Origin of the sequence: Virgibacillus alimentarius (assembly GCF_017874635.1) — a bacterium.
Lineage (GTDB): Bacteria > Bacillota > Bacilli > Bacillales > Amphibacillaceae > Virgibacillus_B > Virgibacillus_B alimentarius.
The window spans coordinates 1-47944 of the sequence record NZ_JAGIKX010000024.1 but is presented as its reverse complement, the minus strand read 5'-3'; the positions used below and the strand labels follow the sequence as shown (position 1 = coordinate 47944).

Annotated in this window: 49 protein-coding genes and 1 riboswitch; of the genes, 29 read left to right on the top strand and 20 right to left on the bottom strand. The window is 37.3% G+C overall.

Annotated elements, in window-relative coordinates; translation table 11 throughout:
- Positions 1 to 103 precede the first annotated feature (103 nt).
- The 3 genes from J2Z81_RS11665 (at position 104) to J2Z81_RS11655 (ending at position 2203) form a co-directional block, all read left to right on the top strand.
- Positions 104 to 622, top strand: a complete 519-nt coding sequence (locus J2Z81_RS11665; protein ID WP_029266207.1) for a hypothetical protein — start codon at positions 104 to 106, stop codon at positions 620 to 622.
- 133 nt (positions 623 to 755) lie between these two features.
- Entirely contained in the window at positions 756 to 1952 is a 1197-nt protein-coding gene (locus J2Z81_RS11660) for a class I SAM-dependent rRNA methyltransferase (protein WP_029266205.1), read from the top strand.
- Positions 1953 to 1975: 23 nt separating this feature from the next.
- Positions 1976 to 2203, top strand: coding sequence for a hypothetical protein (locus tag J2Z81_RS11655; protein WP_029266203.1), 228 nt, complete (start codon positions 1976 to 1978; stop codon positions 2201 to 2203).
- Between the two features lie 112 nt (positions 2204 to 2315).
- Here the strand turns inward: J2Z81_RS11655 and J2Z81_RS11650 are convergent, their stop codons facing one another.
- Positions 2316 to 3452: a conserved virulence factor C family protein gene (locus tag J2Z81_RS11650; RefSeq protein ID WP_029266201.1), complete on the bottom strand. Its 1137-nt coding sequence runs from the start codon at positions 3450 to 3452 to the stop codon at positions 2316 to 2318.
- 154 nt (positions 3453 to 3606) lie between these two features.
- Between J2Z81_RS11650 and J2Z81_RS11645 the strand changes: the two genes are divergently transcribed.
- Positions 3607 to 4197: a histidine phosphatase family protein gene (locus tag J2Z81_RS11645; protein ID WP_226371401.1), complete on the top strand. Its 591-nt coding sequence runs from the start codon at positions 3607 to 3609 to the stop codon at positions 4195 to 4197.
- A 7-nt stretch (positions 4198 to 4204) separates the two neighbouring features.
- Here J2Z81_RS11645 and J2Z81_RS11640 read toward each other — a convergent pair whose 3' ends face one another.
- Complete coding sequence (locus tag J2Z81_RS11640) at positions 4205 to 4723, bottom strand: YcxB family protein (protein ID WP_029266197.1); 519 nt, start codon at positions 4721 to 4723, stop codon at positions 4205 to 4207.
- A gap of 140 nt (positions 4724 to 4863) precedes the next feature.
- Positions 4864 to 4965, top strand: a riboswitch (TPP riboswitch).
- Positions 4966 to 5099: 134 nt separating this feature from the next.
- Between J2Z81_RS11640 and thiD the strand changes: the two genes are divergently transcribed.
- Genes thiD through thiW form a run of 4 tightly spaced genes read left to right on the top strand, consistent with a single transcriptional unit; the run spans position 5100 to position 7950 of the window.
- Positions 5100 to 5930: a bifunctional hydroxymethylpyrimidine kinase/phosphomethylpyrimidine kinase gene (gene thiD / locus J2Z81_RS11635; protein WP_029266195.1), complete on the top strand. Its 831-nt coding sequence runs from the start codon at positions 5100 to 5102 to the stop codon at positions 5928 to 5930.
- Positions 5930 to 6724, top strand: a complete 795-nt coding sequence (thiM, locus tag J2Z81_RS11630; protein WP_226371399.1) for a hydroxyethylthiazole kinase — start codon at positions 5930 to 5932, stop codon at positions 6722 to 6724. The genes thiD and thiM overlap by 1 nt, the downstream gene beginning before the upstream one ends.
- A 6-nt stretch (positions 6725 to 6730) precedes the next feature.
- Complete coding sequence (thiE, locus tag J2Z81_RS11625) at positions 6731 to 7369, top strand: thiamine phosphate synthase (RefSeq protein ID WP_226371398.1); 639 nt, start codon at positions 6731 to 6733, stop codon at positions 7367 to 7369.
- 56 nt (positions 7370 to 7425) lie between these two features.
- Positions 7426 to 7950 carry an energy coupling factor transporter S component ThiW gene (gene thiW / locus J2Z81_RS11620; RefSeq protein WP_029266189.1) on the top strand — a complete coding sequence of 175 codons (525 nt, stop codon included), beginning with the start codon at positions 7426 to 7428 and terminating at the stop codon, positions 7948 to 7950.
- Between the two features lie 221 nt (positions 7951 to 8171).
- Here the strand turns inward: thiW and J2Z81_RS11615 are convergent, their stop codons facing one another.
- The 7 genes from J2Z81_RS11615 to J2Z81_RS11585 form a co-directional block, all read right to left on the bottom strand.
- Positions 8172 to 9701, bottom strand: a complete 1530-nt coding sequence (locus J2Z81_RS11615; protein WP_226371397.1) for an acyl-CoA carboxylase subunit beta — start codon at positions 9699 to 9701, stop codon at positions 8172 to 8174.
- Positions 9702 to 9719: 18 nt separating this feature from the next.
- A complete protein-coding gene (locus tag J2Z81_RS11610; RefSeq protein ID WP_029266185.1) occupies positions 9720 to 10502 on the bottom strand; it encodes an enoyl-CoA hydratase in 783 nt (260 codons plus the stop codon).
- A 62-nt stretch (positions 10503 to 10564) separates the two neighbouring features.
- Positions 10565 to 10777: an acetyl-CoA carboxylase biotin carboxyl carrier protein subunit gene (locus J2Z81_RS11605; RefSeq protein ID WP_029266183.1), complete on the bottom strand. Its 213-nt coding sequence runs from the start codon at positions 10775 to 10777 to the stop codon at positions 10565 to 10567.
- A gap of 34 nt (positions 10778 to 10811) precedes the next feature.
- Positions 10812 to 12161 (bottom strand): acetyl-CoA carboxylase biotin carboxylase subunit, encoded by a 1350-nt coding sequence (locus J2Z81_RS11600; RefSeq protein WP_226371396.1) that lies wholly within the window; start codon positions 12159 to 12161, stop codon positions 10812 to 10814.
- A gap of 29 nt (positions 12162 to 12190) precedes the next feature.
- Entirely contained in the window at positions 12191 to 13825 is a 1635-nt protein-coding gene (locus J2Z81_RS11595) for an AMP-binding protein (protein ID WP_226371400.1), read from the bottom strand.
- Positions 13826 to 13843: 18 nt separating this feature from the next.
- On the bottom strand, positions 13844 to 14986 hold the full coding sequence (locus J2Z81_RS11590; protein ID WP_226371395.1) for an acyl-CoA dehydrogenase family protein: 1143 nt from the start codon (positions 14984 to 14986) through the stop codon (positions 13844 to 13846).
- Between the two features lie 347 nt (positions 14987 to 15333).
- Complete coding sequence (locus tag J2Z81_RS11585) at positions 15334 to 16833, bottom strand: aldehyde dehydrogenase family protein (RefSeq protein ID WP_029266176.1); 1500 nt, start codon at positions 16831 to 16833, stop codon at positions 15334 to 15336.
- A gap of 200 nt (positions 16834 to 17033) precedes the next feature.
- Here J2Z81_RS11585 and J2Z81_RS11580 point away from each other — a divergent pair, with 200 nt between their 5' ends.
- A complete protein-coding gene (locus J2Z81_RS11580) occupies positions 17034 to 18887 on the top strand; it encodes a sigma-54-dependent Fis family transcriptional regulator (RefSeq protein ID WP_226371394.1) in 1854 nt (617 codons plus the stop codon).
- Positions 18888 to 19013: 126 nt separating this feature from the next.
- Here the strand turns inward: J2Z81_RS11580 and J2Z81_RS11575 are convergent, their stop codons facing one another.
- A complete protein-coding gene (locus J2Z81_RS11575) occupies positions 19014 to 20465 on the bottom strand; it encodes a class-III pyridoxal-phosphate-dependent aminotransferase (RefSeq protein ID WP_051681351.1) in 1452 nt (483 codons plus the stop codon).
- A gap of 387 nt (positions 20466 to 20852) precedes the next feature.
- Between J2Z81_RS11575 and paaA the strand changes: the two genes are divergently transcribed.
- The 11 genes from paaA to paaX all read left to right on the top strand — a co-directional run bounded on the left by paaA (position 20853) and on the right by paaX (position 29918).
- Positions 20853 to 21830, top strand: a complete 978-nt coding sequence (gene paaA, locus J2Z81_RS11570; protein ID WP_029266171.1) for a 1,2-phenylacetyl-CoA epoxidase subunit PaaA — start codon at positions 20853 to 20855, stop codon at positions 21828 to 21830.
- Positions 21831 to 21845: 15 nt separating this feature from the next.
- A complete protein-coding gene (paaB, locus tag J2Z81_RS11565) occupies positions 21846 to 22208 on the top strand; it encodes a 1,2-phenylacetyl-CoA epoxidase subunit PaaB (RefSeq protein ID WP_029266169.1) in 363 nt (120 codons plus the stop codon).
- Positions 22162 to 23031, top strand: a complete 870-nt coding sequence (gene paaC / locus J2Z81_RS11560; protein WP_051681350.1) for a 1,2-phenylacetyl-CoA epoxidase subunit PaaC — start codon at positions 22162 to 22164, stop codon at positions 23029 to 23031. Before paaB ends, paaC begins: the two co-directional genes overlap by 47 nt.
- 36 nt (positions 23032 to 23067) lie before the next feature.
- Positions 23068 to 23559 (top strand): 1,2-phenylacetyl-CoA epoxidase subunit PaaD, encoded by a 492-nt coding sequence (paaD, locus tag J2Z81_RS11555; protein ID WP_029266165.1) that lies wholly within the window; start codon positions 23068 to 23070, stop codon positions 23557 to 23559.
- A gap of 22 nt (positions 23560 to 23581) precedes the next feature.
- Positions 23582 to 23890: an EthD family reductase gene (locus tag J2Z81_RS11550; protein ID WP_029266163.1), complete on the top strand. Its 309-nt coding sequence runs from the start codon at positions 23582 to 23584 to the stop codon at positions 23888 to 23890.
- Positions 23883 to 24653 carry an enoyl-CoA hydratase/isomerase family protein gene (locus J2Z81_RS11545; protein WP_029266160.1) on the top strand — a complete coding sequence of 257 codons (771 nt, stop codon included), beginning with the start codon at positions 23883 to 23885 and terminating at the stop codon, positions 24651 to 24653. The genes J2Z81_RS11550 and J2Z81_RS11545 overlap by 8 nt, the downstream gene beginning before the upstream one ends.
- A gap of 10 nt (positions 24654 to 24663) precedes the next feature.
- A complete protein-coding gene (locus tag J2Z81_RS11540) occupies positions 24664 to 25437 on the top strand; it encodes an enoyl-CoA hydratase-related protein (protein ID WP_029266158.1) in 774 nt (257 codons plus the stop codon).
- A 427-nt stretch (positions 25438 to 25864) separates the two neighbouring features.
- Positions 25865 to 26722, top strand: coding sequence for a 3-hydroxyacyl-CoA dehydrogenase (locus J2Z81_RS11535; protein ID WP_029266156.1), 858 nt, complete (start codon positions 25865 to 25867; stop codon positions 26720 to 26722).
- Positions 26723 to 26765: 43 nt separating this feature from the next.
- Positions 26766 to 27971: a thiolase family protein gene (locus tag J2Z81_RS11530; RefSeq protein ID WP_226371393.1), complete on the top strand. Its 1206-nt coding sequence runs from the start codon at positions 26766 to 26768 to the stop codon at positions 27969 to 27971.
- Between the two features lie 97 nt (positions 27972 to 28068).
- Positions 28069 to 28845 carry an enoyl-CoA hydratase-related protein gene (locus J2Z81_RS11525; protein WP_226371392.1) on the top strand — a complete coding sequence of 259 codons (777 nt, stop codon included), beginning with the start codon at positions 28069 to 28071 and terminating at the stop codon, positions 28843 to 28845.
- A 173-nt stretch (positions 28846 to 29018) separates the two neighbouring features.
- The gene (paaX, locus tag J2Z81_RS11520) at positions 29019 to 29918 is read left to right on the top strand and encodes a phenylacetic acid degradation operon negative regulatory protein PaaX (RefSeq protein ID WP_029266150.1); all 900 of its coding nucleotides are present in this window, start codon (positions 29019 to 29021) and stop codon (positions 29916 to 29918) included.
- A gap of 63 nt (positions 29919 to 29981) precedes the next feature.
- On the opposite strand, the gene J2Z81_RS11515 is transcribed toward paaX, so the two are convergent.
- Together J2Z81_RS11515 and J2Z81_RS11510 are read right to left on the bottom strand one after the other, a co-directional pair.
- Positions 29982 to 31268 (bottom strand): phenylacetate--CoA ligase family protein, encoded by a 1287-nt coding sequence (locus J2Z81_RS11515; RefSeq protein WP_390337241.1) that lies wholly within the window; start codon positions 31266 to 31268, stop codon positions 29982 to 29984.
- Between the two features lie 312 nt (positions 31269 to 31580).
- Positions 31581 to 32102 (bottom strand): gamma carbonic anhydrase family protein, encoded by a 522-nt coding sequence (locus J2Z81_RS11510; RefSeq protein WP_226371390.1) that lies wholly within the window; start codon positions 32100 to 32102, stop codon positions 31581 to 31583.
- A 76-nt stretch (positions 32103 to 32178) separates the two neighbouring features.
- Here J2Z81_RS11510 and J2Z81_RS11505 point away from each other — a divergent pair, with 76 nt between their 5' ends.
- The 7 genes from J2Z81_RS11505 to J2Z81_RS11475 all read left to right on the top strand — a co-directional run bounded on the left by J2Z81_RS11505 (position 32179) and on the right by J2Z81_RS11475 (position 39305).
- Positions 32179 to 33141, top strand: coding sequence for an NAD(P)H-dependent flavin oxidoreductase (locus J2Z81_RS11505; RefSeq protein WP_226371389.1), 963 nt, complete (start codon positions 32179 to 32181; stop codon positions 33139 to 33141).
- Positions 33142 to 33347: 206 nt separating this feature from the next.
- Positions 33348 to 34385 carry an NAD(P)/FAD-dependent oxidoreductase gene (locus J2Z81_RS11500; RefSeq protein ID WP_226371388.1) on the top strand — a complete coding sequence of 346 codons (1038 nt, stop codon included), beginning with the start codon at positions 33348 to 33350 and terminating at the stop codon, positions 34383 to 34385.
- 84 nt (positions 34386 to 34469) lie between these two features.
- On the top strand, positions 34470 to 34712 hold the full coding sequence (locus J2Z81_RS11495) for a ferredoxin (protein ID WP_029266141.1): 243 nt from the start codon (positions 34470 to 34472) through the stop codon (positions 34710 to 34712).
- A gap of 370 nt (positions 34713 to 35082) precedes the next feature.
- Positions 35083 to 36225, top strand: coding sequence for a Leu/Phe/Val dehydrogenase (locus J2Z81_RS11490; RefSeq protein ID WP_226371387.1), 1143 nt, complete (start codon positions 35083 to 35085; stop codon positions 36223 to 36225).
- Between the two features lie 136 nt (positions 36226 to 36361).
- A complete protein-coding gene (locus tag J2Z81_RS11485) occupies positions 36362 to 37387 on the top strand; it encodes an ABC transporter substrate-binding protein (protein ID WP_029266137.1) in 1026 nt (341 codons plus the stop codon).
- Between the two features lie 132 nt (positions 37388 to 37519).
- Entirely contained in the window at positions 37520 to 38509 is a 990-nt protein-coding gene (locus J2Z81_RS11480; RefSeq protein WP_029266135.1) for an ABC transporter permease, read from the top strand.
- A 1-nt stretch (position 38510) separates the two neighbouring features.
- Positions 38511 to 39305 carry an ABC transporter ATP-binding protein gene (locus J2Z81_RS11475; RefSeq protein ID WP_029266133.1) on the top strand — a complete coding sequence of 265 codons (795 nt, stop codon included), beginning with the start codon at positions 38511 to 38513 and terminating at the stop codon, positions 39303 to 39305.
- Between the two features lie 156 nt (positions 39306 to 39461).
- Here J2Z81_RS11475 and J2Z81_RS11470 read toward each other — a convergent pair whose 3' ends face one another.
- From J2Z81_RS11470 to J2Z81_RS11460, 3 genes are all read right to left on the bottom strand, one after another.
- Positions 39462 to 40022, bottom strand: a complete 561-nt coding sequence (locus J2Z81_RS11470; protein WP_226371386.1) for a phosphatase PAP2 family protein — start codon at positions 40020 to 40022, stop codon at positions 39462 to 39464.
- A gap of 202 nt (positions 40023 to 40224) precedes the next feature.
- The gene (locus J2Z81_RS11465; RefSeq protein ID WP_029266129.1) at positions 40225 to 40677 is read right to left on the bottom strand and encodes a YaiI/YqxD family protein; all 453 of its coding nucleotides are present in this window, start codon (positions 40675 to 40677) and stop codon (positions 40225 to 40227) included.
- Positions 40678 to 40759: 82 nt separating this feature from the next.
- Positions 40760 to 42076, bottom strand: a complete 1317-nt coding sequence (locus J2Z81_RS11460) for a globin-coupled sensor protein (protein ID WP_226371385.1) — start codon at positions 42074 to 42076, stop codon at positions 40760 to 40762.
- Between the two features lie 222 nt (positions 42077 to 42298).
- Here J2Z81_RS11460 and J2Z81_RS11455 point away from each other — a divergent pair, with 222 nt between their 5' ends.
- Positions 42299 to 42769, top strand: a complete 471-nt coding sequence (locus tag J2Z81_RS11455) for an acyl-CoA thioesterase (RefSeq protein WP_029266125.1) — start codon at positions 42299 to 42301, stop codon at positions 42767 to 42769.
- A gap of 40 nt (positions 42770 to 42809) precedes the next feature.
- On the opposite strand, the gene thrB is transcribed toward J2Z81_RS11455, so the two are convergent.
- Genes thrB through J2Z81_RS11440 form a run of 3 tightly spaced genes read right to left on the bottom strand, consistent with a single transcriptional unit; the run spans position 42810 to position 46087 of the window.
- Entirely contained in the window at positions 42810 to 43715 is a 906-nt protein-coding gene (thrB, locus tag J2Z81_RS11450) for a homoserine kinase (protein ID WP_226371384.1), read from the bottom strand.
- Entirely contained in the window at positions 43712 to 44773 is a 1062-nt protein-coding gene (gene thrC, locus J2Z81_RS11445) for a threonine synthase (RefSeq protein WP_029266121.1), read from the bottom strand. Before thrC ends, thrB begins: the two co-directional genes overlap by 4 nt.
- On the bottom strand, positions 44774 to 46087 hold the full coding sequence (locus J2Z81_RS11440) for a homoserine dehydrogenase (protein WP_226371383.1): 1314 nt from the start codon (positions 46085 to 46087) through the stop codon (positions 44774 to 44776).
- Positions 46088 to 46495: 408 nt separating this feature from the next.
- Between J2Z81_RS11440 and J2Z81_RS11435 the strand changes: the two genes are divergently transcribed.
- A complete protein-coding gene (locus tag J2Z81_RS11435) occupies positions 46496 to 46741 on the top strand; it encodes a hypothetical protein (RefSeq protein WP_029266119.1) in 246 nt (81 codons plus the stop codon).
- 60 nt (positions 46742 to 46801) lie between these two features.
- Here the strand turns inward: J2Z81_RS11435 and J2Z81_RS11430 are convergent, their stop codons facing one another.
- Complete coding sequence (locus J2Z81_RS11430; RefSeq protein ID WP_029266117.1) at positions 46802 to 47152, bottom strand: ASCH domain-containing protein; 351 nt, start codon at positions 47150 to 47152, stop codon at positions 46802 to 46804.
- A gap of 144 nt (positions 47153 to 47296) precedes the next feature.
- Positions 47297 to 47944: oligopeptide:H+ symporter (locus tag J2Z81_RS11425; RefSeq protein ID WP_226981339.1), on the bottom strand; the 648-nt coding region annotated here is incomplete at its 5' end.

Below are 47944 nucleotides of genomic sequence, written 5' to 3'. Positions count from 1 at the left end.
GTGAAGGGTAACGGAGTTACGCTCAAAGTGTTATTAGGTAGATTGAAAATAATTAATAAGAAAATATTTAAGACTAAACATATTATACGAGGGGGTATACATAATGGTGAAAATGAGGAATTTATTTTTATTTATGTCATTATTTTTTATGTTAGCTCTAGTTGCATGCAGTTCACCTGAAGCGGATGAAGTACTGGATTATCATAATAGCTTAGTTGATGATGTACAGCCTAAACTTGAGGAGATACAAACTTTAGGTCAAGAAGTATTAAGTATGAATTCGCAAGAGGATGCTTTGGAAAAACAAAAGAATGAAGTGATTCCACTATTGGATGAGGTGAAAGATTATATTGAATCCAAAGAGCCTGAGCATGACATTACAAAAGAGTATCATCAACTCAAAGTTGACTGGATTAATGCTTTAAGGGAATCTGTCCAGTTAGAACAAGAAGCATTCGAAGGATTGTTCGACGGTTCTTTAACAGAAGAGGAAGCCAATGAAGTACTGGCAAAATCTGAAGAAAAAACACAGGAATCACTAGAAATAGATGAAAAGGCACAAAAAAAATGGGAAGATATAAAAGAAGAATATAAATTTGAGGATATAGAAGAGGAAGAATAATTAATTTCCTTTACTATAACTTTATAAAACTACAGGGTCTTCTGTAGTTTTTTAGTGAGTTTTATTATGTAAGCCCCTTTCCCTTTTCATTGGAACATGTAATAATGAAGAAAACAGATGATGGGATGAAATCATGATAAACGTGGTTAAAATTAAGGTTCAATCAAAATACGTAACGAAGTATAAGAATGGATATCCATTGGTACATAGAGATATGATTGTTGATGATCATTTGCTAAAAAAAGAAGGCAGTATTTTCTATTTAGTAGACCAGCACCAGCAATTTATTGCAAAGGCTTATTATGGAAAGCAAAATAAAGGAATCGGCTGGATTTTATCAAGGAAAAAAGAAGAAAAAATTGATTTTAACTTTTTCAAGGAAAAAATCAATGCAGCAATTCAGAAGAGGAAACATCTATTTAATGATCAGAACACAAATGCTTTTCGAGTTTTCAATGGCGAAGGAGACGGTATTGGCGGATTGACCATTGACTATTTCGATGGCTTTTACTTAATTAATTGGTACAGTCAAGGAATTTTTTCATTTAAAGATGACGTTATACGGACATTGGATGAGCTAGCGAATTACACTGGCATCTATCAGAAAAAAAGGTTTAATACGGAAGGCCAGTATATCGATGATGATGATTTTGTGAAGGGAAAGCGCGGGGAGTTTCCTATCATTGTAAAAGAGAATGGAATGAATTATGCCGTTTATTTAAACGATGGTGCCATGGTAGGTATTTTCTTAGATCAACGTGAAGTCAGAAAAGCGATTAGGGATCAATATTCGAAAGATAAACATGTGTTAAATACTTTTTCTTATACAGGCGCTTTTTCCGTAGCAGCCGCTATAGGTGGAGCAGCAAAAACGACAAGTGTGGATTTAGCAAAACGAAGTAAAAGTAAAACAATTGAACATTTTAGTGTCAATGGAATTGACTATGAACAACAAGATATTATTGTGATGGATGTTTTTGATTACTTTAAATACGCTAATCGTAAAAAATTAAAATTTGATTTAGTTATACTGGACCCTCCGAGTTTTGCACGTTCAAAGAAACACACATTTCGAGCAGCGAAGGATTATACGAAATTGGTAAAGGATACAATTACAATTACGGAGAAAAACGGTATAATTGCCGCTTCAACAAATAATGCGACGTTCGGGATGAAAAAATTTAAAGGATTTATTGACAGGGCTTTTAAAGAAACTGGGGACAAATATGAAATTCTTAGAGAATATACATTACCTAGTGATTTCAAGGTATTGGATGGTTTTTTACAAGGAAATTACCTGAAAGTTGTCATTGTAAAGAAACAAACCTGAAAATAGGTAAAGGAGGTGTTTACATGGGAGTTTGTAATATTGACCATTCCCTTGAGGATGTACAAAAAAAGCTCAAGGGCCAAGAATCATTTTTACCAGATGATTTGGCTCGTAAGGTTCATCAATTTTTAGAAAATGAACAATCCCAGGAAAACTTAAATGAATTATTTCACCTTTTAAAGAAATACGATCTGGCTTCAAAACTTGAAAGGGAAGAAAGAGATAAGAAACTAGCAGTCTTAATTAGTTAGAAATGGATAAAATTCCCTGCTCCTTTATATAAAGCAGGGAATTTTTTAATTTGGAATAACAAGTGAGTTCCTGTTACTATTTTCAAGCACCTGTGGTGGTAGTGTTGGCTTTTTATTTTTTTGTTGCTTGCGTCATTTGATGCCAGATGGAACCTTTGGCTTCTTCCCCGCCTTCAATACGGGCTAGAGCCATTTTCACTTGCATGCGTACCTCAAATTCCGGGTCATCCATTGCCTGACGTAATGCTGGTATAGCAGTTTCATCACCGATTTCATACAGAAACATAGCAGCCCTCCAGCGAACAATCCGACTGGAATCTGACAATGCCTTGATCATTTCCGGGATAGCTTCTTTAAAGCCTAAATCAGAAAGGCAATCGCCCGCAGTACGCCGCACGTTAATCGCATTGTCTTTTAATGCTTTATACAAATAAGGCAGTACTTCAGGTTCTTCAATCATACCAAGGAATGCAGTGGCAAGCCGGCGTATGGATGCCTTTTCGTCATCTAAAGCCTTATTAAGAACATCTAAGTCATCGATCATTGGATCCATTCGGTCAAGTGCTGCGTAACGTTCTTTCCAGTTAGGACTGTCAAGCATTTCGGGTGTAACTTTTACACGTGAATTGGAGGTGGGCGGTGTTTCCCCATCTTTGGTAAAGGCAAGTTGAACAAGTTCGTCCAGTCTTTCTGTGTTATAGCTTGCTGTTAGTTCCTCAACAACCTCTTCTCCAATTTCTTTTATTTCCCCATAACGTGGGTTCTGTTCGACCCATTTTCTTTCCATGAGCATATTGTCTGTAGCTTCAGATGCCTTCATAGAAGCATTTGTGAATGATTCAGGCAATCCAAATCGTTGTTCTGTTTCTCCCTCTTGCAACTTTACTTGCATCGGGATATTTCGAAACATTTGGATAAATACCTTTATTTCACCAAAAGAGTCAGCTGTCGAAGTGCCGCCTGCATGAAATGTATCCGTCATATCTTCTGAAGATCCTAAGACATCTCGCACTTGCGGGAGAATGTCTTCCCATCTAACACGCGGGTTACGCTGCAGCGTAATAAAGTCCATTACTTGGTAAAGACCTTTCACACCTTCAATTGCAAACAGGTCTTTGATATATGGAGGAGCATCGTTTAGCTCATCACCAAGTTGGAAGTTTTGACTTTTCCCATCAGCTAATGTTTCATCGACATTTATTTTCATAGAGTGTGGGCTTGGTGTTGGTTCAATTGAGGTAATTTTCATGTTAAGACCTCCTTAAAAATCCTTGTTATACCTTTGATTTTACCAAAGCAATGGTTGATTATCCATCATTGAAGTTCCATCCTGCATCTAGGGAAATATTATTATATAATGATAGAAAGTGATAGAGAGTTATTTTTAATGGAGGTGCATAAAAATTACAAGTATAAGCTTGGTACGACATGGTGAAACGGACTGGAATGCTTTAGAAGTCGTACAGGGGCAAATGGATACCCCTCTAAATGAGAGGGGAATAGAACAAGCCAAGGAATGTGCTAATCAGCTGGTGAAAACGAAGTATGATGTACTGATAACAAGTCCTTTGCAACGGGCAAAGCAGACAGCGAATATTATCAATGAAAAGCTCCAAATTCCGCTCATTGAAATGGAAGCATTTGTAGAAAGGTATTACGGGGAAGCACAGGGTATGACAAAAAGAGAGCGACAGGCAAAATATCCAGATAAAGATTATCCTAATCAGGAAACACGGGGAGCCCTTCGGAAACGCGTAATGGCTGGTCTGAATGAGATCATCGAGAACAATCAGGGTAAGCATATCCTGCTTGTCGCACATGGAGCTGTAATTAACACGATCTTAGCCACCATATCAAATGGAAAGATAGGTTCAGGGAAAACAAAACTAATTAATGCTTGTATTAGTAATATTACCTTTAACCAAGTGGAATGGAGGATTCAAGACTACAATATTGTTTCTCATCTTTCCGCATATTGCGAAAGAAGTGAATAGAGATTTGTTACTTAAGGTTTCTAATGAAATTTTTAATCATATTGTTGTATTCCGTTATCTCTTTTTCATTCATGTGATCCGGCTGTTTCGGAATAATTAATCCTTCTAAATCTGTTACATATAAAAAGTAATGTTTATTATCTTCGCTTACCTTTTCAAATTGATTCCAATTAAAATGGGAGGTAGAATGTTTTGTTTCTCTATCTATTCCATTCTCGGAAAAAGTCATTTGACAGGGGCCAAGTATATGTGAATAATCATTGTTTTGCAGTTTATTCTTTAATTTACGAAAAGTCATAGATTTATATAAATATGGAAATAGAAAAAAATAGATCATAGCTATTATTAGAATAAATATGGCCGATAATAAAGAAGTCTTTACAAGCAATAGCATTCCAAGGAGAATGATGATGGTTGTAATCCATTTAAAGTATTTAGCTTTTATATCATGTGTGCGCGAATTATTAATAACATCTTCTTGAAAGGCTAATAGGTCATCAAATTCAAGATTAAAGTTTACGTTCATTATGATAAGCTCCCTTTTACATAAATCATTTTCCACAATAAAATATTACTTGAAAACTATTTTTTATTCAACGTATTTCATCTAGTTGACAATTAGGTGTTATCATGATTAAGTTAAGATATAACGCATAATTAAATAGGAAAGTCCACTAGGGGTGCCACATGGCTGAGATAAGGTAAAATCCTCAACCCTTCGAACCTGATCTAGTTCAAACTAGCGTAGGAAAGTGGAGAACGGTTATAGTATATGAAAACAGCTATACCTTTGTATACGTATATCAAGCCACTCCAATTTCCTGGTGTGGTTTTTATTATGAAATTACCTTATCTCCATTTTTCCTTCATAGGGATTTTCCATGAAAAGGGGTTAATAAACGATGAAATATGCAACTTCTTCTGCACTTACGATTGCTGGTACGGATCCAACTGGTGGTGCAGGGATTCAAGCAGATTTAAAATCATTTCAGGAGCGAGAAGTTTATGGCATGAGCGTTGTTACGTCGGTCGTAGCACAAAATACATTAGGCGTTCAATCTATCGAACATCTATCTGTTTCATTTATAGAGAAGCAACTTGAAAGTGTTTTTAATGATATTGTACCAGACGTTGTGAAAACAGGGATGATCGCCACACCTGAAATGATGGAAGTAGTTAGTCATGCAATCAAATCTAACCATGTTCCATATGTTCTTGATCCAGTCATGGTTGCTAAAAGTGGAGATCATTTGATGGATAAAGAATCAAGACAGACGATCCGTGAAGCATTAGTTCCGTTGTCTACTGTTATTACGCCAAATATACCAGAGGCAGAAGAACTATTGGAAGTGTCTATTCAATCAACCGAGGATGCAGAAATTGCTGCCAAGCGAATAGTCGAGGAGTTAGGAGCACAATCTGCTATTGTGAAGGGCGGTCACTTTGCTGGAGATGCGATTGATATATTATTTGATGGGAAGAAAATTTACAAATTCCCGACAGAACGAATTAATACAAAGCATACACATGGAACAGGATGTACGTATTCCGCAGTCATTGCAGCAGAAATAGCAAAAGGAAAATCAATTTATGAATCTGTTGCGATCGCTAAGCAATTTATAACTGACGCCATTCGATTCAGTTTAGAAATAGGCAGGGGGAACGGACCGACAAACCACTGGGGTTATCGTTTGCAGGGAGTTCCGGAAAATAAAACGAAAGAGGCTAATTAATGGACTACATCACAGCAATAAGAAAACAAAAACCATTGATCCATAATATTACGAATATCGTTGTTGCAAATTTTTCAGCAAATGGATTATTAGCAATAGGTGCATCGCCTGTAATGGCAAATGCTCCTGAAGAAGTGGAAGAGATGGTAAGCCATGCTAATGCGCTGGTGTTAAATATTGGAACGTGTACACAAACTCAAGTGAGAGCCATGCTTCTTGCTGGGAAAACTGCTAATGATCAAGGGATTCCTGTTATATTAGACCCAGTTGGAGTCGGGGCAACAAGTTTCAGAAAACAAGCAGTAAAGCAAATTTTGGGTGAAATTAATGTATCTGTTATTCGCGGAAACACAGGGGAAATAGCTATCTTAGGGGAAGTCGGATCAGAAATGAAAGGTGTCGATGCATCAACAGATCATATCAATCCCAATATACCGAAGCAAGTTTCAAGAAGATATGGTTCAATCGTTATTACGACAGGAGAAACTGACGTTATTACGGATGGTGAAAGATATTCATTATGTAAAAATGGTGTACCCATGCTGCCAAAGGTTACTGGATCTGGCTGTTTACTGACTGCTATCATTGGAGCTTTTGTTAGTGTAGCTGATGATAGGTATCATGCGTCTGTAAACGCAGTTAGCAGTTATGGAGCAGCATCAGAAATTGCTATGGAAACAGTGAGTGGCCCAGGAGCTTTCTCAGCTGCTTTAATGGATAGCCTTTATAATTTAACAAATCAGGATGTTACGAAACGAAAAAGAATACAAATGTTCACAGCTCAGGAGGATTAACCTTTTATGATCAATGAAAAAGATCTTCTACTCTATTTTATAATGGGAAGTGACAATACAAAGCGCAATCCTTCCCAAGTATTACAGGAAGCCATCGATGGCGGAGTTACCATTTTTCAGTATCGGGAAAAAGGACTTCATGTAAAAAAAGGCGAAGATAAAATTCAGCTTGGAAAACAGCTAAGGAAGATATGTCAAGAAAAGGGAGTTCCATTTATTGTTAATGACGATATCGATTTGGCTATCCAGCTTGGTGCTGATGGAGTTCATCTGGGACAAGGAGACGAACCAATTAAAGAGGCTAGAGAAAAACTTCCAAATAATTTTCCGATTGGTATTTCTGTATCAACTATAGAAGAAGCAGTACTAGCTGAGCAGCAAGGAGCTAGTTACCTCGGAGTAGGCCCAATTTTTGAAACGGCAACAAAACCAGGTAAAAAGCCTATTGGAATTCAGACGATTAGAGATATTACGGAGAAAGTTAACATTCCAATTGTAGCTATTGGCGGGGTAAAAAAATCCAATGCTATGCAAATAAAAAAAGCAGGAGCGGCAGGTATATCAGTGATCACGGCAATTAGTCAAGCAGGGGACGCTGAGCAAGCTGCAAGAGAACTGCGAGAACAATTAGACAAGGTGCAGTAAATATTGTCGATATTTCCCGGGAAATATCACATTTTGCGGAAAAAGGGGAATACAATGTGAATCGAACAAGACTAATTACAACAATGGCAGTTTTCGTTGCTATAGCGACAATCGGTTCCCAATTACTCTGGTTTCCTGCAGGGGTTGCAAAGGCATATCCAGTACAGCATGCGATCAATGTTATGGTGGCAATACTATTAGGACCAGTTCCAGCTGTTATAATCGCTTTTGTGACGGGGTTGATTCGTAATATGCTTGGACTAGGAACAATCATTGCTTTTCCGGGGGGGATGATTGGTGCCTTCTTAGCTGGTATTTTCTATAAACATTTTGGCAAAAAAATAATGGCTGTGATTGGAGAAATTGTTGGAACAGGGCTGATTGGTTCCTTGTTTGCAGTCCCGTACGCGAATATATTAATGGGAAGTTCGATGGGAGCCATGGTGTTTATGCCTTCATTTTTAGTAAGTAGTATTTCTGGTGCCTTTATTGGTTATTTTATAGTAAAGCGAGTGAAACAAACAAATCATTTCCAATATTATGCAAATAATGGAAAAAAAGAAGGCAGGCATTTTGGTTAGGAACACCACCATTATGTAGGGCGAGGGTCCAAGGGTGGCATTACGTGATATAAAGATGCGGGGCAATCGTTTTTGCAAAGAAAAGAGTATAAGGTTCATGAAAAGTGCCAATAAAAGGATTAGAAATGGAACTTTGCGCTTGTTATTAAATTTCACTTGGATAACGTTTGTAAATGGATTTATGAAAAAGCACCTTGAAAATGATCAAGGTGCAAATTCATTCATACGGGAAGTACGCCATGTTTTCTCTTTGTAAATTCTACATTTTTTGATTCATAAGCTTTAAAACGCTTTCCTAATTCCCCTCTTAACTGATCTGGTTCTACAATTTGATCGACAACCATTTCAGATGCTAAACGATAAACGTCAATATCATCACGATATTCTTCTTGTTTTTCCTTTATAAACCTTTGTCTTTCTTCTCCTTCTAATGATGCTATTTTATTTGCATACACTGCATTTACCGCTGCTTCCGGTCCCATCACAGCAATTTGTGCTGTTGGCAATGCTAAAACAGCGTCTGGTTCAAATGCAGGTCCAGCCATTGCATAAAGACCAGCCCCATAAGCTTTTCTAACGATTACTGAAATTTTTGGAACCGTAGCTTCACTCATAGATGCCAACATTTTTGCACCATGTCTAATGATACCTTGACTCTCCACTTTTGTACCTATCATAAAACCAGGCACATCCATAAGGAAGAGCAGGGGAATATTAAATGCATCACATAATTGTATGAATTTCGCAGCTTTGTCTGCCGAATCTGGAAATAATACACTTCCTTTTTGGCGTGGCTGACTTGCAATAATACCTACAACTCCACCTTTAATACGGGACAATCCCGTTATTATTTCTGGTGCAAATAACTTTTTAATTTCACAAAAGCTGTTTGTGTCGATAATCTGATCGATCAATTCTTTCATATCAAAAGGTGTATTTTGGTTAGCTGGAATAATATCCTTGATTGTTTTATGAAACGCTTTTTGGGCGGGAACTGCAGCTTTTTTCGGTTTGCTTCTAAAGTTAGCAGGGAAGTACGTTAAATAGTTTCTTGCAAATTCAATGGCTTCTTCTTCCGTTTTAGCAAGAACGTCTCCGCAACCGGATACAGCACAATGCATTTTTGCACCGCCCATTTCTTCTAGAGTGACTTTTTCTCCAATAACCTTTTCAGCCATACGAGGGGATCCTAAGTACATGGAGGCATTTCCTTTCACCATAATGACAATGTCACAGAAGGCAGGAATATATGCGCCTCCAGCGGCAGAAGGACCAAATAATAGACAAATTTGAGGAACGCGGCCTGACAATTTTATTTGATTGTGAAAAATACGGCCCGCCCCGCGGCGGCCAGGAAACATTTCAATTTGATCAGTTATTCTCGCTCCAGCTGAATCGACTAAATATAACATTGGCAGTTCTAATTTTAGCGCTGTCTCTTGAATACGAATAATTTTTTCAACTGTTCTTTTTCCCCAAGATCCTGCCTTAACAGTCGAATCATTTGCCATCACGCACACTTTTTGGCCATTCATTTCTCCAATCCCTGTAACGACACCATCGGACGGTAACTCATCATCCATGCAGTTAGCAAAAAATGCATCCTCGATATCCAGTCCCTTATCGAAAAGCAAATTTAGTCGTTCTCTTACAAATAGCTTCCCACGTTCTTGATTATTTTTATGGTACTTTTCTTTTCCACCTTTTTTAATCGTATCGACTTTTTCTGTTAATTGTTCTACATAGGACATAGATATGTATCCTCCTTGTTAGTCTCCTTTATAAACAGGTTTTCTCTTTTCTTTAAAAGCACGTAAACCTTCTAATCGATCTTCAGTACGGATGGTTTCTTTATAACTGAGATGTTCGATCTCCAGCCCGGTTAATAAATCAACTTGCATGCCATTATTAATAGCAATTTTAGCCTGTTGAACCGCTATCGGTCCATTGCTAGCTATATCCTTTGCTATTTCTATTGACCTTTCTATTAACTGACTTGGTTCAATAATTTCTTCGACTAAACCAAGGTTTCTTGCTTCCCTAGCCGTTAATTTTTTTGCTGTATATATAAGTTGTTTGGCATTGCCAATGCCTATTAAACGCGGCAGTCGTTGTGTTCCCCCTGCACCGGGGATAATAGCTAGTGATGTCTCGGTTAACCCCAAATGAATGTGTTCGGCTGCTAATCGAATATCACATCCTAAAGCTAGTTCTAATCCTCCGCCGAAAGCAACTCCATTTAAAGCGGCAATAACAGGCATCCGCATTTGTTCAATATTTAGCACGGTATTTCCGATGCTGCGTACAGCTTCGATGACTTCCTTGTTATTCATGCCGCTTCGTTCCTTTAAGTCAGCTCCAGCACAAAAGGCTTTTTCACCGACACCAGTAATAACCGTACAATAAATAGAATCATATTCACTTATTGAAAAAATAGCATCATTGATTTCTTTTAGTAATTGCCGACTCATTGCATTTGCTGCTTCAGGCCGATTTAGTTTAATAATGGCAATATGATCGTCTCTCAGTTCTACTTGAACAAGATTTGACATGAATAAAAGGCCTCCTAATCTATTAACACTTTAGCCCTCAGAGGAGAGCTAAAGTGCTCGGATTATTCTATAATTACAAGCACATCACCTTCATTGACAAAATCGCCTTCATTAACACTTAATTCTTTTACTATTCCTTCTTCATCAGCAGCAATTGGGATTTCCATTTTCATTGATTCTAAAATAACAACGTCTTGATCTTCTGTTACGGTGTCACCTTTACTAACTACGATTTTCCATACGTTTCCTGCCATATTTGCTTTTATTTGAGTCATTTTAATACTCCCCTCATGTTGAATGGTTCTCCGTTTATTTCACTATCGGTAAATAATGTTCTTCAACAAAATCTGTTGTTGTGTTACCTGAGATAAAGTGTTCATGATGAATAACTTCTTTTAACATCGGTATATTTGTCTTAATCCCTTCAATTTTATAGTTTTGTAGTGCATCATTTAACCTTGATATTGCCTCATTTCTGTTATTTCCTGTGGCAATTAATTTACTTATCATAGGGTCATAAAATGGAGTTATCTTGGAGCCTTGTTCAATCGATGATTCAACTCTAATATATTTTGCGGCAGGCTCCTCATATACAGTTATTTCCCCTGGTGATGGAAAAAAGGTAACAGGATCTTCTGCATAAATACGTACTTCAATTGAATGGCCTTGGATCTCTAAATCATTTTGATCCAACCTCAATTTTTCTCCATTAGCGATATCAATTTGCATTTTTACAATATCCAGTCCCGTAATTTCTTCAGTGATTGCATGTTCAACCTGTATTCTTGTATTCATTTCCAAGAAATAAAACTGTTCATTTTCATCTACAAGAAATTCGATCGTACCTGCGTTTGTATAACCAATTTCTTTCACTGCTTTAATTGCGGCTTCACCCATTTTTTTTCTGGTTTCTTTTGATATAAAGGAAGAAGGGGCCTCTTCAACTACCTTTTGATTTCGCCGTTGTATCGAACATTCTCTTTCAAATAGATGAATTGCATTACCGTGGGTATCGGCTAAAACCTGAACCTCAATGTGACGGGAATTTACTAGAAGTTTTTCCATGAACATGGAACCATCACCGAAAAATTGTTCCGCTCTTTGGGAGTTGCTCTCAAATGCTTTTAAAAGCTCCTGAGCAGTGTGAACGATTTGCATACCAATTCCACCGCCACCTGCAGAGGCCTTTACCATAATTGGATAACCTATATGTTCCGCTTCCTTTATTGCCGCTTCCGCATCGGATACTTCTCCTTTTGTGCCTGGGATAACTGGTACTCCAGCTTTCTCCATTAATTTTCTTGCAGAAATTTTATCCCCCATTTGTTCGATTACGTTAGAACTTGGTCCGATAAATGTGATTCCCGCTTGTTCGCATTTGTCTGCAAAGCTGCCATTTTCACTTAAAAAACCATATCCTGGATGTACTGCATCAACTTTGGTTTGTTTTGCTATCTCTAGAACTTTGTCCGTATTTAAGTAACTTTCGCTAACCCTTGGAGGTCCAATTAGATAGCTTTCATCTGCCATTTTTACAAAAAGTGACCTGGCATCAGCTTCTGAATAGATGGCAACGGTTTTAATATCGTTTTCTTTACATGTTCGTATGATACGTGCTGCTATTTCCCCACGATTAGCAACAAGTAGCTTGTTGATCATTTTATTCCCCTCAATTCTATCTGGAATGTTTATACTTTTATATTCTCTAAAGCTATTTCCTTTAATTTGTATTTTTGAATTTTTCCGCTAGCTGTCATCGGATATTCATCTAAAAACATAATGTATTTCGGTATTTTATGTCTGGAAATTTGCCCTTCGCAAAACGCTTGAATAGCTTCTTCTGTTGCTTGCTCATTTTCCTTTAAAATGATACATGCCATTACTTCTTCGCCGTATTTTTCATCTGGAACACCCACAACTTGAACATCCACGATCTTCGGATTTTTATATAAAAATTCCTCAATTTCCCGAGGATAGATGTTTTCTCCACCGCGAATAATGACATCTTTACTTCTGCCGGTGATCGTATAGTATCCATTTTCATCCATTGTTGCAATATCACCCGTATAAAGCCATCCATCTTCGTCAATTGTTTCGTTTGTCGCTTCTTCGTTTTTATAATAACCTTTCATTACGTGATAACCTCTGGTAATAAGCTCTCCTGGCTCATGTGGACCGACTTCTTTTAATGTTTCAGGATTAATAATCTTTGCCTCTATATTAGGATGAATTTTCCCGACTGTACTTACTTTCAATTCAATTGGATCGTCAACGGTTGTTTGCATAATAACTGGAGAGCATTCCGTTAATCCATAACAAATTGTAATTTCAGTCGCACCCATTTTATTCATGACATCACGCATGACTTCGATCGGACAAGTCGATCCCGCCATGATTCCTGTACGTAAATGAGATAAATCGAATTCATGAAATCTTGGGTGGTTTAATTCTGCAATAAACATTGTCGGTACACCATGCAATGCAGTACATTTCTCTTTGGAAACCGCTTCTAACACTTCTTCCGCATCAAATTGTTCAATAATGACCATTGTGGAACCTTTAGCAACTGCGGTTAAAATCCCTAAAACACAGCCAAATGTATGGAAAAATGGTACTGGAATGCATATTCGGTCTTTTTCAGTGAGTTTCATTCGATTGCCGATTTGATGGGCATTGTTAATAATATTGTAATGACTGAGCATAACCCCTTTAGGAAAACCAGTGGTCCCGGATGTATACTGCATATTGATAACTTCATCATAATGTAATGCGTTTTTGATAGTATCTAGTTGTTTATCATCGATTTCATGACTTCGCTGAATGACTTCATTCCAATTGAAAGCGTATTTATAATGTTTATCATTTAAAACAATAATATTTTTAAGGTAGGGCAGTTTTTCACTGTGTACATCTCCTTTTTCAGCTTGCTTAATTGTTGGACAAACTTTATTTAATATATTTACATAGTTTGAACTTTTATACCTTTCTGCCATAATTAAAGTCATTGAGTCAGATTGCTTTAATAAGTACTCTAGCTCATCTGCTTGATAGTTTGTATTAACAGTCACGAGCACAGCGCCTATTTTCGCAGTTGCAAATTGCGAGATAAGCCATTCAAACTTGTTATCAGACCAAATAGCTACATGATCTCCTTTCTTAATTCCTAGGGATAAAAACCCTTTTGCCATTTGATTAACGATGGTATTAAACTCTGAATAAGTTTTACGTACGTTTGACTCTGGGTAGACCACTGCTTCATGATTAGGGTATAACTCTACTTGCCTTTCTAACAACTCACCAATTGTTAAGTTAATAATAGAAATCTCCCTCCATTTTGTTATTTAACAACCTAATTGTCTTGCGATAACAATTCTTTGTATCTCTGATGTACCCTCACCAATGACAAGTAATTTAGCGTCCCGCAAAAATCTTTCTACTTCATACTCTCTCATATATCCATATCCACCATGGATCTGAATAGCCTGATCTGCATTGCGTACTGCAGTTTCAGAAGCGAATAATTTTGCGTAAGCAGCTTCTTTAGAAAAAGATTTATGATTATCTTTTAGCCATGCAGCTTTTAAAACGATATTCCTTGATAATTCAGCTTCCATAGCCATATTAGCTAGTTTAAATTGAATCGCTTGAAAGGAAGAAAGAGGTTTGCCGAATTGTTTTCTTTCTTTTGCATAGGCTAATGCTCGATTCAACGAAGCTTGAGCAATACCGACGCTAAGTGCACCGATGGAAATTCGTCCGCCATCTAGGGTGGATAGAAACTGCTTAAATCCTTTTTGGGGATCACCTATCAAATTTGATTTGGGAACCCGCACATTTTCTAAAATAATTTCTGCAGTATCTGAGCCTCTTACTCCCATTTTTTCATAGTTACTATTTATGGTGACACCTTTAGTATCTGTCGGAACGATAATTGCTGATATGATATTTTTGCCTTGCTCATCTTTGCCGGTAACTGCTGTAATAATTAACGTTTTAGCGAAACTGGCATTTGTAATGAAACACTTTTCTCCATTGATTACAAATTCATCGCCATCTATCAATGCGGTTGTTTTTGTTCCGCCAGCATCTGAGCCTGCATTTGGTTCTGTTAAACCGAAGGACCCTAATGCTTCTCCTTTGGCTAAAGGGGTTAAATACTTTTGTTTTTGTTCTTCTGTACCAAACAGGTAAATAGGCGTTGCTCCTAATGATATTGCTGCAGCATAGCTTAGTCCTGTACTGCCACAAACTTTACCAATCTCTTCAACTGCTAATGCATAAGAAATAGTATCTCCACCTGATCCGCCATATTCCTCTGGAAAAGGAATCCCCATGAGACCAAGCTTTCCCATTTCTTTAAAAATATCAATTGGAAACTTTGCCTCTCTATCAATATCAATGGCCCTAGGTTTAATAACATCATTTGCAAAGTCTCGCACCATATTACGAGTCATTCGCTGCTCTTCTGTTAATTCGAAATTCATGAATAGCCCTCCTTGTAATGAATGAGTTATTGTCGGCTGAAAAGCTAGCAAGATAAAAGTCTAGAAAGTTAATGAAATAGTTTTTGAAGGGTTTTATAAAATAAGGGCTCTTATTTATACATCAAAATAGCCATTTTACTTCCCTTTCCTTCATTTTTGTACGAAAGCATAGCCTTCTTTTTCTTACTTAAGTGAGCTTCGGAAGACTGGATATTCCCGCATCACCCTGTGAGCAAGGAATTGACGGAATATCCAGTGTCATCCAAAGATTGTTGTTTGTTTCATGTCATGTGGAAATTAGTTTTTCTATGAAGTATCTTTCCTAATATATTATGCTGAACTTCCTATTATTCTAGATTGACCCAAATCGATTTTACCTGCGTATAAAGGTCTAACGCATAGGAGCCCATTTCGCGGCCATATCCGGATTGTTTATATCCTCCAAAAGGTACTGCTGCATCAAGTGCGTTGTAATCATTAACCCAAACTGTTCCTGCTTCAATTCGATGGGCAACGCGATGCGCTTTACGAACATCAGTAGTCCAAACACCAGCAGCTAATCCGTATTCACTTGCATTGGCTTTTCGGATAATTTCAGTCAAATCATCCTCATCATCAAAAGGCATTGCAGTAAGTACTGGGCCGAATATCTCATCTTGAACGATGGACATATCATGGTTCGTATCTGAAAAAATAGTAGGTGGTACATAGTATCCGGAACGATCAAGTGACTGTCCGCCAATAATAGACTTTGCTCCTGCTTCATGTCCTTCCGTTAGATAGCGATTGACACGCTGAAACTGTTCTTGGGAGACGAGTGGGCCGATATCGGTCGTTTCATCTAGCCCCATTCCTACCTGCATTTGTGAAGCTGCAGCTTTCATTTCCGAGAGAACTTTATCATAAACTTTTTTATGAACATAGAGACGTGATCCAGCGGAACATGCTTGCCCCATATTGAAGAAAATTCCGAGCATAGCTCCTGGAATAGCCTTTTCTAAATCGGCATCTGAAAAAATAATATTTGGTGATTTTCCTCCTAGTTCAAGGGATAAACGTTTCAAATTTCCTGTTGCTTGCTGTTGTATTCTTTTCCCAACTTCAGTAGATCCTGTAAACGCTACCTTACGAATACGAGGATGCTGAACGATTGCTTCCCCAGCAGTTTCGCCATAACCACTTAAAATATTGACTACACCTGGAGGAAATCCTGCTTCATTAATTAAGTCAGCTAAATATAAAGCTGTTAATGGTGTTTGTTCAGCTGTTTTAAAGACGATTACATTCCCTGTTGCTAAAGCTGCTCCCATTTTCCAAGCTAGCATTAATAGCGGGAAGTTCCATGGGATAATTTGCCCAACGACACCTATTGGTTCCCGTCTTGTATACGTTAACATTTCTTTACCAGAGGAATTGGATATCACTTCGCCAGAAACTTTAGTAGCCCAACCTGCATAGTATCGAAAATGATCGATGGATAAAGGTAGGTCAGCGGTACGTGCATGGTTAATTGGCTTTCCATTGTCAAGAGACTCTAATTGAGCTAAAGGCTCTAAATGTTCTTCAATTAAATCGGCTAGCTTCCATATCAATTGCCCGCGTTCACTGGCAGTTAATTTACTCCAATCACCATAAAACGCTTTTTCCGCCGCATGAACAGCCCGATCTACATCTTCTTTATCTGCCTCGTATACCGACTTTAGTTCCTCGCCAGTAGAAGGGTTAATGGATTTAAATGTTTTACCGGAAGCGGATGCTACAAACTCACCGCCGATATAAAGCATTTTTGGCCCACCTTCTAAAAACTGAGCTACGCGCCTGTCGAGACTGATTACTTGATTAGCCATACATATCTACCTCCATATTTTTGCATTATATAATGCAATTTATATGCCAATAAAAAAGTGCCCTTTATCCCATGTTTTAAATAATTATTTGTTCAAATTGGAAACAAGGCGTTCTAAATTGGCACAATTGAGTAATAAAAATATTCGTGTTAAAATTATAACAAATGTAAATATACTGAATATTATGCGAGGTGGTGTAGATGTCGAACTTCATGAATGAAAATCTCAAAGGCTCGTGGAAAAGAAGTGAACAGTATGGCGCTTGCATTCTAAAAGCAAAAGAGGCCATTTTGGAAGACAAAGAATTACGCCAGCATAAAGAAAAAGGGGAAAAATTATTAAGAACGGTTCATCCTACGATAGAGCAATTAGCACATTCTTTAAAATCTTCAAACTCTGTTGTTGTTATTTCGAACCCTTCAGGTATATTACTACATAGCATGGGAGATCCAGTATTTTTAAAAGATACGGAGAAAATCTATTTAAAAGATGGTGCTTGCTGGTCAGAACAAGTGCGAGGTACAAATTCAGCTGGAACAGTTGCAATGGAACAAAAGCCTCTTGCAGTTATCGGAAAGGATCATTATCTAAAGTCACATCATATGCTTTATTGTGTAGGCTCACCTATTTTTGACCCATATGGAAATTTACAGGCGGTATTGAATGTAAGTGGACACGCGGATTTATATCATCCAATGACGTTTGGCATGGTAGATGTGATTGCTCGAAAAATAGAAAACTGGTTACTGGTACGTACGCAAGAAGAAAAGATGATTATTTCTTTGTATCCAGAAGAGAAAGGTATATTTGAAGCATTAATAGCGATAAATAAACACGGTCAGATTATCGGTGTCAATCGGGAGGCACGTACTTTGCTATCATTAGAAAAGCAAGGCGGAAAAGAAATGAACATTAATGACATTTTTAAACGGCCTGAAAGAATATTTGATGAATCTGTAAACGGGGATGGGAAAATGATTCAAATTGAATCAAAAAATCATAAAAAATTATTAGCATCTGTTGTTAATTCAAGTCCCAAATTATTTTCAATGAATCAATCGAATAAAGTCGAGAAGCGGTATGCTCAACCTAAAATAAATAAGCGTTTTACATTCTCTAATATACATGGTGAGGATGAGCATTTTGTACATGCTTTATCATTAGCTAAAAGAGTGGCAGAAACAGATTATACGGTCGTGGTCACAGGGGAAAGCGGTACTGGAAAGGAAATGGTAAGTCAAGCAATACATGAAGCTAGTTCCAGGTCAGCCCAACCTTTTGTAGCGTTAAATTGTGGGGCGATTACAAAAAGTTTAGCAGGCAGTGAACTTTTTGGTTATGAAGGTGGGGCTTTTACAGGAGCAAAACAGAAGGGGCAAGCAGGAGTTTTTGAACAAGCAAACGGCGGTACTTTGTTTTTAGACGAAATAGCCGAGCTGCCGATGGACATTCAAATCACATTACTGCGCGTATTACAAGATTTTCAAATCAAGCGAATCGGAAGCACAAAATCGATAGCAGTCGATGTACGTTTAATAACAGCAACGAATAAAGATTTATGGAAAAAGGTAGAAGAGGGGAGTTTTCGTGCTGATCTATTTTTTAGGCTACAAGGTATCCACATTCAACTGCCGCCTTTTCGGAAACGTTCCGATCGTTTGCAGTTCGCAAAAATGAAGTTAATGGAGGTGGCGAGAGAACTTGGCCGCCCGCAATTATCCTTTTCAAAGGATGCAGAGAACTTTATTGAAACGTATGATTGGCCGGGAAACATCCGCCAAGTAAGTCATGCATTAAGGCAAGCCGCTTTTGCTTCACCTACTAGTAGGATAGAAGTAAACGCGTTTCCACCATATATGAAAAATTGTAATAAGACGATAAGTCAGACAGGTTCATTGCTGCAAGATAGGGAAAACGAAACGATTATCCAAACGATTACGAAAACCAAGGGGAATATGTCAGAAGCAGCACGTATTTTGGGGATTGGAAGAAACACGTTATATAGAAAAATAGAAAGCATGAGAAAAAATAATATTCAAATTGACTATAAATGACTGTTCTCTGGTAATTAAAATGACCTGCAATAAAGTAAGAACCATTTCATAAAAAAGACCGTATAAAAGGGCATTGCCGTATTTATACAGTCTTTTTTTATTGGATTTTTTTAGGGGAAGATAATATTATCCTTCCACTACCTTTTCCTTTGTTTGCATATCTTCTGCAACTTTATCCAAGTGGTCCAATGCATAATCTAATGCATCAATCATTTTATCTACATCTTCTTTAGATGTATTTAGCGAGCATCCAATCCGTAATGTATTTGGAACGAAACCGCCAATTAAGACTCCCTTTTCCATAGCTTTCGCATTGACAATATTAATCGGATAGCTGCTGGGGTCTACTTCATGACTCGTATTTCTATCCAATGGAATAAATGGACGATTTTGTTCATCCTTGACAAGTTCGACAATCCATAAAACCCCTGACCCTGCTACAAGGCCAACTGTTGGATGTTTTTCTTTTAATTCATTTAATCGCTTGCCTATATACTGGCCTGTTTCATCGGCCTTTTCAATAAGGTTCTCTTCGATCATATACTCGATATTTGCACAAACTGCTGCCATTGCAATCGGATGTCCTGAGTAGGTCGATACTGTTTCCCAGCGATATTGATCCATAAATTCAGCAATTTCTTTATTAACAATAACGGCTCCGGCAGGAATAGTAGAACTTGAAATGCCTTTTGCCATTGTCATAATATCCGGTTCAACACCATACTCTTGATAGTTAAACCAGTTGCCCGTTCGACCAAATCCTGTTAAAACTTCATCAACGATCCATAAAATATCTAAATCCTTTGTCATTTTTCTTATTTGTGGGATGTATTCTTTCGGTGGTTTTACAGATCCTGCACCTTGAGTAACCTCTGTTACAATGCCGGCAACTTGTTCAGGTCCTTTATTTTCAATCATTCTTCGTGTATACGTAACACAGGCAAGTTCACCTGTTTCCTTGTCATGACAACTACCGTAAGTGTGCCCTAAAGAACAGCGCATACAGTTTGGTGAAGGAGCTACTGCAATGGTTCCGTCATTTCTTCCTGGGATATGACGTGGCGTAGTATCTTCCTCTGTCTCCGTTATTCCGCTTCGAACTCCTTTTATTCTTGTTAACGTAGATGCCCCGCCAGTCCAACCATGGAAGCCATACTCTCTTGTGATGACATTTGGCCGGTTTTTATATAAGCGTGCCAAAAATAGAGCTGTTTCGTTTGCTTCACTTCCAGTTGATACAAATCGGATTTTTCCTGGCCAATCTTCTTCACCTAAAATATCTTCCATAATCAGTTTTGCTGCTTTTGCTTTATAATCTGTTGTAAATGTATCCCATACATATCCATAGCGGTCGAGTGCTTTCTTAATCGCATCATTGATTTTCTTATTTCTTTGCCCTGTGTTTACACAATATAATTGGTTAAAGAAATCTAAAAGGCGTGTTCCATCAGGCATAACAAGGTAATCACCTTCTGTTGACTCAATTGGCACTGTTTGATATTCATCCTGTGTAGAGAAAGTTCTTAGTATATACTTATTATCCCATTCCTCTACTAAACTCCAATCTGTTTTAGACATGCAATTCTCCTCCTTATACGTTTCTGTATTCCAAAGCACATCTTTCCCAATCACCCGTCACTGTAAGCTCTCTTAACCTAATGGAACTCAGGAATCTCATCAACCTCCCCTAAATGTTGTTATACTATCAAATGCAATTTATATGCCAACGCTTACAACATGCATTTCCGTATTTTAACAATATTTTTAACAATATATAGTGGTACATATTGGATCAATGTCGTTCTACAAATGAACACTAACGAGGGAAAAAAGTTGTTTTTAAAGAATGGTATAGCAGATGAAATAGTTTATTAATCAAGAAAACTCTTGCAATTTATATAACAACATTATATAATATCGTATAAATAACGTTATACTTTGATTGAAATATGGGGAGGTAAAATAATGAGTTTATTCGCTTTTGATTCGTTAACGGAAGAAGAAAAGTATGATAGATTTTTAGAAAGAATTAATGCAGGAGAAAAAATAGAAGCTGATGATTGGATGCCAGATGATTACCGCAAACAATTGCTTAAATTAATCCCAATGCATGGTATTAGTGAAATTATGGGTGCACTTCCAGAAAAAGAATGGGTTCCAAAAGCACCATCCCTAAGAAGAAAATTAGCCATCATGTCTAAAGTACAAGACGAAATGGGGCATGGACAATTATTGCTTCGAGTAGCGGAAGATCTCATGCGACCATTAGGAAAAAGACGTGAGGATATTATGGAAGATCTTCTTACAGGCCGTCTGAAGTTTCATAACGTGTTTCATATGGAAGCGCCAACATGGGGAGATGCAGGGGTAATTGCTTGGCTTGTTGATGGAGCTGCAATTATATCACAAACGATGATGCTGACTACATCCTATGCACCTTATGGAAGAGCTTTAAAACGAATTTGTGCAGAAGAAGTGTTCCATGCCCAACATGGCGAAGCGATTGTAATGGCACTTGCAGAAGGAACGGATGAACAAAGACAAATGCTTCAAGATGCTGTTAACAGATGGTGGGAATCTTTACTAATGTTCTTTGGTCCAGACACCAGTAAGCGTACAGGAAATTCCAATCAGGACAAGAACATCATGTATAAGTTACGGACGAAGTCAAACGAAGAATTGCGACAAGACTTTTTAACAAAATATATTCCGCGTATTCACTCAATCGGACTGACTGTTCCTGATGAAACACTGCACTATGATGAAGAAGAAGAAATGTGGGTTTATCAGCAGCCGGATTGGGATAAGTTCAAACAAATTGTGTCAAATAATGGACCTAGATCACAAGCTAGATTACGTTTACGTGAAATTTCACATGAGAATAACGAATGGGTTCGAGAAGCGCTTGGAAAGAAACAAACAATGCAAACAGCTAGTGTTTAAGGAGGCTTAAATAAAATGGAGAAGAAAGAACATATAGACGCATTTTACCAAGAGTTCGAAGTATTTAGCAGGAAAAATAGTTCTGCACCAATGCAGCATCAGTTTAGTTTGTTAGCACCTAACCATGAAATGGCTCTGGTTATGGCCAAGGAAAACTTTATGCGGCGTGAGCCAGTAGGAGATATTTGGGTAGTTAGACGCGATAACATTACAAAGGTTTCAGAGGAAGATAAGGAAATGTTGAAACGTATGGATAATAAAGACTATAGAGAAACAAAAGGCTATGGTTATTTAAAGAAGAAATGGCGTCAGTATGAACAACAAATGTTAGATGAAAAAGAAATTATGTCATGGGCTGGGGGTATCAAGCGTGGTTGAATATAATACAGCACAAGAAGTGGAGAAAGATGCAGCGTATAAAAAAGAATTAGTGGAATTGCTTTACCAACTTGCAGATGATGATTTTATTTTAGCTTTTCGAGGATCTGAATGGCTAGGTATTGCACCTCATATTGAGGAAGACGTAGCATTTTCTTCCATTAGTCAGGACAAAATGGGGCATGCAGTGATATACTATGAGATGTTAGAGGAATTGGGCGAAGGTAAGGCCGACGATCTTGCCCACTTACGTGAACCAAAAGAACGCAAAAATGCTATTATACTAGAAGAGGTTAATGGACCAGGAAATTACCTGGAAGAACCGGAATATGATTGGGCATTTGCTGTTGTTCGAAATTATTTTTACGATATTTCAAAAGCGATTCGTCTATCTTCATTGAAAAATTCTTCTTATAAACCGCTTGCACAAGTAGCTAAGAAAATGATTTTAGAGCAATATTATCATTTAACACATTGGAACATGTGGTTTACTCAGCTAATTAATGCAACAGATGAAGCGAAAAAACGGATGCGTCAAGCCATTGATAAAGTTTGGAAAGACTTTGATGGCGTTCTGACACTCGGACCAAGTGCAAAGGAAATGGCCCGTCTAGGATTAATTAAAGAAGAACAAGAATTGAAAGACAAATGGATGACTGAAATTAAAGAAGTTTTTGAAAAACTCGGTGTAGAATTGCCAACGAATGATGGTCCGGGAATGGAACGCGGAGATGGCAGAAACGGAGAGCATACGGAAGATTTAACAACAGCACTACAAACGCTGTCTGAAGTGTATAAAGTAGATCCGGCAGCTGGTTGGTAATCACTTATCAACAGTAAAAAAGAGGTGATCAGCATGATGAAGACCGATTTATCTAAGGAAGTTATGGAAGTGCTTTCAACTGTGAAGGACCCAGAAATCGATTCGGTCAGCATAATTGATCTTGGGATGGTGGAAAATGTTATCTGCGGAGATGACAAAGCCGTTAAAGTACAGCTTATACCAACGTTTCTTGGCTGCCCAGCCCTCGATATCATTGCACAGAACGTTCAAACAGCCTTAGAAGAATCCTTACAGTTGAAAGACGTGGAAGTGGAATTTTTAAAAGAACCACATTGGACATCAGAACGAATTACGGAGCTTGGACGTATTCGGTTAAAGGAATTCGGCATTGCTCCTCCACCAAGAAAATTAAGCATGATCGGGCCATGGGAAGTGAATTGTCCCTATTGTGACTCACCTTATACAACAATGGAAAACATATTTGGGCCAACTGCGTGCAGAAGTATTTTATACTGTAGCAGTTGCAAAAACCCATTTGAAGCAATGAAGCCTATTTCAAGTATTTAATAAACAAAGGGGATGACGTATGATGATTAAAATGATTGCGCTTTATAAACAACCGGAAGATAAAGAAAAATTCGATGAACACTATTACAATGTTCATAGCCCAATCACGGCAAAAATTCCTGGTCTTAAAAAAATGGAAGTAACTAAAATCGTCGGTACACCAATGGGGAAAGAAAGTGAATACTATTTACTATGCGAAATGTATTATGAAAGTCATGAAGCTTTCAAAGAAGCGATGAAAACAGATGAAGCAAAGGCATCTGGAAAAGATGTAATGCAATTTGCAGGTGATTTGGTTACGATGATGATTGGCGAAGAAGTTAATGAATAAGTTTATTAGGACAGACATAAAAGACGAGGTCGGTGTTATCACGTTAGACCGGCCTGACGTCTTAAATGCTTTAAATCGAGAGATGGTTGATGAGATCGTAGCAGCAATGGAAAATTTTGATCAGAATGAGGAAGCAAAAGTAATTGTTATTAAGGGTAACGGAAAAGCGTTTGTTGCTGGAGCTGATATCGATGAAATGGCTGATGATGATTCCATTCGCATGGAATTGTTAAATCAATTTGCTGTCTGGGATCGAATCAGCCTGATTAAAAAGCCGGTTATTGCTGCTGTACATGGATTTGCGCTTGGTGGCGGTTTTGAATTAGCGCTTAGCTGTGATATTATTTTTGCTTCTGAAAAAGCACAGATGGGCTTTCCAGAGGTGAAGCTTGGTGTAATGCCAGGTGCAGGAGGTACACAACGATTAACGAAAGCGATGGGTAAAGCAAAAGCCTTAGAATGGCTATGGCTCGGTGATCCAATGGAAGCCAAAGAAGCGATGCATTATGGCGTAATTAATCGAATTATTCCAGAAGAGGCTTTAATGGAAGAGACAATGACTTTTGCTAAAAAGTTAACAAAACAAGCCCCGTTATCGCTTCGCCTCATTAAGGAATCAGTAAATAAGGCGGTTGATTCAACAATCTATGACGGTATGCAATTCGAAAGAAAAAACTTTTATTTACTGTTTTCATCTTTGGATCAAAAAGAAGGAATGCAAGCCTTTATAGAAAAACGCCTTCCTAATTTTGAAGGTAGGTAGGAGGAAACGAATGTTTGAAACGATCGAATATGAAGTGAAAAGTAGTACTGCTTGGATTACACTTAATCGTCCAGACAAATTGAATGCGTTTACCGAACAAATGAATAAAGAAATTACAAAAGCTATTAAAAACGTAAAACGTGATGATTCTGTTCGCTGCCTTGTTATTACAGGCAATGGTCGCGCCTTCTCTGCTGGTGAAGACTTGGGCGGAATTAAAGATGATATAGATTATGGCGATATTTTAAAAAAGCGATATCACCCAATGCTCAAAGAATTAGCAACACTGGAAAAACCCGTTATCGCTGCAGTAAACGGTACTGCTGCTGGAGCGGGGATGAGTTTGGCACTTGCTTGTGATTTTCGCATTCTTTCGGAGAAAGCTAGTTTTGTAGAAGCCTTTATCCATATAGGACTTTTCCCAGATTGCGGAAACCTTTATTATTTGCCGAAATTAATAGGTCACGCAAAAGCTCTCGAACTGGCTGTTATGGGTGATAAAATTTCAGCTCAAGAAGTGCAAAAATTAGGTTTAGCTACAAAAGTCGTTCATGAAGATGAGTTTATGGAGCAGGTAAGTACATTTGCTGAAAAACTTGTGGGCAAACCTACCAAGGCAATTGGACTTATGAAACGTTATTTGCAGGAAAGCTGGGAATTAGATTTAGATCAGTTTCTTGAAAAAGAAGCATATGCTCAGCAGATTGCCGGTAGTACAGAGGACCACAAAGAGGGTGTAGAAGCCTTTTTAAATAAGCGCAAACCTGTATTTAAAGGAAAATAGATAATATAACTTAATACATTAGTTATGGTTGGTATGTTAGGTATAACTTCAGTAAAAGGTTTAATCCAGCAGCCCGTGCGGATGAAAAAACAGGACAACTTCTTCTACATATATCAGAGCAGGGGAAGTTAACATTAGAATGAAAAGTTCGAATGTTTGGGTAAATGATTATGTTTAGCAGGGCGTCTCGCTTATTAAAAGCAGGTATCGCTGTCTCCGCCTTTTTCGGAAACTTCATTTGGGTGATGTAAGGAAGCAGGCCGCGGCATGGCTGTAAACAAAGTATAAAGGCTAGGACCTGTCCACGGAAGAAAAGCGTTCTATCAGGCAGCCGTCCGCTTCATCCATTTTGTATTTAGTAAGCGCGGGCACGCCTTTAAAAAGGCGTGCCCGTATTCTTAATGATGTAGTATAGGAGGAATCTTTTATGGAAAACGTTACAGTAGTTGGCGCAGGAGTAATGGGGAGAGGAATTGCTTATGTATGCGCTGCAGGTGGTTTCCAAGTTCAATTGGTAGATGTAAATGCATCACAATTAGAGCAAGCAGAAAATGAGATTAATAAACTATTTGACAAGAATAAAAAACTAACAGAAGAACAGATACAGAAAGCTAGAAAATCACTAAAATATGTTAGTGAAATGGAAAAAGGTATGGAAATGGCAGATCTTATCATTGAAGCGGTACCTGAAAAAATAGAAATAAAGCGATCTGTATTTGAAACTGCTGATCGTTATGCAAAGGAAGAAGCGGTACTAGCGACAAATACATCCACGATGAGTCCGACCGAAATCGGCTCATTTACTTCACGTCCTGAAAATGTTATTGCTATGCACTTTTTCAACCCTGTTCATAAGATGAAATTAATTGAGGTCATCCGTGGTTTGGAAACAAGTGATGAAACCGTAGCAACGATTGAAAATGTTGGGGAACAGATTGGAAAGGAAATTGTGGTTGTGAATGAATTTCCTGGATTTGTTACAAGTCGTATTAGTGCTTTAGTTGGTAATGAAGCATTTTATATGCTGCAAGAAGGTGTTGGGTCACCAGAGGAAATCGATAAAGCGATCAAACTCGGTTTGAATTATCCAATGGGTCCTTTTGAATTGGTAGATCTTGTCGGCTTGGATGCACGCTTGAACAATATGAAATATTTACATGCGAAGCTTGGAGAGAAATATCGTCCTGCTCCATTGCTTGAAAAATACGTGAAAGCTGGGCGACTTGGCAGGAAATCTGGAAAAGGTGTTTATGATTATTCTCAAGAGCCACAAACTTCGAAATAAAAAGTGCATAAAAATTTAGAATAGTAAGGAAGGGGCAGGAAATATGAGAGAGGCAGTAATTATTGATGCGGTTCGTACACCAATAGGAAGATTTGGCGGAGCATTAAAGGATGTCAGACCGGATGACTTGGGTGCAATCGTCATTAAAGCTTTAGTTGAGCGAAATGCAAGTATTCAATCAGAGAAAATAGAAGAAGTTGTTCTTGGGAATGCAAACCAAGCTGGAGAAGATAACCGAAATGTTGCGCGGATGTCCTCCCTGCTTGCTGGTCTGCCAGTTGAAACTGCTGGGGTAACTGTTAATCGCCTTTGTGCATCCGGTCTTGATGCTGTGAATTATGCTACTCGGGCAGTTATGGCAGGTGAAGGAGATATCTTTATTGCTGGTGGAACAGAAAGTATGACTAGAGCTCCTTTTGTTATGGGGAAATCGGAAAAGCCATTTCAACGTAAGCAAGAGATTTATGACACAACAATTGGCTGGAGATTCACAAATGCCAAGCTAGATGAAATGTACGGCACGGACTCAATGCCAAGAACCGCTGAAAACGTAGCTGAAAGATGCCAAATCTCCAGAGAAGCACAAGACGAATTTGCTTATAATAGTCAAATGAAAGCGAAGAAAGCAATGGAAACTGGACGTTTTAAAGAAGAGATAGTCCCAGTTGTCTATCATGATCGCAAAGGAAATGAATATATTGTTGACACAGATGAACATCCTCGTCCAGAAACATCCTTAGAAGTTTTGGGGAAATTAAGATCAATTTTCCCTAATGGAACCGTAACAGCCGGCAATGCGTCAGGTGTTAATGATGGTGCTTCCGCATTATTAATTATGAGTGCCGAGAAAGCAGAAGAACTTGGATTGGAACCATTAGCTAGATACATTTCATCTGGTGCAGCGGGATTAGAACCAGCTATCATGGGACTTGGGCCAATAGAGGCAACACGTAAAGCCTTAAAGCGCGCTTCTCTTTCTGTAAACGATCTTGGATTAGTTGAGCTCAATGAGGCATTTGCTTCACAATCACTTGAGTGTATAAAACAGTTGGAGCTTAATCCGGAAATTGTTAACGTAAATGGAGGCGCCATTTCATTTGGACACCCACTTGGTGCGAGTGGTGCACGTATTTTAACAACGTTGGTCCATGAAATGAAGAAGACGAATGTAGAATATGGTTTAGCAACGATGTGTGTAGGGGTTGGACAAGGTCTAGCTACTGTAGTAAGAAATGGAAATATAAAATAACAGTACACATTAGATATATTGTGTACGTATGTTTGAACGGCGTGGTCTAAAATGGCGACGCCTTGTTCAGGAAGAATAAATATTAGGAGATGAAAAAATGGGAAATATTATAGTAGAAGAGAAAAATCACATTGCATACGTAACAATAAACAGACCAAAAGCTTTAAATACTTTTGATTACCCAACACTTGTGGAATTAGGTGAAGTTGTCGACAACATTCATGTCAACAAAGATATACGCGGTGTTATTTTTACAGGCGCTGGTGAAAAGGCTTTTAGTGCTGGAGCCGATTTAAAAGAGCGAAAGACATTAGGCGAACAGGAAGTAAGAAGGAATGTTAAAAAAATACGGGAAGTATTTCATGCGGTATATCAATTGAATCAACCCACGATTGCAGCGGTAAATGGATATGCCTTTGGTGGCGGATTTGAATTAATGCTTGCTTGTGATTTTCGAATTGCAGATGCGAGTGCGGTAATGGGCTTGACAGAATTAAACTGGGCGATCATTCCAGGTGCAGGTGGAACGCAGCGTCTTCCTAGGCTTATTGGCGAATCAAAAGCAAAGGAGCTCATTTTAACCGCAAGAAAAGTAAATGCAAACGATGCCTATGCGTTTGGAATTTTAAATAAGGTTTCGGAACAAGGGAAATTAATGGAAGCTTGTGAGGGACTTCTAAATGATATTTTAGCCAATGGCCCATTAGCGATCCAACAAGCAAAATATGCAATTAATAATGGAATGAATGTAGATATACAAACTGGATTGCAAATCGAGGCGAAAGCTTATGAGATTACGATCCCAACAAAAGATAGAGTAGAGGCATTACAAGCATTTAATGAAAAGCGAGATCCAGTGTTTACAGGGGAGTAGAGTAGTTGCAAAATGCTGCTATAATTGATATTATGTCATTACTAAAAACATATCACTTTTTATCGCTCGTTCTTTTTACGTCATAGTATATAATGTATAAAATACAAATACATCAGGTTGACTAAAAGTCTTGCTGATTATCAAGTAATTATTTAATAAAGGTGTTGTTTTGGATGGCTAATGGCGTTATCAATACAAGGTCAATGATTTTTACACTTTATGGTGACTACATTCGTCACTATGGAAATGAAATTTGGATTGGTAGCCTTATACGTTTATTTGAAGAATTTGGTCACAATGGTCAGTCTGTTAGGGCTGCTATCTCCCGAATGAGTAAACAAGGCTGGATTAAGGCACGTAAAGAAGGAAATAAAAGTTATTATTATTTGACTGAAATTGGGATATCTAGGATGGAAGAAGCCGCGAACCGTATATTTAAATTGCAGCCACCAACATGGGATGGGAAGTGGCGTATGCTTATGTATAGCATTCCTGAAGAAAAACGCAGTGTACGAGATGAACTAAGGAAAGAATTAGTTTGGAGCGGATTCGGTACGATGGCTAACAGTTGCTGGGTATCTCCAAATAATCTTGAGAAAGAATTAAAAACCATTATTGAAAAATATGATATAGAGCCATACGTTCACTTTTTTCTAGCTAGGTATGATGGCCCTAGAGAGAATAAAAACTTGATTGAAGAATGTTGGAATATTGATGAAATTAATGCCAAATACGAAGAATTTATAAGTACACACAGTGCCAACTATGTGATTGCAAAGGATAAAATAGACAACAAGGAAATGACACAAGCTGAATGCTTTGTAGAACGTGCAAAACTGGTACATGAATACAGAAAGTTTCTATTCATTGATCCAGGTCTGCCAGATGAACTACTACCAGAAAAGTGGCTTGGAACAAAAGCATCAAATTTATTTCGGGAATATTATAAAATGCTGGCAGAACCAGCAAGTGAGTTTTTTGAATCGGTATTTAAAGAGGGTAACAGCCTGAAGAAAAAAGATAAGGAATACGACGCATTGGAACACGAATTAATTCCTGAGACGAAATCTTAAAATTAAAGCATAAAGCACCTATCCGTTTTTAAAATCATTCGGATAGGTGTTTTTTAGTTGCTTTTAGCTTAAAACAGCTTTATTTCGCTCATCAACGACTCGAACCGCTTTACCTTCTGATCGAGGTATGGATTTTGGAGCCTTGATATTCACATCAATACTTACTAAACATTCCTCTTTAATGAGTGTTTTAATTTGCTTTTTAAGTTTATCTACATTATTATGACCTAAATCTTGGGAACATTCTAAATAACAATCTTCTGTCAATTCAACATGCAATTCTACAGTATCCATTGTTCCGTTTCTTTTTAAGTAGACTTGATAGTGTGGGGCTAAGTCACTTACTTGAAGTAAGGAACGTTCCATTTCACTAGGGAAAACGTTTACACCTCGCACAATAATCATGTCATCCAAGCGGCCTTTGATACGTGACATTCTTACAGTAGTTCGTCCACATTTACACTTTTCTCTTGTAATACTAGCAAGGTCGCCAGTTCGATAACGAATTACTGGGAGAGCTTCTTTTGTTAAACTTGTAAAAACCAGTTCTCCTTCTTCTCCGTCTGGAAGTGGCTCTAATGTATCTGGGTCTATTACTTCTACAAAGAAGTGATCTTCTTGAATATGCAGACCATTCTGTTCTTCATGACACTCAATGGCTACCCCAGGACCTACTACCTCACTAATTCCATAGATGTCTACTGCTTTGATATCAAACGTATCTTCTAAAGTCTTTCTCATTTCTTCAGACCATGGCTCAGAACCGAATATACCATATTTTAAACTTGTTTCACGAGGATCTTTACCTTGTTCTTCCATTACCTCTGCAATATGTAATGCATATGTCGGTGTAGAACAGATAACTCTTGGTTGAAAATCCTCAATTAACATAATTTGCCTATGTGTATTACCGCCAGAAACTGGAACGGTTGCTATACCTAACTTTTCTCCCCCGGTATGTAAGCCTAAGCCGCCAGTGAATAAGCCATAACCGTATGCATTATGCATAATATCGCCTTTTCCTCCGCCTGCAGCAGTAATAGACCTGGCTACAATTTCTCCCCAATTATCAATGTCGTTTCTTGTATAACCGACTACTGTAGGCTTTCCACTAGTTCCAGAAGATGCATGCAGGCGAATTATATCTTCCATCGGAGAAGCAAAAAGTCCATATGGGTAATTCGCCCGAAGGTCTTTTTTAATCGTAAAAGGTAGTTTGCGAACATCTTCTAAAGATTGAATATCTTTTGGAGTGATACCAAGCTCATCAAACTTATCCTTATAAAATGCTACATGGTTATATGCCCTTTCAACAGTCTTTTGTAATTCGTTTAGTTGCAATTCTTCCATTTGGCTACGTTCTAAAGTTTCTAACTTTTCATTGAATATCAATTCGAGTCCTCCTTGATGTTAATGTGCATAAAATATATTGAATCTGGAACATATAATGGTAATGAAAATAAAATCGCATAACATAATAATTATGTTACGTATGTAAATCGTTATAACTATTAATATAGCGCTTTCATTTTAGAATGTCAATAGAATTTAGAATATTTTTATGAGCGTGATTAACAAAGCATTCGTAATTCTATTAAATTTATGTATCCTTACCCAATTAAAAAAGGAGTTTCTATTTAAAGAACTCCTTTTCAAAAAACGTTATGAAAGTTGTTGTAGTTGCGTCTTAAAATCTTTTGCCTTTTTTACATAGGTGTCAATTGTGAGTTGAATAAGATTTAGATCTTCATTTGTTAATTCACGGATAACTTTCCCTGGTGAACCTAATACCAATGTTCTTGGAGGAATTTCCTTACCGGAAGGAATAAGCGTATTTGCTCCAATTAATGCATTTTCTCCAATGATAGCCCCATCTAAAATGGTTGATCCCATTCCGATTAATGCGCCTTTTTTTAATGTGCAGCCATGTAAAATCACATTATGTCCAACAGACACCTCATCCTTCAGTATGAGTGGTGATTCCTCATATAGATGGCAAGTTGAGTTATCTTGGATATTACATTTTTTACCTATTTTTATTGGCGCTTCATCACCACGAATCACGGAATTAAACCATATACTTGACTGCTCCCCTATGGTAACATCACCCATGACATGTGCACCTGGGGCTATATAAGCAGAGTCATGAATGTGGGGTTTCTTATTTTGAAGAGAATAAATCATCTAGCAAAATCCTTTCTTATATAGTAATATGCATATAAATATAACATAACACTATTTTAACGTGAGGTGAAATAATGTGAGAGATTTATGCAAAAATTTAAATATCCGTTATCCCATTATTCAAGGTGGTATGGGAAATATAAGTAATGCTGTCCTGACTGCTGCAGTTTCAGAAGCTGGTGGGTTAGGGACAATTGGGGTTGGTACAATGGAACCTCAGGAAGTAGAAAAAATCATTAAGGAAACAAAGGAGAAAACAGAGAAACCTTTCGCTGTAAACATCCCAATTAATGTGACACCGTATTTAAATGAAGTTATAACGCTCGTTTTACAATATAAAGTACCAGTAATATCTTTGTCAGCTGGAAACCCAGCTCCTTTTATAAAAAGCTTTCATGATAATGGTATTAAAGTAATTACCGTTTGTGGAGCTGTTAGACAAGCAAAGAAGGCAGAGGCAGCTGGAGCAGATGTCGTTGTGGCTGAGGGATATGAAGCCGCAGGTATAAACTCGACACTTGAGTCAACCACATTGACACTTATCCCGCAAATTGTAGAACAAGTGAATATTCCAGTTGTTGCTGCTGGTGGTATAGGAAATGGCCGTGGCCTAGCTGCAATGTTTATGCTTGGGGCAAGTGGAGTACAAATGGGGACACGTTTTATCGCAACAAAAGAATCACCATTTCATTCTAACTATAAAGAAAAAGTATTAGCTGCAAATGATCATGAAACGTTTGTTGTAGGAAGATCAGTTGGAAGAATTAGAAGGGTATTAGATACAGCTTATGCTAGAACACTAATCGACTCGGAGAAAAAAGGCATTGAATTAGAAGAATTTAATAAAATGACTACGGAAGAATATCACAAAATTGGTGCATTAGAAGGGAAGCTAGACCAAGGATTTATAAATAGTGGCCAGATAGCAGGACTCATCAAGGACACACCCACAGTCAAAGAATTATTGGATAACATGATGCTTGAAGCAAAAAATGCGATCCGTGAACGACAAAATAGCATTGGAGAAAAGCCTCTATAGAGGCCTTTCTCCTTTTTTATTTATAAAAATTTCTGAAAAAGTGTTGACAAATTATCGAAATACAATTAATCTAAATTATATAATAAATTTAATATATGCCGTTTTTTAAACGTTATACTATATAAACGGCCACTTCGGAATATTACTTGAAAATGAATGAAACCGATTTTAATGGTTTGTTAAGATAAATCGATGGAGGGATAGAGATGGATCAAGAAAATGTGTATGATGTTACGATTATCGGTGGCGGACCAACTGGTTTATTCTCCGCTTTTTACGGAGGATTAAGACAGATGAAGGTAAAAATAATAGAAAGCATGCCACAACTCGGGGGGCAGCTGGCTGCTTTATATCCAGAAAAATATATATATGATATTCCAGGATTTCCAAAAGTTACTGGAAAAGAATTAGTAGATAGTTTAAAAGAACAGACAGCTCAATTTAATCCGACAATAGTTCTCGAACAATCTGTATTAAACATTGAAAAAAACGAAGGCGTTTTCACATTGACATCCAATACTGGCGAAAAACATTATTCGAAAACAATTTTAATTACTGCAGGAGTAGGTGCTTTTGAACCAAGAAAACTAAAACTGGATAATGAAAGTAAATTTGAAAAAGATTGCTTGCATTATTTTGTGGACGATATGAACAAATTCGCTGGAAAGAAGGTTACGGTCTTTGGTGGGGGAGACTCTGCTCTTGATTGGGCTTTAATGCTTGAGCCGATTGCTGAGAAAGTTACCTTGGTGCATCGACGAGATAAATTCCGAGCACATGAACATAGTGTTGAATTATTGAAAAAGTCTTCTGTAGAAATTATGACCCCTTTTGTTCCTGATGAACTAATTGGAGAAGATTCGATAGAACAAGTAATATTAAAGGAATCAAAAGGTGATAAAAAAGTTTCATTAAACACAGATATAGTGTTGGTTAATTACGGTTTTATATCTTCTCTTGGCCCAATTAAGGACTGGGGCTTAGAGCTTGAGAAAAACTCAATTGTCGTAGACTCTAGAATGGAAACAAATATTGAAGGAATTTATGCTGCAGGTGACATAAATACGTACGAAGGTAAAGTGAAACTAATAGCGACTGGTTTTGGTGAAGCACCAACTGCAATCAGTAATGCTAAAGCAAGCATCGATCCAAAAGGAAGAATTCAGCCGTTGCATAGTACTAGTATTATGGATAAAAGATTAAAAGAACAGGAAGAAAAAGAAAAGGAAACAGTTCGTGGCTAAAACGAATTTAATAGATACGTATAATAATCCTATAAAACAACGGATAATTTTGTAAGCTTAAATGTAAAAAGGAGTAGATGTGTTATGTTCACAATAGTCAATAGAGAAACTTGTATTTCATGTGGTGCATGCGGTGCTTCGGCTCCAGATATCTTTGAATACTGTGATGAAGGTCTTTCATTTGTTACTTTGGATGATAATGAAGGTACGGCTGAAGTTCCTGAAGAGTTTGAAGATGACGTGGAAGATGCATGTGATGGATGTCCTACTGATTCTATAAAAATATCAGATTCACCATTTGATGGGGATCCGGAAAAATTTGAATAAAATCATTATGTAATAGAAGGTGTTACAAAATTTGTTTTTGTCCTACCTTCTATTGTTTTTTTGTTGTTAGGAATTTATATAATTTTCAAAAAATACTTGACCTCCATATAACAAAATGATATTATTCGTATGAACTTCGTTATAATCGCTCAATTTTTTTGAAAGCGTTTTCCTTGTTAATCTGTTATGAAAATAGATTTAAACGATACGCTCACGCCTTGATATAAACATAAAATTTGTAATATTTTGTTATTTTATATAGGTAAATATACTTAGGAAATAAAAAGTACTTTAAATAAAGGGGTAAACATCATGAATGGTGTTGACGGTTAACATTTTACAGTTAACAAAATTTTAAAGGGGGTATTTCATGGAAATAAAAAAGGTAGCCATGAATAAAAATGACCTTGATAGAATGGAGAAAATGGCCGGGCATGAACAAGTAATGTTTTGTAATGATCCTTCTGTTGGCTTAAAGGCAATTATAGCGATCCATGATACAACGTTAGGACCAGCCCTGGGAGGAACTAGAATGTATCCATATGCTACTGTCGATAAGGCTCTGGAAGATGTTCTACGTTTATCAGAAGGCATGACATATAAATGTGCAGCAGCGGATATAGATTTCGGAGGCGGGAAGGCAGTTATCATCGGAAATCCAAAAACAGATAAGACTGCCGCATTACTTCGTTCATTTGGACAGTATGTAGATTCATTCAATGGCAGATTTTATACTGGTACTGATATGGGGACAACAATGAATGACTTTATACAAGTATCAAAAGAAACAAACTTTGTTACTGGAATACCAGAGGTCTATGGTGGTGGGGGCGACTCGTCTATCCCCACCTCCCAAGGTGTGATTTATAGTTTGCAAGCGACTAGTCAATATCTATCTGGAAGTAGAGAATTGGGAGGGAAGACATATGCCATTCAGGGGTTAGGAAAAGTAGGTTTTAAAGTTGCAAGTTATTTATTAGAGATAGGGGCAAATGTGTTTGTTACAGATGTTCATGAAGATGTATTGGAAAAAATAAAAAGAAAAGCTAATAATCTAAAAGGATCGGTAACAGTAGTAAATAGTGATGATATTTACGGGGTTGATGCTGATATATTTATACCTTGTGCAATGGGGGGTGTGATCAATGATCATACCATTGAACAGTTACGTGTTAAGTCTATCGTAGGTTCGGCAAACAATCAATTGCGCAGCACTAAACATGCTAAGGATTTACATAACAAAGGAATCCTTTACGCACCAGATTACATTGTTAATTCGGCTGGTCTTATTCAAGTTGCTGATGAGCTATATGAACCAAATAAGGATCGTGTGTTATTAAAAACGAAGGAAATTTACCAGTCTCTCCTTGAAATCTATCAACAAGCTGCTGTAGAAGGGATGAATACTCTAGAAGCAGCAAACCATAAATGTAGACAAAAAATAGAAGAGCAACAACATCGAAATCATTTTTTTTCACGGGGAAGAAGACCTAAATGGAATATACGAGAATAATTAATTAGGCTCTTAAATAATAAATGAAGATTTCCTAATATTTTAAAGAATAGTAAAAATTTAGGACTTGTGCAGATGGGAAATACTAGGTATAATGATGTAAATATTTTAAAAATTTAAATAGGAGGGAATATTCATGAAAAAATGGTTGCAATTTATTCTTATCGCTTTAATCAGTATCATCACATTAGCGGCCTGTAGCTCAAATGAAAGTTCGAAGGAAGCAGAAGCTGATGATGGAGACGATAAAAGCTCATCAGCTGATGGAGAAACATATAAAGTAGGTGCTACTCAAATTGTGGAGCACCCATCGCTTGATGAAGCTTATAAAGGGTTTCAGGACGCATTGAAAGATGCGGACCTGGATGTCGAATATGATTTTCAAAGTGCTCAAGGGGATCAAAATAATGTAAGTACCATTGCCAAAAACTTTGTCGCTGATGATGTTGATTTAATATTTGGTAACTCAACTCCTAGTGCACTAGGCGCCTTACAAGCAACAAGTGATATCCCAATTGTATTTACATCTGTAACAGATGCGGTAGAAGCAGGTTTAGTAGATTCGATGGATGAAGCAGGTGAAAATATTACAGGAGTTCTTGATCTTCATCCCGATTCAATAGAAAAGACAGTTGAATTTATAGATAAATATTTTGAAGGGGCTAATGTAGGATTAATTTATAATGCAGGAGAACAAAACTCGGTAACACAAATTGAAGCGGTAGAAAAGGCAGTGGAAGGAACTAGCTTAAGCACCTCTGAAAGAACTGTAGCAAACTCTTCTGAAGTACAACAAGCTGCTACAACATTAGTGGGTAAAGCTGATGTGTTTTACATCGTAACAGATAACACAGTAGTATCTGCTTTGGACAGTGTTGTTGGTGTAGCGAAGGAACAGGGAATACCTTTAATGGTTGGGGAGCCTGATTCACTGGCCAGAGGTGGATTTGCAACGTACGGAATTGACTATCATTCGATTGGTTATCGGTCAGGAGAGATGGCTGCGGAAATTTTAGCAGGCGAGAAAACAACGAAAGATTTCCCAGTTGAGCATCCTGAGGATATTCAATTATTTATTAATAAACAAGCTGCTGAAGAACAAGGAATTGATTGGAATGATGAATGGGATGAACTTGCTGAATTTGTAGAGCCAGAAGAATAATAGATGGTTTTACAGTTTATTCGATTCATTTAAATAGGCAAGCAAAAAAGCTATGTATATGTAAATGCTAAGGCGTGCTTAAAAAAACGAATGTGCACGTCTTAGCTTCCCCACCATGAAAAGGAGGAAATTATGTTAATTTCACTATTTGGTGCATTTGAATCAGGTATTATATATGCAATTATGGCATTAGGTGTTTATTTAACTTTTCGTGTGTTGGATTTTCCTGACTTGACGGTTGATGGGAGTTTTGTAACAGGCGCAGCTGTAGCTTCTATAGCAATAATAAGTGGCATACCACCTATAATCGCAACCTTAATGGCAGCTGTTGCAGGTTTCTTTGCGGGTTGTGTTACTGGTTTATTGCATACGAAAGGTAAAATTAATTCATTATTATCGGGTATTCTTATGATGATTGCTCTTTATTCTATTAATTTAAGGATCATGGGACAGCCTACATTACCTTTGTTAAATGAAACAACTATTTTTAAACAATTAGAGTCGATCTGGGCAAGCACGGGAATTAATTCTTTTTTTAATAGTATATTAGGTTCATTAGGAATGGACAACACGCCAGCAACATGGTCTATTCTAATTGTAATGATCATAGTAACAATTGCCATCAAATTACTTACTGATTATTATTTGAAAACGGAAGTTGGACTCGCACTAAGAGCAACTGGGGATAACCAAAAAATGATCCGTAGTTTTTCTGCCAATACGGATACATTGATTATTGTTGGTGTAGGTTTCTCAAATGCACTTGTAGCATTTTCAGGAGCTTTAATTGCCCAACACGGGGGCTTTGCTGATGTCGGTATGGGAATTGGGTTAATTATTATTGGTCTGGCATCTGTAATAATTGGAGAAGCTTTATTTGGAACAAAAACAATTGCGAGAACAACACTCGCAGTAATCGGTGGAGCTATTGTTTACCGAATCGTAGTAACATTGGCCCTTCAAGCAGAATTCCTAGAAACAGGGGATATGAAACTAATCACAGCTTTATTGGTTATTGCAGCTTTAGTAGCACCAAAAGCCATTCGTACTCGAAGGGAGAAAAAACGCCGTTTACAAAAACGTACCGAGCTGAGTCGCTATAAAGTGGAGGAGGCGTCGTAATATGCTTCAATTACAAGATATTGCTATTACTTTTAATGAAGGAACTCCAGACGAAAAAAAAGCTTTACAGTCTATCAAACTGGAATTGAAAAAAGGGGATTTTGTAACGATCATTGGAAGTAACGGTGCAGGAAAGTCCACCTTAATGAATGTAATTTCAGGTAATCTAACACCAGATGTAGGTGAAATATCCATAAATAATAAGCAGGTTACACATTTACCTGAGTATAAGCGATCGGCTTTTATTGGACGTGTATTTCAGGATCCTATGGCTGGAACAGCACCATCCATGACGATTGAGGAAAATTTAGCAATGGCTTATGCGCGTAATAAAAAAAGGAAATTGCGACGAGGTGTAACTGCAAAACGAAAGGTATTGTTTAGAGAATATTTAGAGACTCTGAATTTAGGGTTGGAAGATCGCTTGACAGCAAAGGTAGGATTGCTTTCAGGCGGAGAACGCCAGGCACTCTCCTTGTTAATGGCTACTTTCACCGATCCGGATATCTTATTGTTGGATGAACATACTGCAGCACTCGATCCCTCACGAGCAGAACTGATTACTCAATTGACATATGATATAGTTGAAAAATTTGATTTAACTACACTAATGGTTACACATAATATGCAACAAGCATTGGACTTAGGAAATAGGTTGTTTATGATGGATAAAGGGCAAGTTATTTTTGATGTAGAAGGTCAAGAAAAACAAGCACTAACGATTGAAAAATTATTGCATGAATTCCAGAGAATACGTGGTGAGCAGTTTGAAAGTGATAAGGCAGTATTAGGGTAATGATAACGGATAAAGGTACGGGGCTAATCTCCTGTACCTTTTTTGTTTGGGAATGCTTTGCAAATAAAATTGATGGGTTTTAAGGCTGATTTCGTACAACTTTAATATAATACAAAAAACACCATTCCCTATTTGGAAATGGTGGTGATTCAACATTTAACTTGTATATCTTGATCTTTGTCGACTTCGCAGGTCTTTATCATTCATCAAAGAATGAGTAGCTAAACAAGCGATAAATGCAATCATTGCACCAGCAGCAACATCTGTTGGATAATGGACGCCTACAAAAATTCGTGAAATGGCTATAAGGATAGCGAGTATGATTAATCCCGATCCAAGCCTCTTATCTTTTGTAAAAAAGGCAAATGCAATTGCAAATGCGCCTGTAGCATGGTTACTAGGGAAAGACGGGCTATCTGCAGCTTTATCAATGAGCATGGTAATGGGTCCTTCTATTTCCGTAAAAGGACGTGGTCTGAAATAGAATATATTGATAAGATAATTGGCTCCTATGGCCAAAATAACAGTAAAAATCGCAAATAGAACGATTTTTTTGTTTATCCGTTTATCGCCTTTTCTAAAGAACCAGATCCAAACTAAAATGAGTAGTATAATATACGGACTAAAATCAGTAAGTAAAATAAAAAAATGATCAAGCAATGTATTCTTATTTGCTAAATTGTTTATTAATTGGAATAAATATACGTCAATATTCATGTTGGTTACTCCATTCTAATCTAGTAGTAAACAGTAAAAATAATAATACTACCTTTGATTACTTTGCATTAAATTAACCATCATATTAACATATATTATCCATTATGCTAAGTAGTTTCCAACTAAAATAAGTGAATCACACTTTGTCACGTTTAATCTAAAAAAGCACTGCGGGGTGAAGTGCGCGATCATAAAAGCTATTCTATCCAATCATTTTATTGATTGTTTTTACTAAAAGCGCTTGAAATTTCTGTTTATCCTCATCCGTAAATGGCTTTGGCCCTTTCGTTCTTTGTCCGCTTCTTCTTGCTTTCGCATTCACATGACGTGAGGCTAGCAGCTGGTCAATATTCGTATCCGTATATGCAAAACCTCTAGGATGAAGGACGATGCAATCTCTGCCTAAACCAAGTGAGGCCAGACCATAGTCCTGTGTAATTAAAATATCACCATGATTTGCTAATTCCATGATTCGATAATCTGCTGCATCTGCTCCAGAGTCAACATAAACAGTTTGTACGCCTACTGTCTCTTCTTGATGTGAAAAATGGTCAAAGCTTTTAACAAGCACTACTGGAATGTTAGCATTTTTTGCAATGGAAATAACAATATCATTTACTGGACTTGCATCTGCATCAACATAAATTTTCTTCAAGCACGTCACTCCCTAAGTGTTTGATCAGTACACTACTTTCTTAAATTATCATGATGAAAAGAAAGTGGTGATGGATGCTATATTATCCTTTATTTGCCTTTTCTAACATTCGATTGATTTGATCTGCCGACTCGGAAATGGTTGTTGCTGCCTGGACAATATCATTTGTTACCTGATCTAATCCTTCTAAATCGCTTTGTATACTTTGATTTGTCAGTTTGGTGTCTTTCATCCGATTATCGATTCTCTCAAAGGCAATTTCGGTATTTTTCATTTGTTCGCGTACCGCTAGTAAATGCTCGCTTGCTTCCTCCATTGATGAGGCACTTACACCAACCTGACTATTGGTCTTATTTACCAATTGTGTAACATCCATGACTGATTTACCTGTTTGTTCAGCTAATTTACGCACCTCGTCTGCAACTACCGCGAATCCGCGCCCATGTTCTCCTGCATGAGCAGCTTCAATGGAGGCATTTAAGGCTAATAAATTGGTTTGATCTGCTATTGACTTAACAATTTCAATGATTGATTTTATCTGGTTTGAAGTTGTTTCTAGACTTGAGATTTCCTCATTGACTTTGATCACACTGGATTCCATGCCCTCTAAAGAGTTATCCATTACATTTAGTCGGCTTTTTCCTTGTTCAGCCGCATCTTTTGCTTCTTCCGCTATTTCGGTACCTGCTTTCGAGTTAGTCGTAATCATATTGATTTGTGCTGTTATTTCTTCGATAGAAGCGGTAGTCTCTTCTGCTAAAGAGGCCAGCTCCGTTGATGTCTGCTCTAATGACTGAACAATATCTGTTTTAAATTTTGATTCCTGATCTTTTATCTCCATTATTTCATCATCATAAGCCTCCAATACTACCTGTTGCTCTAAATTAAGGAGTTTATTTATCGTATGAACACCCAGTAGCAAATCCTCTTCTGATTTAAAGTGTTTGTACAACAATTCGGTTACACTGTGAAAAATTTTTTGGAAGGAGGCAATATACCATTTTTGTGTTAACCCAATTTTAACATGAATAATAGCAATTTTTTTTCGTTTTGTAATAAAATCATCCGTTATAACTCCTGAAAACATTTCAACAATATGTCTTCTTAATGATTTTTTTAATTGTTCAATAGAACTATATTGGTTAATAATATCGATTAGTGGTGCGTGTTTTTCTAGATTTTCATAAAAACAATCAACAATAGGAAAAATGTTTTTTTCAATATAAGGCAGTAGTACTTGGGCCACAGCTAAATCTGCTATTGTCAAATCAAGCATGTTTAATTGGTCCTCTAAATCAGACCCAGGTGATACTTGTAATATTGGTTTCATTTGTTTACTTACATTTAGTAAAGAATCCGCCGTTTGGGGTATATTCTTTTTAAATAAGGATAATTTCATAATAATTGTATCTCCTAACTTTATTAATTTGACACTATTAATATCGGCAAATTAGCCCTAAAATCAAGTGATCTTTTGTAAATGATTCTATTCATGGTATAATCAATAGGTCAAAAAAAGGAGAAACATACCATGTATCCTTGGGATTAATTAATATTTCAGACAAGCAAATAAAAGGGAAATGACTCAGATCCTTTGCAAAAAAATAGGGGGATTATATAAATGAAAAGTTTTTCCATTAATCATTCTAGAACGGTGCAAACAAGGTTGATTCTACCTCCTGATACGAATCATTTAGATACAATATTTGGAGGGAAGGTCCTTGCATATATTGATGAAATTGCTGCACTTTCAGCAATGAAGCATGCGAATAGTACAGTCGTAACAGCTTCCATTGATTCGGTTGATTTTGTTTCTTCCGCTACGGCAGGTGATGCATTAACGTTAGAAGCATGTGTTACATATACAGGTACAAGCTCTATGGAAGTATATGTGAAAGTTACAGCTCATGACCTTATAAAAGATGAAGTAAGATTAACAACTGAATCGTTTTTGACACTGGTTGCTGTAAATGAACAAGGTAAGCCTATTTCCGTACCAAAAGTTTTTCCTGAAACGGAAGAGGAGAAGCACTTATATGAAACAGCACCTAAGAGAAGAGAAAATAGAAAGAAGAGATCTCTAATAAGATGAGTAGTACACTAATAAAGCTGCGGTTTATGATTCCGCAGCTTTATTTTATTAAATCTTGATGAACCTGTAATCCAGTCTGATCTATGACTAATGCATCGACTTCGTAATCTGAAAGTTTTTCTTTCATAAATGATGCAATCTTTGTCCCTTGTCCTCTAGGTACAAAAGAGATCATCGTAGGTCCAGCCCCACTAATAACTGTTCCATATGCTCCTTGACTTTTAGCCTCCTGCTTGATCATTTGATAGTTTGGAATCAGTTCTGCCCTATATGGTTCATGAAATACATCTTGTTCCATCATTTTTCCTGCTAAGTTATAGTCTCCGGATATAAGAGAGGCGATCATAAGGTTGCTAATTCCACTAGCAGCAGTAGCATCGTCTCTGGAAAAAGAATTTGGAAGTACACTCCGAGCAGCTTCCGTAGAAAGTTCGATATTTGGAATATACACCACAGTATCCAAATCAAGGTTTGGTAATTGAAAATAATGAATGGACTGATGACTCATTACAGCCGAAATAACCATACCTCCAAATATAACAGGTGCTACATTATCGGGGTGTCCTTCGATCTCTGTAGCGAGTTTTAGCTTATCTTCAAGCGTTAAAGAAAGACTGCAAAGTTGATTTGCGAGTTCAATACCTGCAAGAACTGCAGATGCACTACTTCCGAGCCCGCGTGCTAATGGGATATCACTATAAATAGCTAATTTACACGCTCGAAGCATTTTCCCGTACTTTTCTGCAATTTGCTTGGCCACTTTATAAATAAAATGATCGGTGTATGTAGCAACGGAAGGTAAAAGAGGAGAGTGATTTTCAATCTCCCATGTTTCCTGCTCGATTACTTGTACATTTAAATATTTGTTTAACGCCATGCCAGCCGAATCAAATCCAGGTCCAATGTTTGCAGTGCTGGCTGGAACAGCTATCGTGAATTTATTCATGACTTCACCATATTTGTTATATATTCCGTAACCTTTTCTTCGTCATTTGGAAGTGTGATTGGGTCAACGTTTATTTGATCCATTGCTGTTTGAGGATCTTTTAACCCATTCCCCGTTAATACAGCGGCAACTGTACTTCCGGGTGTTATTTTTCCATCCTTACATTGTTGAATAACGCCCGCGATAGATGCACAAGAACCCGGCTCTGCAAAGATTCCTTCTTTGCTTGGAAGAAGCTTAAAGGCGTTCGTGATTTCTTCATCAGTTACTGCATTAATGATACCACCTGATTCTTCCTTTGCTTTGACTGCAAGGTCCCAACTCGCAGGGTTTCCAATCCGGATTGCTGTAGCAACTGTTTCTGGCTGGCTGATCACTTTGTTTTTGACAATAGCGGCAGCTCCCTCTGCTTCAAAACCAAACATTTTTGGAAGACCTGTCTGTTTTGCTTCGTGATACTCCTTAAAACCTTTCCAATAGGCGCTAATATTTCCAGCATTACCTACTGGGATAGCAAGATAATCAGGTGCTTTTCCCAGATAATCACAAATTTCAAAAGCGGCTGTTTTTTGCCCTTCCAGACGATATGGATTCACTGAATTCACAAGTGTGACAGGTGCTGTTTCACTTATATGCCGTACCATTTTCAGAGCGTCGTCGAAGTTGCCATCAATTTCAACGATTTCTGCCCCGTACATGACTGCTTGAGCTAACTTTCCGAGAGCGACTTTCCCTTTTGGAATGACAATAATTGCGCGCATACCTGCTTTAGCTGCGTAGGCGGCTGCAGCAGCAGATGTATTACCAGTGGATGCACAAATAACAGATTTGCTTCCTTTTTCAGCTGCCTTGGCAACAGCCATAACCATACCGCGGTCTTTAAAAGAACCGGTTGGATTTGCACCTTCCACCTTTCCATATAATTCGATCCCTAATTGTTCAGATAGGTGAGGAAAGTAAATGAAAGGTGTATTCCCTTCGTTAAGTGTAAGAGCAGGAGTTTCCTCTGTTACAGGTAAAAATGATTTATAGTGTTGAATTAATCCAGACCAATTCATTTATTCGACATCTCCTTCAATTCGGAAATAGCTTTTTACTTCCTCGACAACTTCTACGTTCTGCAGGTCTTCTAATACTTTCTTAAATTTATCCAATGATGTCTCGTGTGTAACGACAATTACCTCAGCTAATTCATTACGGTTTTCCGGTTTAATAGGAGCTTGTAGTATACGTTCGAAGCTGATATTTAATTGGTTAAATAGAGAAGATATTGTTGTGAAAGCCCCGACTTCATCTTTTACATGCAATCTGAAATAAAACTGACCATAGCGGTTTTCTGGTTTTTTTAATACTTTTTCAAACCGCGGCTTAGTAAAACGATGTCCATTTACACCTAATAATTTATTTTTAATAACAGAAACGACATCCGACATAACGGCAGTAGCAGTTGGTAAACTTCCTGCTCCTGGGCCATAAAACATTGTTTCTCCAACGGCTTCTCCATTGACATATACAGCATTATACTCATTCTTCACATTTGCGAGCGGATGATCGCTCTTAAGAAATACAGGTTGTACGCTCACCTCTACCTGGTTATTGTCAAAGTTTGCAATACCGATCAATTTCATCGTGAAGCCTAACTTCTTTCCGTATTGGAAATCAGTTAATTCCAGATCGGAAATTCCGCTTACTTCAACATCGTTCAAATCTACCGGTGTTGAAAAAGCAAGACGTGCTAAAATTGCCATTTTTCTAGCGGCGTCTAGCCCCTCAACATCTGCTGTAGGATCTGCCTCTGCAAAACCAAGTTCCTGTGCTTCTTTTAGTGCATCATCATAAGGAACACCTTCGTCATCCATTTTTGTTAGTATATAATTAGTAGTTCCATTAACAATTCCCATTACTTTTTGTATTTTATCAGCAACAAGGCCATCAGATAGGCCGCGTAATATTGGAATTCCACCAGCAACACTGGCTTCATAAAGTAAGTCACATTTATTCTCACTTGCTGCCTGATGGAGTTCAGCCCCGTGTAAAGCGATTAGGTCCTTATTTGCTGTTACAACATGTTTTTTGGCAGCGAAAGCTTTTAATATATGATTTCGTGCTTCTTCTATACCACCCATAACTTCGATGACAACATCAATTTCAGGGTTATTTAATACATCTTCAGGATTTGTGGTGAGATATTCAGGATTGATATTAACATCACGTGTTTTGTCTAAATTACGAACCAATACACCTTTTACATTAACGCCACACCCTAATTCATGAACGAGTTCCTCTTGGTGATTTTCAATCAGGTTAATCACTCCGGAACCAACTGTACCTAAACCTAATAAACCGACAGATATATTACTATTACTACTCATATTCCCACCTCATTTTATAACAGAACTTTTTCCTTAATATAGACATTATAACCATGTCTAATGATTGATAGCAATATATTTATTTGAATAATAGTTAAAATCAGTCTAGTTGTATACCTATTTTTAAAAGTTATCCGAATAGTTTAATAAATTTGACGACCTCTTTTATATTGTGTAGAATATATTTCTTGAACCAACATATTTTAAATGTTAGGCAAACAGATTCAACCAATGCATCACTTTAGGAAATGAAGCCTTATTATGAACTAGTGTTACACACTAATAAAAATATTTCGCCTTTCTGCAAGAAAAGGTTTAAATGTTCACGATTGGGGTAATGGTTCGAAAAGATGGGGGAAGTTAGTTGATTCAAATAATCATTAACCTATACTAAGGGGGAGAGTGAGTTTGAAGAAACTGCAAGGGTATGATGCAAAGTTAATTAAAGAAATACTAAAAGATGAGGATTCGGTTATTGAAATCGATGACAAGAAATATGTTGTGTCACTCATTGAAAAACCAAAGATACCAATAAGTGATGAGTCTGAAAATAAGCCAAGGAAAAAAGTGCAGCAAATGAAGTTAGATATATTAAACGGAAAAGAGTTTGCTATCGATGATGTGGTAGAAATGATGGATCAAGGAAAGTTATAAAAACACGTGAGATAATTTCTCACGTGTTTTTATAACTTTCCTTGTGAACGAATGACCAATTTATTTCTCGAAAGGTGCAAATTCATGGACCCAGACTTCCATTTTAGGCACCCATTTCATACCGGGATGGAGAGATAATATAGCTTGTTTATATTCATCTAAATTATCATAGCCTTCCTGTTTGGCATCGTCCTCTGTTACTTCACCAAGCTTTTGCGTATAAACTTGTTCCACTCTGTATTTATGGTTATTCAACTCCATGATTTCGCCAACATCAGCGTACCTGCCATTTCTTCGAGTAGCAGTCTTTTTGCCGTTGATTACTTTTTCGATATCTTTAGGTTTGGTTATAAGCCTTTCGATGGTACAAGTTTTTGGAGGTAATGTTTGATTATTGTTTTTTGAAGTCAAAAGAACCCCACCTTTACATGATTAGTTTATTTTATATTAAGTATATTATACATGGTTAATAAATGCAGTAAATAAAATTTGTATGTTTTTGACCAAAATCTTTGTCGCTAGCACTATTGACTTTATATAGTTAGTCTCTATTGATTATTCTTTCACTTCATCATATTCGCTCATCATAGAAGTTAGCTTTCCTGAAACGAAAAGGAGAATGATCCCAAGTAAAATGGCTAATCCGCCAATGGCAATAAATATTTCCATATAACCTAGAGAGGCAGTCAAGGCCGCCAATTGCCCTGCTATAAGATTGGCAACTCCAATTGCAGACATCCATACGCCCATAAGTAGAGAGGCAATTTTAAGTGGTGCTACCTTACTGACCAGTGATAATCCTACTGGGGATAAACATAGTTCACCTAAGGTGTGGAACAAATAAGTAAATATAATAAAGGCAATATGTGCTTTCGCGATAATATTTTCTTCATTGCTGCCTGTGTGTAAAACTGCAGGTATGAGAATCATAAATCCCAATCCGAGCAGGATCATACCTAAGCCCATTTTCGTTGTAGTTTTTAAATCACCGTTTTTTGTTTTAGAAAGTTTTATCCATAGTGCTGATATGATTGGTGCAAGGATAATAATGAATAATGGATTTAGTGATTGGAACCAAGAAACAGGTACGAGGTATCCAAATACTTCTCGATCCACAAAGTTTTTAGTGTATAACGTAAATGAACTTCCTGCTTGTTCAAATCCGGCCCAGAAAAAAACAACAAAGCATGCAAGGATCATAAT

What these genes read in the sequence shown, in the direction of transcription:
- J2Z81_RS11490 (WP_226371387.1), top strand. Translation starts at nt 35,083, where the DNA reads ATGGAAATAAAAAAGGTAGCCATGAATAAAAATGACCTTGATAGAATG.
- J2Z81_RS11500 (WP_226371388.1), top strand. Translation starts at nt 33,348, where the DNA reads ATGGATCAAGAAAATGTGTATGATGTTACGATTATCGGTGGCGGACCA.
- J2Z81_RS11515 (WP_390337241.1), bottom strand. Translation starts at nt 31,268, where the DNA reads ATGGAAGAATTGCAACTAAACGAATTACAAAAGACTGTTGAAAGGGCA.
- J2Z81_RS11580 (WP_226371394.1), top strand. Translation starts at nt 17,034, where the DNA reads ATGTCGAACTTCATGAATGAAAATCTCAAAGGCTCGTGGAAAAGAAGT.
- J2Z81_RS11540 (WP_029266158.1), top strand. Translation starts at nt 24,664, where the DNA reads ATGTTTGAAACGATCGAATATGAAGTGAAAAGTAGTACTGCTTGGATT.
- J2Z81_RS11545 (WP_029266160.1), top strand. Translation starts at nt 23,883, where the DNA reads ATGAATAAGTTTATTAGGACAGACATAAAAGACGAGGTCGGTGTTATC.
- J2Z81_RS11610 (WP_029266185.1), bottom strand. Translation starts at nt 10,502, where the DNA reads ATGTCAAATCTTGTTCAAGTAGAACTGAGAGACGATCATATTGCCATT.
- J2Z81_RS11600 (WP_226371396.1), bottom strand. Translation starts at nt 12,161, where the DNA reads ATGATCAACAAGCTACTTGTTGCTAATCGTGGGGAAATAGCAGCACGT.
- J2Z81_RS11510 (WP_226371390.1), bottom strand. Translation starts at nt 32,102, where the DNA reads ATGATTTATTCTCTTCAAAATAAGAAACCCCACATTCATGACTCTGCT.
- thiD (WP_029266195.1), top strand. Translation starts at nt 5,100, where the DNA reads ATGAAATATGCAACTTCTTCTGCACTTACGATTGCTGGTACGGATCCA.
- thiM (WP_226371399.1), top strand. Translation starts at nt 5,930, where the DNA reads ATGGACTACATCACAGCAATAAGAAAACAAAAACCATTGATCCATAAT.
- paaC (WP_051681350.1), top strand. Translation starts at nt 22,162, where the DNA reads ATGAAAAAGAAATTATGTCATGGGCTGGGGGTATCAAGCGTGGTTGAA.
- J2Z81_RS11470 (WP_226371386.1), bottom strand. Translation starts at nt 40,022, where the DNA reads ATGAATATTGACGTATATTTATTCCAATTAATAAACAATTTAGCAAAT.
- J2Z81_RS11665 (WP_029266207.1), top strand. Translation starts at nt 104, where the DNA reads ATGGTGAAAATGAGGAATTTATTTTTATTTATGTCATTATTTTTTATG.
- thrC (WP_029266121.1), bottom strand. Translation starts at nt 44,773, where the DNA reads ATGAATTGGTCTGGATTAATTCAACACTATAAATCATTTTTACCTGTA.
- J2Z81_RS11475 (WP_029266133.1), top strand. Translation starts at nt 38,511, where the DNA reads ATGCTTCAATTACAAGATATTGCTATTACTTTTAATGAAGGAACTCCA.
- J2Z81_RS11495 (WP_029266141.1), top strand. Translation starts at nt 34,470, where the DNA reads ATGTTCACAATAGTCAATAGAGAAACTTGTATTTCATGTGGTGCATGC.
- J2Z81_RS11660 (WP_029266205.1), top strand. Translation starts at nt 756, where the DNA reads ATGATAAACGTGGTTAAAATTAAGGTTCAATCAAAATACGTAACGAAG.
- J2Z81_RS11550 (WP_029266163.1), top strand. Translation starts at nt 23,582, where the DNA reads ATGATTAAAATGATTGCGCTTTATAAACAACCGGAAGATAAAGAAAAA.
- J2Z81_RS11460 (WP_226371385.1), bottom strand. Translation starts at nt 42,076, where the DNA reads ATGAAATTATCCTTATTTAAAAAGAATATACCCCAAACGGCGGATTCT.
- J2Z81_RS11590 (WP_226371395.1), bottom strand. Translation starts at nt 14,986, where the DNA reads ATGAATTTCGAATTAACAGAAGAGCAGCGAATGACTCGTAATATGGTG.
- J2Z81_RS11440 (WP_226371383.1), bottom strand. Translation starts at nt 46,087, where the DNA reads ATGAGTAGTAATAGTAATATATCTGTCGGTTTATTAGGTTTAGGTACA.
- J2Z81_RS11655 (WP_029266203.1), top strand. Translation starts at nt 1,976, where the DNA reads ATGGGAGTTTGTAATATTGACCATTCCCTTGAGGATGTACAAAAAAAG.
- J2Z81_RS11575 (WP_051681351.1), bottom strand. Translation starts at nt 20,465, where the DNA reads ATGTCTAAAACAGATTGGAGTTTAGTAGAGGAATGGGATAATAAGTAT.
- J2Z81_RS11455 (WP_029266125.1), top strand. Translation starts at nt 42,299, where the DNA reads ATGAAAAGTTTTTCCATTAATCATTCTAGAACGGTGCAAACAAGGTTG.
- J2Z81_RS11585 (WP_029266176.1), bottom strand. Translation starts at nt 16,833, where the DNA reads ATGGCTAATCAAGTAATCAGTCTCGACAGGCGCGTAGCTCAGTTTTTA.
- paaX (WP_029266150.1), top strand. Translation starts at nt 29,019, where the DNA reads ATGGCTAATGGCGTTATCAATACAAGGTCAATGATTTTTACACTTTAT.
- J2Z81_RS11530 (WP_226371393.1), top strand. Translation starts at nt 26,766, where the DNA reads ATGAGAGAGGCAGTAATTATTGATGCGGTTCGTACACCAATAGGAAGA.
- J2Z81_RS11485 (WP_029266137.1), top strand. Translation starts at nt 36,362, where the DNA reads ATGAAAAAATGGTTGCAATTTATTCTTATCGCTTTAATCAGTATCATC.
- J2Z81_RS11535 (WP_029266156.1), top strand. Translation starts at nt 25,865, where the DNA reads ATGGAAAACGTTACAGTAGTTGGCGCAGGAGTAATGGGGAGAGGAATT.
- J2Z81_RS11615 (WP_226371397.1), bottom strand. Translation starts at nt 9,701, where the DNA reads ATGTCCTATGTAGAACAATTAACAGAAAAAGTCGATACGATTAAAAAA.
- thiE (WP_226371398.1), top strand. Translation starts at nt 6,731, where the DNA reads ATGATCAATGAAAAAGATCTTCTACTCTATTTTATAATGGGAAGTGAC.
- J2Z81_RS11650 (WP_029266201.1), bottom strand. Translation starts at nt 3,452, where the DNA reads ATGAAAATTACCTCAATTGAACCAACACCAAGCCCACACTCTATGAAA.
- paaA (WP_029266171.1), top strand. Translation starts at nt 20,853, where the DNA reads ATGAGTTTATTCGCTTTTGATTCGTTAACGGAAGAAGAAAAGTATGAT.
- J2Z81_RS11640 (WP_029266197.1), bottom strand. Translation starts at nt 4,723, where the DNA reads ATGAACGTAAACTTTAATCTTGAATTTGATGACCTATTAGCCTTTCAA.
- paaD (WP_029266165.1), top strand. Translation starts at nt 23,068, where the DNA reads ATGAAGACCGATTTATCTAAGGAAGTTATGGAAGTGCTTTCAACTGTG.
- J2Z81_RS11605 (WP_029266183.1), bottom strand. Translation starts at nt 10,777, where the DNA reads ATGACTCAAATAAAAGCAAATATGGCAGGAAACGTATGGAAAATCGTA.
- thrB (WP_226371384.1), bottom strand. Translation starts at nt 43,715, where the DNA reads ATGAATAAATTCACGATAGCTGTTCCAGCCAGCACTGCAAACATTGGA.
- paaB (WP_029266169.1), top strand. Translation starts at nt 21,846, where the DNA reads ATGGAGAAGAAAGAACATATAGACGCATTTTACCAAGAGTTCGAAGTA.
- J2Z81_RS11480 (WP_029266135.1), top strand. Translation starts at nt 37,520, where the DNA reads ATGTTAATTTCACTATTTGGTGCATTTGAATCAGGTATTATATATGCA.
- J2Z81_RS11525 (WP_226371392.1), top strand. Translation starts at nt 28,069, where the DNA reads ATGGGAAATATTATAGTAGAAGAGAAAAATCACATTGCATACGTAACA.